47 protein-coding genes (1 of these 47 only partly in view) are annotated in these 57,671 nt (G+C 72.6%); 29 read left to right on the top strand and 18 right to left on the bottom strand.

The annotated features are described in order from the left end of the window. Positions 1-143 precede the first annotated feature (143 nt). From WMF31_RS07920 to WMF31_RS07910, 3 genes are all read left to right on the top strand, one after another. Positions 144-752: a hypothetical protein gene (locus WMF31_RS07920; protein WP_436601348.1), complete on the top strand. Its 609-nt coding sequence runs from the start codon at positions 144-146 to the stop codon at positions 750-752. Beyond that, complete coding sequence (locus WMF31_RS07915; protein ID WP_436601347.1) at positions 749-2,509, top strand: M23 family metallopeptidase; 1,761 nt, start codon at positions 749-751, stop codon at positions 2,507-2,509. The genes WMF31_RS07920 and WMF31_RS07915 overlap by 4 nt, the downstream gene beginning before the upstream one ends. Positions 2,510-2,579: 70 nt before the next feature. Next, positions 2,580-3,248, top strand: a complete 669-nt coding sequence (locus tag WMF31_RS07910; RefSeq protein WP_436601346.1) for an HAD family hydrolase — start codon at positions 2,580-2,582, stop codon at positions 3,246-3,248. Between the two features lie 69 nt (positions 3,249-3,317). On the opposite strand, the gene WMF31_RS07905 is transcribed toward WMF31_RS07910, so the two are convergent. From WMF31_RS07905 to WMF31_RS07885, 5 genes are all read right to left on the bottom strand, one after another. After that, a complete protein-coding gene (locus WMF31_RS07905; protein WP_436601345.1) occupies positions 3,318-3,788 on the bottom strand; it encodes a ferritin-like domain-containing protein in 471 nt (156 codons plus the stop codon). Between the two features lie 466 nt (positions 3,789-4,254). Next, on the bottom strand, positions 4,255-4,461 hold the full coding sequence (locus tag WMF31_RS07900) for a hypothetical protein (protein WP_436601344.1): 207 nt from the start codon (positions 4,459-4,461) through the stop codon (positions 4,255-4,257). Positions 4,462-4,565: 104 nt separating this feature from the next. Next, entirely contained in the window at positions 4,566-5,489 is a 924-nt protein-coding gene (gene prs / locus WMF31_RS07895) for a ribose-phosphate diphosphokinase (RefSeq protein WP_436601343.1), read from the bottom strand. Further along, positions 5,486-7,375 (bottom strand): class I SAM-dependent methyltransferase, encoded by a 1,890-nt coding sequence (locus tag WMF31_RS07890; RefSeq protein ID WP_436601342.1) that lies wholly within the window; start codon positions 7,373-7,375, stop codon positions 5,486-5,488. The genes prs and WMF31_RS07890 overlap by 4 nt, the downstream gene beginning before the upstream one ends. Next, positions 7,375-7,554 carry a hypothetical protein gene (locus WMF31_RS07885; protein ID WP_436601341.1) on the bottom strand — a complete coding sequence of 60 codons (180 nt, stop codon included), beginning with the start codon at positions 7,552-7,554 and terminating at the stop codon, positions 7,375-7,377. Before WMF31_RS07885 ends, WMF31_RS07890 begins: the two co-directional genes overlap by 1 nt. 332 nt (positions 7,555-7,886) lie before the next feature. On the opposite strand from WMF31_RS07885, the gene WMF31_RS07880 reads away from it, so the two are divergent. From WMF31_RS07880 to WMF31_RS07870, 3 genes are all read left to right on the top strand, one after another. Then, positions 7,887-9,161: a PP2C family protein-serine/threonine phosphatase gene (locus tag WMF31_RS07880; protein ID WP_436601340.1), complete on the top strand. Its 1,275-nt coding sequence runs from the start codon at positions 7,887-7,889 to the stop codon at positions 9,159-9,161. A 140-nt stretch (positions 9,162-9,301) separates the two neighbouring features. Further along, positions 9,302-11,653 carry a phosphoribosylformylglycinamidine synthase subunit PurL gene (purL, locus tag WMF31_RS07875; protein WP_436601339.1) on the top strand — a complete coding sequence of 784 codons (2,352 nt, stop codon included), beginning with the start codon at positions 9,302-9,304 and terminating at the stop codon, positions 11,651-11,653. 122 nt (positions 11,654-11,775) lie between these two features. Then, a complete protein-coding gene (locus WMF31_RS07870) occupies positions 11,776-12,294 on the top strand; it encodes a nuclear transport factor 2 family protein (protein WP_436601338.1) in 519 nt (172 codons plus the stop codon). A 1,112-nt stretch (positions 12,295-13,406) separates the two neighbouring features. On the opposite strand, the gene WMF31_RS07865 is transcribed toward WMF31_RS07870, so the two are convergent. Together WMF31_RS07865 and WMF31_RS07860 are read right to left on the bottom strand one after the other, a co-directional pair. Further along, entirely contained in the window at positions 13,407-14,528 is a 1,122-nt protein-coding gene (locus WMF31_RS07865) for an aminopeptidase (protein ID WP_436601337.1), read from the bottom strand. 244 nt (positions 14,529-14,772) lie between these two features. After that, complete coding sequence (locus WMF31_RS07860; RefSeq protein ID WP_436601336.1) at positions 14,773-16,113, bottom strand: class I SAM-dependent methyltransferase; 1,341 nt, start codon at positions 16,111-16,113, stop codon at positions 14,773-14,775. Between the two features lie 383 nt (positions 16,114-16,496). On the opposite strand from WMF31_RS07860, the gene WMF31_RS07855 reads away from it, so the two are divergent. From WMF31_RS07855 to WMF31_RS07800, 12 genes are all read left to right on the top strand, one after another. Beyond that, positions 16,497-17,375, top strand: coding sequence for an urease accessory protein UreD (locus WMF31_RS07855; protein WP_436601335.1), 879 nt, complete (start codon positions 16,497-16,499; stop codon positions 17,373-17,375). A 29-nt stretch (positions 17,376-17,404) separates the two neighbouring features. Continuing rightward, positions 17,405-18,091 carry an urease subunit gamma gene (ureA, locus tag WMF31_RS07850; RefSeq protein ID WP_436601334.1) on the top strand — a complete coding sequence of 229 codons (687 nt, stop codon included), beginning with the start codon at positions 17,405-17,407 and terminating at the stop codon, positions 18,089-18,091. Then, a complete protein-coding gene (ureC, locus tag WMF31_RS07845) occupies positions 18,088-19,803 on the top strand; it encodes an urease subunit alpha (protein WP_436601333.1) in 1,716 nt (571 codons plus the stop codon). Before ureA ends, ureC begins: the two co-directional genes overlap by 4 nt. Before the next feature lie 95 nt (positions 19,804-19,898). Further along, positions 19,899-20,561: an urease accessory protein UreF gene (locus WMF31_RS07840; RefSeq protein ID WP_436601332.1), complete on the top strand. Its 663-nt coding sequence runs from the start codon at positions 19,899-19,901 to the stop codon at positions 20,559-20,561. A gap of 9 nt (positions 20,562-20,570) precedes the next feature. Continuing rightward, the gene (gene ureG, locus WMF31_RS07835; RefSeq protein WP_436601331.1) at positions 20,571-21,401 is read left to right on the top strand and encodes an urease accessory protein UreG; all 831 of its coding nucleotides are present in this window, start codon (positions 20,571-20,573) and stop codon (positions 21,399-21,401) included. A 337-nt stretch (positions 21,402-21,738) separates the two neighbouring features. Beyond that, positions 21,739-22,599, top strand: a complete 861-nt coding sequence (locus tag WMF31_RS07830) for a response regulator (protein ID WP_436601330.1) — start codon at positions 21,739-21,741, stop codon at positions 22,597-22,599. A gap of 172 nt (positions 22,600-22,771) precedes the next feature. Next, on the top strand, positions 22,772-23,467 hold the full coding sequence (locus tag WMF31_RS07825; protein ID WP_129352237.1) for a succinate dehydrogenase cytochrome b subunit: 696 nt from the start codon (positions 22,772-22,774) through the stop codon (positions 23,465-23,467). A 19-nt stretch (positions 23,468-23,486) separates the two neighbouring features. Continuing rightward, complete coding sequence (locus WMF31_RS07820) at positions 23,487-25,400, top strand: fumarate reductase/succinate dehydrogenase flavoprotein subunit (protein ID WP_436601329.1); 1,914 nt, start codon at positions 23,487-23,489, stop codon at positions 25,398-25,400. Beyond that, positions 25,400-26,173, top strand: a complete 774-nt coding sequence (locus WMF31_RS07815; RefSeq protein WP_436601328.1) for a succinate dehydrogenase/fumarate reductase iron-sulfur subunit — start codon at positions 25,400-25,402, stop codon at positions 26,171-26,173. Before WMF31_RS07820 ends, WMF31_RS07815 begins: the two co-directional genes overlap by 1 nt. A 1,337-nt stretch (positions 26,174-27,510) precedes the next feature. After that, positions 27,511-28,293, top strand: a complete 783-nt coding sequence (locus tag WMF31_RS07810; protein ID WP_436601327.1) for a DUF5995 family protein — start codon at positions 27,511-27,513, stop codon at positions 28,291-28,293. 46 nt (positions 28,294-28,339) lie between these two features. Then, positions 28,340-29,380 carry a protein-methionine-sulfoxide reductase catalytic subunit MsrP gene (msrP, locus tag WMF31_RS07805; RefSeq protein WP_436601326.1) on the top strand — a complete coding sequence of 347 codons (1,041 nt, stop codon included), beginning with the start codon at positions 28,340-28,342 and terminating at the stop codon, positions 29,378-29,380. Continuing rightward, positions 29,380-30,066 carry a sulfite oxidase heme-binding subunit YedZ gene (locus WMF31_RS07800; RefSeq protein WP_436601325.1) on the top strand — a complete coding sequence of 229 codons (687 nt, stop codon included), beginning with the start codon at positions 29,380-29,382 and terminating at the stop codon, positions 30,064-30,066. Before msrP ends, WMF31_RS07800 begins: the two co-directional genes overlap by 1 nt. Here the strand turns inward: WMF31_RS07800 and WMF31_RS07795 are convergent. Both WMF31_RS07795 and gor read right to left on the bottom strand, forming a co-directional pair. Beyond that, the gene (locus WMF31_RS07795) at positions 30,027-30,617 is read right to left on the bottom strand and encodes a DUF420 domain-containing protein (protein WP_436601324.1); all 591 of its coding nucleotides are present in this window, start codon (positions 30,615-30,617) and stop codon (positions 30,027-30,029) included. The two genes, WMF31_RS07800 and WMF31_RS07795, sit on opposite strands and share 40 nt — an antisense overlap. An 89-nt stretch (positions 30,618-30,706) precedes the next feature. After that, on the bottom strand, positions 30,707-32,140 hold the full coding sequence (gene gor / locus WMF31_RS07790) for a glutathione-disulfide reductase (protein WP_436601323.1): 1,434 nt from the start codon (positions 32,138-32,140) through the stop codon (positions 30,707-30,709). 88 nt (positions 32,141-32,228) lie between these two features. On the opposite strand from gor, the gene WMF31_RS07785 reads away from it, so the two are divergent. From WMF31_RS07785 to WMF31_RS07750, 8 genes are all read left to right on the top strand, one after another. Beyond that, positions 32,229-33,248: a lysylphosphatidylglycerol synthase domain-containing protein gene (locus WMF31_RS07785; protein ID WP_436601322.1), complete on the top strand. Its 1,020-nt coding sequence runs from the start codon at positions 32,229-32,231 to the stop codon at positions 33,246-33,248. A 205-nt stretch (positions 33,249-33,453) separates the two neighbouring features. Then, entirely contained in the window at positions 33,454-34,278 is an 825-nt protein-coding gene (locus tag WMF31_RS07780; protein WP_436601321.1) for an acyltransferase, read from the top strand. Between the two features lie 18 nt (positions 34,279-34,296). Next, positions 34,297-34,527, top strand: coding sequence for an acyl carrier protein (locus WMF31_RS07775; protein WP_129352257.1), 231 nt, complete (start codon positions 34,297-34,299; stop codon positions 34,525-34,527). After that, on the top strand, positions 34,524-35,699 hold the full coding sequence (locus WMF31_RS07770) for a hypothetical protein (protein ID WP_436601320.1): 1,176 nt from the start codon (positions 34,524-34,526) through the stop codon (positions 35,697-35,699). Before WMF31_RS07775 ends, WMF31_RS07770 begins: the two co-directional genes overlap by 4 nt. Before the next feature lie 85 nt (positions 35,700-35,784). Then, positions 35,785-36,756 (top strand): GNAT family N-acetyltransferase, encoded by a 972-nt coding sequence (locus WMF31_RS07765; protein WP_436601319.1) that lies wholly within the window; start codon positions 35,785-35,787, stop codon positions 36,754-36,756. A gap of 744 nt (positions 36,757-37,500) precedes the next feature. Next, positions 37,501-40,155: an MGH1-like glycoside hydrolase domain-containing protein gene (locus tag WMF31_RS07760; RefSeq protein ID WP_436601318.1), complete on the top strand. Its 2,655-nt coding sequence runs from the start codon at positions 37,501-37,503 to the stop codon at positions 40,153-40,155. Between the two features lie 240 nt (positions 40,156-40,395). Then, positions 40,396-41,040, top strand: a complete 645-nt coding sequence (locus WMF31_RS07755; protein ID WP_436601317.1) for a hypothetical protein — start codon at positions 40,396-40,398, stop codon at positions 41,038-41,040. A gap of 120 nt (positions 41,041-41,160) precedes the next feature. Continuing rightward, entirely contained in the window at positions 41,161-42,906 is a 1,746-nt protein-coding gene (locus WMF31_RS07750; protein ID WP_436601316.1) for a S8 family peptidase, read from the top strand. Here WMF31_RS07750 and WMF31_RS07745 read toward each other — a convergent pair. From WMF31_RS07745 to WMF31_RS07715, 7 genes are all read right to left on the bottom strand, one after another. After that, a complete protein-coding gene (locus tag WMF31_RS07745; RefSeq protein WP_436601315.1) occupies positions 42,810-43,235 on the bottom strand; it encodes an STAS/SEC14 domain-containing protein in 426 nt (141 codons plus the stop codon). The two genes, WMF31_RS07750 and WMF31_RS07745, sit on opposite strands and share 97 nt — an antisense overlap. 51 nt (positions 43,236-43,286) lie before the next feature. After that, positions 43,287-44,543: a PAS domain-containing protein gene (locus WMF31_RS07740; protein WP_436601314.1), complete on the bottom strand. Its 1,257-nt coding sequence runs from the start codon at positions 44,541-44,543 to the stop codon at positions 43,287-43,289. 187 nt (positions 44,544-44,730) lie between these two features. Continuing rightward, positions 44,731-45,630, bottom strand: coding sequence for a hypothetical protein (locus tag WMF31_RS07735; RefSeq protein ID WP_436601313.1), 900 nt, complete (start codon positions 45,628-45,630; stop codon positions 44,731-44,733). 470 nt (positions 45,631-46,100) lie between these two features. Further along, positions 46,101-47,681, bottom strand: a complete 1,581-nt coding sequence (locus tag WMF31_RS07730) for an MXAN_6640 family putative metalloprotease (RefSeq protein WP_436601312.1) — start codon at positions 47,679-47,681, stop codon at positions 46,101-46,103. After that, entirely contained in the window at positions 47,663-48,448 is a 786-nt protein-coding gene (locus WMF31_RS07725; RefSeq protein ID WP_436601311.1) for an HmuY family protein, read from the bottom strand. The genes WMF31_RS07730 and WMF31_RS07725 overlap by 19 nt, the downstream gene beginning before the upstream one ends. Positions 48,449-48,499: 51 nt before the next feature. After that, positions 48,500-50,047 carry a hypothetical protein gene (locus WMF31_RS07720; protein WP_436601310.1) on the bottom strand — a complete coding sequence of 516 codons (1,548 nt, stop codon included), beginning with the start codon at positions 50,045-50,047 and terminating at the stop codon, positions 48,500-48,502. A 148-nt stretch (positions 50,048-50,195) separates the two neighbouring features. Next, entirely contained in the window at positions 50,196-50,990 is a 795-nt protein-coding gene (locus tag WMF31_RS07715; protein ID WP_436601309.1) for a Uma2 family endonuclease, read from the bottom strand. 111 nt (positions 50,991-51,101) lie between these two features. Between WMF31_RS07715 and WMF31_RS07710 the strand changes: the two genes are divergently transcribed. The 3 genes from WMF31_RS07710 (at position 51,102) to WMF31_RS07700 (ending at position 54,889) form a co-directional block, all read left to right on the top strand. After that, on the top strand, positions 51,102-53,363 hold the full coding sequence (locus tag WMF31_RS07710; RefSeq protein WP_436601308.1) for a glycosyltransferase family 39 protein: 2,262 nt from the start codon (positions 51,102-51,104) through the stop codon (positions 53,361-53,363). A gap of 60 nt (positions 53,364-53,423) precedes the next feature. After that, entirely contained in the window at positions 53,424-54,068 is a 645-nt protein-coding gene (locus WMF31_RS07705) for a TonB family protein (RefSeq protein WP_436601307.1), read from the top strand. 494 nt (positions 54,069-54,562) lie between these two features. Further along, complete coding sequence (locus tag WMF31_RS07700; RefSeq protein WP_436601306.1) at positions 54,563-54,889, top strand: hypothetical protein; 327 nt, start codon at positions 54,563-54,565, stop codon at positions 54,887-54,889. Between the two features lie 352 nt (positions 54,890-55,241). On the opposite strand, the gene WMF31_RS07695 is transcribed toward WMF31_RS07700, so the two are convergent. Together WMF31_RS07695 and WMF31_RS07690 are read right to left on the bottom strand one after the other, a co-directional pair. Then, entirely contained in the window at positions 55,242-56,288 is a 1,047-nt protein-coding gene (locus WMF31_RS07695; RefSeq protein ID WP_436601305.1) for a glycosyltransferase family 4 protein, read from the bottom strand. Positions 56,289-56,539: 251 nt separating this feature from the next. After that, positions 56,540-57,671, bottom strand: partial view of a glycosyltransferase family 39 protein gene (locus WMF31_RS07690; RefSeq protein WP_436601304.1) — the 3' portion only. The gene runs 641 nt beyond the window's last position; 1,132 of the gene's 1,773 nt are visible here — the last part of the coding sequence; the start codon falls outside the window, past its right edge; it ends in the stop codon at positions 56,540-56,542.

Raw genomic sequence — 57,671 nt, 5'->3', positions numbered from 1 at the left:
CGTCGTGGTCGATCTGGGCGCCATCCCACGGAGCGCCAGGTCGTCCCGGTTATAAGCTGAAGACCTCTCTCGCGCGCGCCACCATCTCCTGGTCAGCCCCGCGGCGCCTCGACTAGAGTAGCGAGCCCCCTCTCGGAGATCTCATGCGCAGCGTCCCCGGTGCGGCTCCCCTCCTCCTCCTCGCGGCGCTCGCCGCGTGCGACCAGGCCGCTCCCGCCTCGGAGACACCGCGTGAGCAGACAGCAGCCCTCTCGCCCGCGACGGCGCTGCCCCCGGTGATCTCGACCGTCGCCTGGCCCGCGGCCGCCTCGCTCGACCGGGGCGCGCTCGCGGCGCTGCCGAGGAAGGCAGCCCACATGGCCATGAAGTCCCAGGTGCCGGTGCTCGTGCCGCCCCGGCGCGAGCTGCTCGCCGCGCCGGTCATCGTGACCCGACAGCACTGGACCTCGTTCTGGGCGAGGACCGAGGAGCTCACCGTCTCGCTCATGATGACCCGGCTCTCTCGCAAACATCCCAGCATTCCGCCGCTGCGTGGGGCCCATTCCGTGCGCGGCAAGCCCGCGCTCGTCACGGTGAACGAGGGCATCTGGAGCGCTGCCTGGGCCGAGAACGGCGTCTCGTATGCGCTGGACGTCGAGTGTGCGTCGCCGGAGGCGCCGCCCTGCGCCTCGGACGCGCTCGTGCGCGAGCTCGCCGCGGAGCTCGTGTACGTCGGCGGCGCCGGCGCGAGCGCGGCGGGAGGCCCGCGGTGACCGCGCAGCGCCGCCTCCGCCGCCCTCGGCGCCTCCTCCTCTCTCGGCGCTTCCCCCTCCCTCCGCCCCTCCCCCGGTTCGCGGCGGCGACCTCGCTGGTCGCCACCGCCGCGCTCGCGCTCCAGCCGGGCGCGGCGGCGGCCGAGCCGTTCTCGTACCACCCGGCCGGCGATCTCGTGCCGGGCTCGGGACAGGGGCGCGCCGATGACGTCGTGTATGCGCCCGGCATGCGCTTTCCCCTCGAGGAGGGCCCCGCGTTCGCGAACTCCCAGGTGTACAGCAAGGGTGGGAGCAACGGTCCGCGAGGAGGGCAGTGCGACGCGGACAACTACGCGTATCCGTGGCGCGACAACTACTGCGAATCGCGATCGTGGGCGATGCCGCTCTGCCCGTCCGGCGCCGGACACCAGGGGCAGGACCTCCGGCCGCCGACCTGCGAGGCGGGGAAGCACTGGGTGGTCGCCGCGGCGGACGGCACCATCACGAACGTCGGCAGGTACTCGGTGTACCTGACCGGGGACGACGGGACTCGCTACGAGTACCTGCACATGTCCCATGTCCAGGTCGTGACGGGCCAGGACGTGTCGCGAGGGCAGCGCATCGGGCGGGTGTCCAACGTCTTCGGGAGCACGACGACGACGATTCACCTTCACTTCAACCTGCGGCAGTCCGTGAGCGGCGTCGGCATGGTCTACGTGCCGCCCTACGCGTCGCTCGTGGCGTCGTACCAGGCGCTGCTCAACAGGCCGCCCGAGGGCGCCCTGGAGTCGGCGGGCTGCGACGGGCTCCGCGGCTTCGCGCGGGATCCGGACGACGAGGGCGCGCCGGTGAGCGCGCGGCTCTACGTCGACGCCGAGGCGACGGACGAGGGCGCCCTGGGCCACACGCTCCTCGCGGACCGGCACCGCGACGACCTCTGCGCGCCGCTCGGCGCGTGCGCGCACGGCTTCGAGGCCCCGGTGCCGCTCAGCCTGCTCGGCGGCGAGCACGTGGTCCGCGCCTACGGGGTCGACACGCTGAGCGGCGCCGAGGCCGAGCTCGCGGGGAGCCCGAGGGAGCTCGCGTGCCCGCTCGCGCTGCCCGACGGCGTGCGGCGGCCCCTCGGCGACGCCGCGGCGCTCGAGGCCTGGGGGCTGTCGCGGTTCTGGGACGTGGCCCGCGCGGAGGACGCGGCGCTCGACGCGTTGCCCGAGGGCGACGCCTTCCCCGCGTCGCCCGAGCTCGTGCGCGGCGACGACGGCGCGCACGGGCTCTGGCTGATCGACGGGCCCGAGCGGCGCGCGGTGCCGGACGCCGCGGTGGCGGAGGCCTGGCGGCTCGATCCGGACGCGGCCGTGGTGTGGCCGGCCGGGAGGCTCGCCGCGATGCCGCCCGGGCCGGCGCTCCCGCCGCGACCGTTCCTTGCGCAGGGCTCCGGACCGGCGCTCTACGTGATCGACACGCCGCCGCACCGCGCGGGGAGCGGCGGCGAGGCGAGCGCCGCAGGCGGCGGAGGCACCGGCATCGGCGGCGCGGCCGGCGCAGCCGGCGTCGGCGTCGGGGGCGGCGGAGGCACCGGCATCGGCGGCGCGGCCGGCGTGGAGGATGGGCAAAACGACATCAACGGCGGCATCCACGGGCAGGTCCGCTGCGCGTACGGCGCGGCCGGCGCGGCCGGCGCCGGCGCGGGATGGCCGGGCGGCTGGCTCGTCGCGGTGGCGCTCGGCGCGGCGCTGCGGCGGCGCGCCCGCGCGGTCAGCCCCCGTGGTAAGGTCTGAGCTTGCGGTGTCGCGGACGCCGGCGACGGCGACGAGGCCGCCTCCGTGAGACACCGCGTCGCCATCGACCATGAACCGATTCAGAGCGTTAATCTTCGATCTCGATGGAGTGATCATCGACACGGAGCGCCTGCACGAGGAGGCGAAGCGGATCACGTTCGAGAGATACGGGCTCGCGGTCCCCGAGCGCCTGTACGCGGCGTTCAGGGGGCGGTCTGACCTGGACATGGTCGAGCACGTCGTCCGGGAGCTCGCCGGCGGCGCGCTGTCGGCCGCGGAGGTCGTGGGCCGCAAGCACGAGGTGTTCAGAACACTTCATGACAGGATAGCCCTCATCGAGGGATCGCTGGAGTTCATCCGCCTCTCGCGGCGCCGCTTCGAGCGGCTCGCGCTCGCGACCTCCGCGACGAAGGAGAACCAGCGGTTCGCGTTCACGCGGTTCGGCCTGGATCCGTTCTTCGATGTCGTCGTGACCGCCGAGGAGATCGCCCGGACCAAGCCCCACCCGGAGCCGTACCTCAGGGCCTCGGCGAAGCTCGGCCTGGAGCCGGGCGCGTGCCTGGTGATCGAGGATTCGACGAACGGGGTCCTGTCGGCCAAGAGGGCGGGCTGCGCGGTCGCGGCGATCACCACGTCGTTCAGCCGGAAAGAGCTGGAAGGAGCGAACGCCGATCACCTGGTGGACAGCTTCTCCGAGCTCACCGCGCTGCTCGGGCTCGACGAGGGCCGCGCGCCGTAGCCACGGCGGCGCCGGCGGCGCCTCGCGCCCGTCGTCTTCCCGGTCCCCGACTCCCGGAGAGGCCGCGCGCTACAGCGGCAAGAGCAACAGCCCCTGCCGGGCGTCGAGCTGCTCCAGGAACCAGTCCCGGTGGCGCCGCTCCACCGCCAGCGCCGACCTCAGGACGTCGCGCGCGCGCTCGGTGAGGCCGTCGCGCGACAAGATCATCCGTTCATAAGCAGCGCAGCTGTCCTCCTCGTAATGCCTCATCGCCTCCAGGATCGCGCGATCCCCGATGACGCCGTTCGTCAGCGCCTTGCTCTTCAGCTTGGGTCGGATGGGGGTCTCGATGGGTGGGGCGCCGAGCTCCTGGGCCAGGTCGGCGAGCTCGTCGAGGTGGTGTTCGTGATCGCTCAGGAAGCTCGCCAAACGGCTCCTGTCGCCTGGGCGGCTCATCCGCGCGAGCGCCGCCGTGAAGGCGTCCACCGCGGACCAATTGAGCTCGATCAGTTCAGTCAAGGACCCGATGAACGCGGCCTCGCCGCCGATCACGGACGCCATGGAATCTCGCTCCTCTCGACAGAGAAGCTGGGCCGCCCGCGAAGGGATGGTGGGCGGGTGCTTCTCCAGGTCTGCGACGCTCGCAAGCCGGATGCCGGAGCCCGCCTGTGCAGCGGCTATCCATCACGGCGCCCGAGACGCCCGGGAGGCTCGCGGCTTTCCGCGATTGTCGCGTCTGCCGCGCGCCCCCCGCGACCAGGGACGGAGTCCGCTCACACAGGCGATGCGACGGCTCAACCCACATCGAGGCCGCCATCGTCCCACGCGCGGCCCACCCGATCTGGAGCCATGAACCCGCCGGCCGCACAGGCGATCTGGAGAACCCCCGCCCACGTCGAGCAAGGTCGCAGAGCGCCTGCATGCCCTGGACGGATCGAGCCGTGTCTCCGGCGAGCCGGAGGCCCGCCGTCGCGGCGTGGAGATGGAAAACGCGCCGGAAGGTGGGAGAGCTCGGGGCGCGGGGCCGCTACTTCTTGCCGAACAGGCCGCCGATGGAGCTCGCGAGGCTGCCCACGTCCAGGTTGGCGATGGCGGGGGCCGCCGCGCCAAGCGCGGTGTCGACGTGGGCGGCGAGCGGCGCGGGGAGCTTCTGCTTCAGGAAATTGACCACCATCTCCACGGCCACGCGGGCCTTGTCCTCGGAGATGCCAACCTTCTCTGCGACCTGTCGCACCAGCTCGTCCATGGCTCCGACGCACGTCCTTTCTGCGCAACCGCGCTCCGGGGCAGAGGATCCACGCCTCGATCCGGGCCGGCAAGGGAATTCCGCGCGCGCTCTCAGGTCGCCCGCTCGAGCGCGCGCACGAGGAGCGGCGCCACCGAGCGCAGGGCGCCGGGCGTGTCGGCGAGCTGCTGGCTGCCAGGGTGCGAGTCGGTGCCGAGCAGCGTCGCGAACACGCCGGTCTCCCTGATCTTCTCGAGCGAGTCGCCCGGCAGCACGAGGTGGCTCGCCACGGCGTGGACCTTCGACGCCCCCGCGGCGAGGTAGGCGCGCCCCGCCTGGACGAGCGAGGAGCCCGTGCGCACCATGTCATCGTAGATGACGACCTCGCGGCCGGAGACGTCCGCGTTGACGCCCGTCACGCCGACGCCGCCCTCCCGCCGCTCCTTGTAGACGAACGCCGGCTCGACGCCGAGCGCGCGGGCCAGGCTCTGCACCCACTTGGCCCGGCCGGCGTCCGTCGCCGCGAGCACGTACGGGCGATCGCCCATGAGCTCGCGGACCGCCTGCGTGATGAGCGGAGCGCCGTAGAGGTGGCGCGTCACGTGCGAGTCGCTGAAATAGAACTCGATGCCGTCGGTGTGCAGATCGAAGAGGAAGATGCGCGTCCCCGCGTCGCACGTGGGGATCGCCGAGATGAGCCGCGCCCGCGTCTTCGCCGTCACCACCTCGCCCGGCTTCACGGCCCTCTCCATGGTCGCGTAGCCGAAATACGGCATCACGATGGAGAGCGACCGGGCGCCGGCGCGGGAGATGGCGCAGCCGAGATCGTAGATCTCGAGCCAGTCGAGATCCTGAGGGGCGCCGCCGAGCAGGACCACGTCGCGGCCCCAGCAGTCGACCGCGACGCGGAGGTAACGCTCGCCGTCCGGGAAGCACTTGCGCTCGACCAGGCCGCGCTCGAAGTCGCCCGCGGCCAGGAAGGCAGGCTCCAGGTACGCATACGAGCGGATCGTGATGAGGAGAGGGCGCTGGCTCATCGCCCACCTCGGCGGCGCGACCGGGCCTCCGCTGCGGGGCGCTCCCGGGCCCCCCGGGGCGGCGCGGACGGCGCGGAGGCCCCGGGAGCCCCCACGGTGATGAGGACGCTCTTCAGATGGGGCTCTGCGCCTGGCTCGCTCGGGAAGTCGACGGGATCGGGGAGGTCTTTCATCTGCACGACGTCGCATCCTGCTTCACGCGCGGCCTCGTGCAAATGGCGCCGGAACTTCGCGCGCGCGATGCCGCGGTGGTTGGTGCACGCCAGCATCCGGCCGCCCGGGGCGAGCACGCGGAAGGCGAACGCGGCGAGCGCGCCGAAGTCGCTCGCCGCGCTGAAGCGGCTCTTCTTCGTCGTGGCGAAGCTCGGCGGATCGATCACGATGAGGTCGAAGCGCTGGCCGGCCTGCGCGGCCGCCTTGAGCCACGGGAACACGTCGGCCTCGACCACGACGTGCGCCGCCGCGTCCGCGCCGATCGCGTCGAGGTTGTCGCGCGCCCAGGCGAGCGCGCCCCGGGACACGTCGACCGTGACGCTCTCGCGCGCGCCGCCCGCCACGGCCGCGACGGTGAACGCGCCCGTGTAGGCGAACAGGTTCAGCACCCGCGCGCCCCCGGCGAGCTCGCGCAGCCGCCGCCGGTTCTCGCGCTGATCGAGGAAGATGCCGGTCGAGAGCCCGTCGCCGAGCCGCACCTTGTACGGCAGGCCGTGCTCGAGGACGGTGAGCTCGTCCGGCGCGTCCTGCCCGCGCACGGCGTGCCGCGGCGCGAACTCCTCGCGCCGCGCGTCGACGATGACGCTCGCGTGCTTCGGGCGCACCTTGAGGTAAACGCCCTTCGCCCCGAGGCGGTGGGCGGCGTCGAGCACGATCTCCCGCGGCGGCGCGCCCGGCTCGCCCTCGCCCGCGCCGAAGAGCGACACCAGGAGGTGCTCGCCGTACAGGTCGACCGAGACGGAGGGGAGCCCGTCGCCCGCGCCGTGGACGAGCCGGAGCGCCGTGGTGTCGCCCGCGCGCGCGACGCCGTAGCGCCGCTCGGCGGCCTCGCGCATGGCCCGCTCGACGGCCGCGACGCCCCCCGCGTACGGGTCCGCCGGCGCGGCCGAGAGCCACGCCGCGAACGCCTCCGGCAGCCGCGCGCGGAAGGCCACGGGCGCGCCCGTGGCCGGGTGATCGAGGCGGAGCTCGGCCGCGTGCAGGAGCAGGCGCGCGGCCCCGGGGCCGCCGTAGAGCGGGTCGCCGGCGATGGGCAGGCCGATCGCGGCGAGCTGCACGCGGAGCTGGTGGGTGCGGCCGGTCTCGGGCCGGAGCTCGAGCAGGGCGCGGTCGCCGCGGCGCTCCAGGAGCCGGTAATGGGTGATCGCCAGCGTGCCGCCCGCGGCCTTCCCCGCGCCGCCCGCGGCCTTCCCGACGCCGCCCGCGGCCTTCCCTGGCCGCGCCGCGCGCGCGGGCCGCGCCGCGCGCGGGCCGCCCGCCTCGGCGATCGCGCGCATGGCGCCGCCCGGCGCCGGCACGAGCCGGTGTCGCAGGGTGCCGCGCGGCGCGCGCTCGCCGAAGCCGGCGACGGCGGCGACATACGTCTTCTGCACGGTGCGCCCCTCGAACTGCCGCGCGACGGCGGCGTTCGCCTCGCGCCGCCGCGTGAACAGGAGCACGCCGGAGGTGTCGCGATCGAGCCGCTGGTGGATCCCGAGGTACGCCTCGTCATCGCCCCGGGCGCGGAGGAAGGCGCGGAGGCGCGTCACCACGTCGTCGAGCCGATCCGGCTCGGGCGCGTGCGTCGACACGAAAGCCGGCTTGTCGACCACGATGAGATCCTCGTCCTCGGCGAGGATCCACTCCGGGTGGAAGTCAGGAAAGAGCTCGGAGAGGGGGAGTCGTGGGATCATCAATTCTGCTTGACGTCGGTGCCGGGCGGCGGGGCGGCCGCGGGCGTCGCGGTCGGCGACGGCGCGGAGGCCGCGGGCGAGGCGCCTCGCGCCACGCCGCCCGGCGCGGCGCAGGCCGCCCCGATCAGGCGGGCGGACGCGTCGGGGGCGGCGAGGGCGGCGAGGCAGGGCCAGTTCATCGAAGGGATCGCTTGCGCGGGCGTGTGCGGCGCGTGTTCTAGGACAGGTAGGGCCCAGGGGGTAGCGCCGATCTCCGCCGTCCGTGCTGCGCGCGGCGTCGACGCGCCCCTCGCGTCGTCGCCCGGGCGCGGGCGGCGCGCGGGCCATCACGGAGGACGATTCGCGCCCTGGCCGAAAGCGCACCGCGCCGCCCGGCGCGGGGAACGCGGGGGGGCGCGGGCTGCGCGCGGCGTCGACGCGCGTCGCGCGGTCCGCAAGGCACGCCGCGGACATGACCGGACGAGACCATGTCTTGACCCCTATTTCCACGTAGCCCAAACTCTCCGATCGCATGCGCGTGAGCACTCCCTCCCTGATCGATGCGTCGTCGCTCATCCTGATCCTGGACGTATCGCGCAAGCTCGCGGCGCCATGCGACCTCACAGAGCTGCTCGAGCTCATCATCAAGACGGGGCGGGAGGTGATAGGCGCCGACCGCGGGAGCGTCTTCCTGTACGACGAGGAGGCCAAAGAGCTCTACTCGCGGGTGGCGACGGGGGAGTCGTCAATCCGCGTCAGCATCGACAAGGGCATCGCCGGCGAGTGCGCGCGCAAGCGCCAGACCGTCGTCGTCGACGACTGTTATGCCGATCCTCGGTTCAATCAGGAGATCGACCGCCGGACGGGATATCACACGAAATCCGTGATCACGGTGCCCCTCATCGGGCTCGACGACAGGCTCGTCGGCGTGCTCCAGATGCTGAATTCGGCGGCCGGCCACTTCGGCCCGGACGAGCGCGACGTGGCGGAGCTGCTCGCGTCCCAGGCGGCCGTCGCCGTGCAGCGCACGCTCCTGCTCGAGGAGCGCATGATCAAGCTGAAGCTCGAGCACGACCTCACCATCGCGCGCGAGATCCAGCAGAACGTCCTCCTGCGGCGGCTCCCGCGCTGCCCGGGATACTCGCTGTCGGCGTTCAGCAAGCCGGCGGACGACACCGGCGGCGACATCTACGACGTCATCCAGCTCGACGAGCGCTCGGACGCCTCGCCGCTCCTCCTGCTCCTGGCCGACGCGGCGGGCCACGGCATCGGCTCCGCGCTCAGCGTGACGCAGTTCCGGGCGATGCTCCGGATCGGCCTCCGGCTCTCGGCGGACATGGAGGCGCTGGTGCACCACATCAACCAGCAGCTCATCGACGACCTGCCGGGAGACCGCTTCATCACGGCGTTCCTCGGGACGCTGGACCCGACGACGCACCAGATCCGCTACCACGCCGCCGGCCAGGGGCCGCTCCTCCACTACCGGGCGAACGAGGGGCAGGTCATCTGGCGCGAGCCGACGACGACGCCGCTCGGCATGTTCAAGGATCTCGACCTCCCCGCCGCGCCGCCCATCGTGATGGCGCCCGGCGATCTCCTCGTGCTGCTCACCGACGGCTTCTACGAGTACCAGGACGCCGCCGGACAGGTGTTCGGCAAGGAGCGCGTCGGCGACCTCATCCACCGGCTGCACGCGCGGCCCACGTCCGACATCCTGGGCGCGCTCCTCGCCGAGGTCCGCCGGTTCGCCGGCGCGGCGCGGCAGATTGACGATCTCACCGCGCTCGTCCTCAAGCGCGACGCCTGACGCCGCCCGGTCCACGCCGGCCGGGGCCGGCCGCCGGACCGGCAGGGCCGACCGCCCCTCCGCTCGTTTCGGCCCGGGCCGCTCGCCGTCGCGCTTCCCCTTCTTCCCCTCCCCTCGTCCTTGCGCTAGCTAGGCGCGCGATGAGCGCTGCCGCCCCTGCCCCCGCCCCCTCCCCCTTCCCCGGCGATCCGCCGGTCGACCTCGCGCTCGCGCAGGCGCACAAGCTCTCGGCGAGCGAGTGGGAGCGCGCGCGCGAGCGGCTCGGCCGCCAGCCGACGTTCACCGAGCTCGGGGTGCTCAGCGTGATGTGGAGCGAGCACTGCTCGTACAAGAGCTCGCGCGTGCACCTCTCCCGGCTGCCCACGACCGGCCCGCGGGTCATCCAGGGGCCCGGCGAGAACGCGGGCGTCGTCGACATCGGCGACGGGTTCGCGGCCGTCTTCAAGATGGAGTCGCACAATCACCCGTCGTACATCGAGCCCTACCAGGGCGCCGCCACGGGCGTCGGCGGCATCCTGCGCGACGTCTTCACCATGGGCGCGCGCCCCATCGCGAACCTCGACTCGCTCCGGTTCGGCCGGCCGGATCACCCCCGCACCGCGGCGCTGCTCCGCGGCGTCGTCGCGGGCGTCGGCGGCTACGGCAACTGCATCGGCGTGCCGACCGTGGGCGGCGAGCTCTCCTTCGACCGCGCCTACGACGGCAACATCCTGGTCAACGCCTTCACGTGCGGCGTGGTCCGCGCGGACCGCATCTTCTACGGGCGCGCGAGCGGCGTCGGCAACAACGTGCTCTACGTCGGCGCGAAGACGGGGCGCGACGGGATCCACGGCGCCACCATGGCGTCGGACGAGTTCTCCGAGGGCGGCCCGAGCCAGCGGCCCACGGTCCAGGTCGGCGACCCGTTCATGGAGAAGCTCCTGCTCGAGGCGTGCCTCGAGATCTTCGCGGAGGACCTCCTGGTCGGCATCCAGGACATGGGCGCCGCGGGGCTCACCTCGTCGTCGGTCGAGATGGCGGGCCGGAGCGGCAGCGGGCTCGACCTCGACCTCGACCTCGTCCCGCGGCGCGCGGCGCGGCTCACGCCGTACGAGATGCTCCTCAGCGAGTCGCAGGAGCGCATGCTCCTCGTCGCCAAGCCCGGGTGCGAGGCGCGCGTCATCGAGATCTGCAAGAAGTGGGAGCTCGACGCGGCGATCATCGGCAAGGTGACCGACACCGGGCGGTGGGTCGTGCGCGCCACGCCCGGCTACGACCCGCTGGGCGGCGCCGCGGCCGAGGTCGCCCGGAACCCCGTCGTCGTCTGCGATCTGCCGATCGACTTCCTGACCGACGCGGCGCCGAAGTACGACCGGCCGCAGGCCGACGACCCGGCGCGGGAGGCGCGCCGCGCGTTCGATCCGCGCTCGATCCCGGCGCCGCCCTCGTGGAGCGTGCTGTTCCTCTCGATGGCGGGCTCGCCGAACCTCGGCTCGCGCGCGTGGGTGTGGCGGCAGTACGACCAGATCGTGCGGGGCGGCACCGAGGTCCGGGCGGGGAGCGACGCCGCGGTGGTGCGCGTCCCCTGCGAGCGGGACGGGCAGCGGACGGAGAAGCTGCTCGCGCTCGCGAGCGACTGCAACGGCCGGCTCTGCGAGCTCGATCCGTTCCAGGGCGCGGCCATGGCGGTGGCGGAGGCGTGCCGCAACGTGGTGTGCGCGGGCGCGGAGCCTGTCGGCCTGACCGACTGCCTCAATTTCGGCAACCCGGAGCGGCCGGAGATCATGCGGCAGTTCGCGCTCGCGATCGACGGCATGGCGGCGGCGTGCCGCGCGCTGTCGGTGCCCGTCGTGAGCGGCAACGTGTCGCTCTACAACGAGACCGACGGCCGCGCGATCCTGCCGACCCCGACGGTCGCGGTGGTGGGCCTCATCGCGGACGCGGGGGACGTGCTCCGGGCCTTCTTCCCGGCCGAGGGCCTCGCGGTGCTCCTGCTCGGCGACCCGCGCGGCGGGCCGCTCGGCGGCTCGGAGTACGTCGCGCGCCACACGGGCGAGGTGCAGGGGCCGAGCCCCGGGATCGATCTCGACCGCGAGGTGCGGCTCCAGGGGCTCGTGCTCTCGCTCGCCCGCTCGCGGCCGCGCCTGCTCCAGAGCGCGCACGACGTCTCGGACGGCGGCCTCGCGATCGCGCTCGGCGAGTGCTGCGCCGCGGCCGGCGATCCGGCGGCGATGGTGGGCGCGACGGTGCGGCTGCCCGACGGGACGGGCGACGCGCTCGCGGAGGCGCTGTTCGGCGAGGCGCCGAGCCGCGTCGTGGTGAGCGCGCGCCCCGAGGACGTGCCCGAGATCGCGCGCCGGGCGAGGGAAGCGGGCGTGCCGTGCGTCGAGCTCGGCAGGACGGGCGGCGCCCGGCTCACGATCGAGGCCGCCTCCGGCCAGGTCATCGACGTCGAGCTCGGCGCGCTGCGCGACGCGCGCGAGCGGTGCCTCGAGCCGATCGTCGGGAGCTAGCCACAGGTCCGCTCGGGGCGTGCCGCCGCGCGCCCCATCGTCCGGGGGTGGGGCGCGCCGGGGGCTCCCCTCCTCGTCCGGGCCGCTGGAGCGCGGGCCGGAGGGGCGATAACGTCCTCTTCATGAAGCGCTGGTTCCCGCTCGGGCTCATCGCCCTCGGCGTCGTCCTCGCCGCGGTGGCGTTCCTCCGCTCGCCCTCCGAGGAGGACCGGATCCGCGAGCGGCTCGTCCAGCTCGAGGGCGCGGTGCGCATCGACGAGGGCGAGCGCAATCCGCTGGTGCGCCACGGCCGCGTCCGCAAGGAGTTCGCCGAGATCTTCACCGGCGAGGCGACCGCGCGGGTCGAGGAGCTCGGCGCGCGGGTCCGCGGCCGCGACGAGCTCACGGCGGCCGCGACCAAGGCGGTGGGCCTCTATCAATCCGCGGACGTGAGCTTCGATGACGTGGAGATCCAGATCGATCCCGCCGGCATGGTCGCCGAGGTGATCGCCACCGCGACGGTCACGGGCGCCCGGCACGGGCAGCCGGCCCGACGCGACGAGCGGCCGGTGACGCTCCGGCTCGAGAAGGTCGACGGCGACTGGAAGATCATCGCCGCCACCGTCGAGCCCAGACGCCAGCCCGGCGACGACGGCCCCTGACGCGGGGGGCGCGGGGCGCCTGCGCCGGACAAAAAAGAAAGGCCGGACGGGGAGCCCCGCCGGCCTCAGGCCCGCTGTCGCGGGCCCACCAGGGCCGCAGACGATCGCCGGTGGACAGGGGCCGCCGGCGACGTCTGGAGTGGCCCGGTCACGAGACGATGAACGCCCGGTACCTCAACAAGCGATGCGAAGCTCGATAAGAAAGGAAAAGGGTCAAGCCGAAGCGAAGAGAAGTGACCAAGTGAAAAGAAGCCAGGTACAAGCGAGCGAGAAGTCAATCGAAGCGCAAAGCGAAGACTCAAGCAGAAGCAGCGACGGGAAGCGAAGGGGCAAGCACAGGCGAAAGCATCAAGCCAAGCAGCACAAGCTGATCACCAAGCCAGAGTCGAACCTGAAGACGGAATCAAGCATCAAGAGAAGCTCAGGCCAAGATCGATGAGCTGATCACGATAAGCCAACACAAGCGACGACGCGGGCTGCGCGCTCCTCAACCACCCTCCTTACTCGCCTCGCAAGGCGGCTGACGTCACGTACACCGAAGCTCTGGCCGGGGTCCGGCAACAAGTCATCGAAGGCTCTCGACAGCGAGGCCCTGGCAGGTCGAGCGGCGGCGGGGTCACGACCGCTCGGCACGACCGGCCGACGATCACCACCTCGCTCGGCGCCCCCGGAGGGCCGGGCCGCGCGATGCGAACGACACGAAAGAGACGTCGCGCCCTTCAGCTCTCCATGCAGCAGACGCAACAGCGCGGCGTTCCGGAGCGACATCTTGTGGGCACATCGAGCAACCGGCGGGCCAACGGCGAGGGCGCGGTGGGGCCGGCCACCTCCGGCGGAAAACGCGCTGAAACCCGCCCTTTACGACGCGGTGCACCGCCCGGAAAGCGGCTCCGGTCATACATTTCTGCAGGTGCCGCTCTGATCCACGGATGGATTCAGATCCAGAACGGAATCATCACCTGGACACAAGTATGTCCCCCACGGCTGCGGCGCTCGGCCTTGTTCATGCCATGAGATCGAAGAAATTCTGTCACACGAGATGGCGTCGCGCAGCATTTACCGAGCGGCGGGACGCAGCACGCGGCGCGCGCTCCTGATGGCAGCCGGGCTACCTACCTGCAGCCGGACTGGATCAGCGGCTCGACCACCTTGCCGATGTGCTCCTGGGGCGCGTCGAACCGGTGGCGCTCGAGCTTCCGCAGGGCGCCGAGGAACCTCGGCCAGCTGCCGCCGCAGGTCGCGAGCAGCGCCCGGAGCTCCGGAGCGCCCGAGTTGTAGACCCGGAACTGCACCAGCGAGGCGTTGTTGAGCGGACGGCGCGCCCCGATCTCGGCCGCGAGCCGGGCGAGCACCGCCTGCTTCTCGGCCCGCTTCTCGGCGTCGGACACCGGGGACGCATAGAGCCGGCTGAGGCGGAGGTAGGCGTCGTGCAGGGCGCGTGCGCGGGCCTCGCTCCTCGCCTGCTCCCTCATGTAGGACATCTTCTCCGGGGACGTGGGGCCCAGCCGCTCGTCCAGGTAGGCCTTTGCGAGCTCGTCGCCCACGAAGTTCGCGAGGCTCTCGTTGAGCCGCGTCTGCCCCTTCAGGTACAGCGTCGCGTGCAGCGACTCGTGCAGCACCACGTTGGCGAGCTCGCCGAGCGCCTCGTCCCCGTGCGCGATCATCGTGGACAGGACCGGATCCTCGAGCCAGCCGAGCGTCGAGTAGGCGCCCGCCGGGCGCACGTCGACGTCCCAGCCGGCCGCCCTGAGCGGCTCCGCGAAATCCCTGGCGTCCTCGAGATCGAACCACCCGAGGTACGGGACCGTCCCGACGATCGGGAAACTCCATGTCTTCGAGCGGAACCGGAGCGGCTCGCATGCGCTCACCACCCACACCGCCGCCGGACGGTCGAGCTCGACATAGGTCCTGTAGTTGTCGGTCGGGGTGAGCCCGTGGCGCTCCCCGAAGCGCTTGATGTGCGGGACCTCGCGGAGCAGCGCGCGCGTGCGCCACGGCAGGCGGGCGTCGCCGATCGCATCCTTCAGCGACCGGGCGTTCCACGCCATCGAGATCTGTCCGAGGCTCGCCTGCGCGACGTAGCGGATCTGGGTACACCCGGAGAGCAAGGAGCACAGCGCGAGCCCGAGGATCACGAAGGCGGCTTTGCCCGCGCGCGCGGCGCGGCGAGGTGGCGGGGTGCGACAGGAGGGCGCGGCGCCGCGATGGGCGGTGGCCGGTGGCCTTTCGCTCATGCTCTAGCTGATAGCTGGCGGCGCCGGCTTCACAAGATCTTCCGCGCGCGGCGCGCGTGCCGGCGGGACGGCGCGCGGCGGCATCCCCATGGCTCAGGGCTGTCCCCGTGGCTCAGGGCTGTCCCCGTGGCTCAGGGCTGTCCCCGTGGCTCAGGGCTGGCCCCGTGGTTCAGCGCTGGCCCCGTGGTCAGGGCTGTCCGCGTGGCTCGGGGCTGGCCCCGCGGCTCAGGGTTGGCCCCGCGGCTCAGGACGGCGCGATCGCTCCCCACGAGGCGACCTGCACGGCCGGGACGAGCGGCGCGCGCTCCCGCGCAGGGGGCTCCTCCGCGATGTACAGCGGCTCGCGCGCGAGCGGATAGTCGCGCTGGGCGCCGTTCGACAGCACCATCTGGGTGAAGCTCAGCGCCCCGGTGCGAAACGCGGCGACCGCGGAGGCGAGGTAGAACTCCCACGCCCTCATGAAGGCCTCGTCGAAGCCGGTCACCCGCGCGATCCGCTCCCGGTTCTGCAGGAAGTTCTGGCGCCAGCAGTGCGCCGTGAGCTCGGAGTGGCGCCGCAGGTTCTCCGCGTCGAGCACGTCGAGGCCGCGCGCCACGGCGCGCGCCGCCATCCCCTGGAGCGACGGCGGCCAGTAGCCGGGGAAGATGTGCTTCTGCAGGAACGGGTCAGTCCGGGACGACTCCCTCGCCCGGGTGACGCTCTCGAGGAGGCAGATCCCGCCCTCGACGAGCAGCGCCTTCACCCTGTCATAGAACACCTCGATACGGTGCTCGCCGGCGTGGCACATCGAGCCGAGCGAGACGATGCGATCCCACCGCGCCTCGTCCTCGAGCTCCTCGTAACCCATCACGCGCACCTCGACCGGAAGCCGCCGCGCCGCCGCCTGCTCGCGGATGTACCTCGCCTGGTTGTCGCAGAGGGTGACGCCGAGGCACTGCACGCCGTAGGTCTCCGCGGCGTGGAGCATGAAATGCCCCCACCCGCACCCGAGATCGAGGAGCCGCTGTCCACGCCGGAGCGCCAGCTTCTTCGCGATGACGGAGATCTTGCGCGCCTGCGCGTCGTCGAGCGCATCGCTCGGAGACCCGAAGTAGCCGCACGAGGTCTGGAGTCGCCGGTCGAGGTAGAGAGGATAGAAATCGTTGCCGAGCCCGTAGTGGCGCTCGACGGCGAGCTTCTCCCGCCGCGCCGCGCCGGAGCGCCGCCCGAGCCGGAGCGCGCCGAGCACGCCCGCCGCGCCGGCCTCGAGCAGGGACGGCGCGAGGCGCGGCAGCCGCGCTCCGATGGACCGCGTGAGCTCGAAGAGCCCGGTGAGCGCGTCCTCGAGATCCCCCTCGAACACCACCTCGCGCCGGATATAGGCCTCGCCGAGGCCCAGCGTGCCAAAGAGCGCCGTCTCGCAGAGCGCCCGCCGCGTCCTGAACGTCAAAAGGAACGCAGGCGCGCCCACGCCCAGGCGCAGCCGCTCGCCGCCCCAGAAGCGCAGCTCGAACGGAGTCCCGTCGTACCGCTCGCACAGGCGCGAGATCGCCTGCTTGAACGGACGGGACAACAACGAAACCTCGCCCTTCTTGACGATGAACATCGAACCCCCTCCGCGGCCCCCCCGGCCACAGGTCGAGCTGAGCCGAGCTGCGCTTTCCCGTCAAGCCACATGTCGTTCCTTCAACCCTCCGACAGGCAACTTCAGGATGTCCCCGACGGCCCACGAACAACCGGGACATGTGGTGTCGTACGTGACAGGATGAACATAATCCCCCGATCGTCCTCACACGGCGACCGAGCGTGAACGGTGACGGGCAGTCCGTGATGCCTCGGTGTCCAGGAGGTTTCATGTTCCGCACGTGGGCGGGAGGACGGGCAGTCGACGGGCGTCCGTCCCCTCGCCTCCGCCCGCGCCACCCCGCCGGCGGACCATGCCGCATGCGCTCGCGGCCCGGGCGTGGTCCGTGGTACGCACGACGCCCTGTGACCCTTCCCGGCGCTCCCTCGGCGGCCTCGCCGGCGGCGATCTCGCGCGCCGCGCCGCCTCCCCCGCGGCGGCCGGGCGAGGCCGGCGACGGTGAGCTCGTGTTCACGCGCGTCGCGGGCCGCACCGTGATCGAGCGGGCGCTCGCCAGGAGCCCGCTCAGGCTGCTCACCCCGCGCAACCACGGGCAGGCGGCCTGGGTGTTCGTCGCGAGCCTCGGCGGCGGCCTCGTCGGCGGCGACGCGATCTCCCTCGACGTGCGCGTCGCCGGCGGGGCCGCCGCGCTGCTCGGCACCCAGGCGTCGACCAAGGTCTACAGGTCGCCCCTCGGCAGCCGCCAGCGCCTCGACGCCGACGTCGGCGAGGGCGGGCTCCTCGTCGCGATCCCCGATCCCGTCGTCTGCTTCGCGGGCTCGCGGTACGAGCAGCACATCGACGTCGCGCTCGCCGAGGACGCGTCGCTCGTGCTCGTCGACGCGATGACGTCGGGCCGGAGCGCGCGCGGCGAGCGCTGGGCGTTCGACCGGTACGCGTCGCGCGTCCGGGTGCGCCGCGGCGGGCGCGCCGCGCTGCTCGACGCGACGCTCCTCGATCCCGCGCACGGCGCCCTGCTCGAGCGCATGGGGCGCTTCGACGCGCTCGCGACGCTCGTCGTCGCCGGCCCGAGGGCGCGCGGCGCGGCCGAGGCCCTGCTCGCGCCGCGGCCGCCGCCGGGGCGGCGCGCCGATCTGGTCGCGTCCGCGAGCCCGCTCCGGGGCGGCGGCGCCGTCGTGCGCGTCGCGGGCACGGGCGTCGAGCGCGTCGCCGCCTTCGTGCGGGGCGCGCTCGGCTCCCTCGCGGGCGAGCTCGGAGATGACCCGTTTGCGCGGAAGTGGTAGCGTCGCCGCGCTGAAAAGAGAGGGCGGACATGCACCTTGCGCCTCGTGATCTCGACAAGCTCGTGCTGCACGGCGCGGGGTTCCTCGCGCAGAAGCGCCTCGCGCGCGGGCTCCGGCTGAACTACCCGGAGGCGGTCGCGCTCATCGCGACGCAGCTGCTCGAGCTCATCCGCGACGGCCGCAGCGTCGCCGAGCTCATGGACGTCGGCCGCCGCATGCTCGGGCGCGCGCAGGTGATGGCCGGCGTCCCCGAGATGATCGCCGAGGTCCAGGTGGAGGGGACGTTCCCCGACGGCACGAAGCTCGTCACCGTGCACCACCCGATCGCGCTCGAGCAGGGCGATCTCGCGCTCGCGCTCCACGGCAGCTTCCTCCCCGTGCCCGACGCGTCGCTCTTCGCCGCGCGGCCGGAGGACGGGCCGGCGCCGGGCGAGCTGCTCGTCAGGCCGGGCGAGATCGAGCTCTCCCCCGGCCGCCGCCGGCTCACGATGGCCGTGAAGAACCTGGGCGACCGGCCGATCCAGGTGGGCAGCCACTACCCGTTCGCGGAGGCCAACCGCGCGCTCGAGTTCGATCGGGCGGCGGCGAAGGGGATGCGGCTCGACATCCCCGCGGGCACCGCGGTCCGCTTCGAGCCGGGCGACGAGAAGACGGTCACGCTGGTGCAGGTCGCCTCGAGCGCGGCGGACCCGGCGGAGAAGGAGCAGCGGGCATGAGCCACACGATGCAGCGGCGCCACTACGCCGACATCTACGGGCCGACGGTGGGCGACCGCGTGCGGCTCGGCGACACCGGCCTCGTCGCGGAGGTCGAGCGCGACCACACGTCCTACGGCGACGAGTGCAAGTTCGGCGGCGGCAAGGTGCTGCGCGACCGCATGGGGCAGATGGCCGGCGCCTCGAACGACGAGGCGCTCGACTGCGTCATCACGAACGCGCTCATCGTCGACTGGACGGGCGTCTACAAGGCCGACATCGGCGTCAAGCGCGGCCGCATCGCCGGGATCGGCAAGGCGGGCAACCCGGCGGTGATGGTCGGCGTCACGCCGGGGATGATCGTCGGCGTGACCACGGAGGTCATCGCGGCCGAGGGCCTCATCGTGACGGCCGGGGGCATCGACGCGCACATCCATTTCATCTGCCCGCAGCAGGCCCACGAGGCGCTCGCGTCCGGCGTCACCACGTTCATCGGCGGCGGCACGGGCCCGGCGACGGGCACGAACGCGACCACGTGCACGCCGGGCGCGCACCACATCGCGCTGATGCTCCAGGCGACGGACGCCCTGCCGCTCAACATCGGCCTCACGGGCAAGGGGAACACCTCCTCGCCGGAGGGGCTGGTCGAGCAGGTGCGCGCCGGCGCCGTCGGGCTCAAGCTCCACGAGGACTGGGGGACGACCCCGCCCGCGATCGACTGCTGCCTCAGCCTCGCCGAGCACGAGGACATCCAGGTCACGATCCACACCGACACGCTGAACGAGTCGGGCTACGTCGACGACTCCATCGCGGCGTTCAAGGGGAGGACCATCCACACCTACCACTCCGAGGGCGCGGGCGGCGGGCACGCGCCCGACATCCTGCGCGTGTGCGGCGAGCCGAACGTCCTGCCGAGCTCGACGAACCCGACGCGGCCGTACACGGTCAACACGCTCGACGAGCACCTCGACATGCTCATGGTCTGCCACCACCTCGACCGGAACATCCCCGAGGACGTGGCGTTCGCCGAGAGCCGCATCCGCGGCGAGACCATCGCGGCCGAGGACATCCTGCACGACCTCGGCGCCATCAGCATCATCGCGAGCGACAGCCAGGCGATGGGCCGCGTCGGCGAGGTGATCACGCGGACCTGGCAGACGGCGCACAAGATGCGCGAGCAGCGGGGCCGGCTCCCCGAGGAGCAGGGCGACAGCGACAACTTCCGGATCCGCCGCTACGTGGCGAAGTACACGATCAACCCGGCGATCGCGCACGGGATGTCCCACGAGATCGGCTCGGTCGAGCCGGGCAAGCTCGCCGACCTCGTGCTGTGGCGGCCCCAGATGTTCGGCGTGCGGCCGGAGATCGTGATCAAGGGCGGCTTCATCGCCTGGGCGCAGATGGGCGATCCGAACGCCTCGATCCCGACGCCGCAGCCCTACCTCATGCGGCCGATGTTCGGCGCGCTCGGCGGGGCGGTCGGCGAGACGAGCGTCGCGTTCGTCTCGAGCCGCGCGATGGACGAGGGCGTCGTCCGCCGGCTCGGCCTGAAGAAGCGCCTGTCCGCGGTGCGCCGGTGCCGCAAGCTCGGCAAGGCCGACATGCGCCTCAACAACACGCTCCTGCCGATCACGGTCGACCCCGAGACGTACGAGGTGCGCGCCGGCGGCGAGCTCCTCCGCTGCGATCCGGCGAGGGTCCTCCCCCTCGCCCAGCGGTACTCCCTCTTCTGAGGCGGCGGCGCGCGTTCGATGGGCCGCTCCCGCGCTTCCCGGGCACATCGCTCGCTCTCCTCTTCTTCTTCCCTCCCGCGTTCCTCCCCGCGCGCATGAACCGGTGGCTCCTCCTCCAGCTCTCCGACTCCGCGTTCCCGGTCGGGGGGTTCGCGCACTCGGCCGGCCTGGAGGCGGCGGTGCAGCTCGGCGAGGTCGGCCCCGGGCGGGCGCTGTCGTCGTTCGTCGTGGGCGCGCTCTGGCAGGTGGGCCTCGGCGCGCTGCCGTGCGTGCGGGCGGCGCACGAGCGCCCCGGCGACATCGCGGCCATCGACGACGTCTGCGACGCGTTCCTCGTGAACCACGTCGCGAACCGGGCGAGCCGGACCCAGGGCCGCGCGTTCCTCGCGACGAGCGCGCGCGTCTTCCCGTCCGCCGAAGTCCGCCGCCTCGACGCCGCCGTCCGGGCGCGGGAGGCGATCGGCCACCACGCGCCGATGTTCGGCGCCGCGCTCGGGGCGCTCGGCGTCCCGCGCGAGGAGGCGCAGGCCGTCTACCTGCACGCCGCGCTCCGCGGCGTCGTGTCGGCGGCGGTGCGCCTCGGGCTCGTGGGGCCGCTGGAGGCGCAGCGGCTCCAGCTCGACAGCGCGCCGCTCCTCGACGCGGTCCTCGCCGAGTGCGAGGGGCGAGGGCTCGATGAGCTCGCGCAGCCGGCGCCGCTCCTCGACCTGTTCGGCGCGGCGCAGGATCGGCTCTACTCGCGTCTGTTTCAATCGTGAGGTGACGGTATGCACGACCAGGGCGATCACGATCACCACGACGACGTTCACGACCACGACCACGACCACGTTCACGACCACGTTCACGACCACGTTCACGACCACGACCACGGTCGCGACCACGACCACGTTCGCGACCACGGGCACGTGCACGAGAGATGGGAGGGGCCAGGGCTCTTCAGCGAGCGTGAGGGGCCGCGTGATCGCGACTTCAAGGCGCGGGCGTTCACGGTCGGGATCGGGGGGCCGGTCGGCAGCGGCAAGACGGCGCTCGTGCTCGCGCTCTGCCGCGCGCTCCGCGACCGGATGCGGCTCGGCGTCGTCACCAACGACATCTTCACCCAGGAAGACGCCGAGTTCCTGCACCGCCACCAGGCGCTGCCGCCGGAGCGCATCCGCGCGGTCGAGACCGGCGGCTGCCCGCACGCCGCCATCCGCGAGGACATCAGCCACAACCTGGTCGCGCTGGACGACCTCATGGACCGCGTGGCGCCCGAGCTCCTCCTCGTGGAGAGCGGCGGCGACAACCTCGCCGCCCAGTACAGCCGGGAGCTCGTCGATTACACGATCTACGTGATCGACGTCGCCGGCGGGGACAAGGTGCCCCGCAAGGGAGGCCCGGGGATCACCCAGTCGGATCTGCTCGTCATCAACAAGACCGATCTCGCCCCGCACGTCGGCGCCGATCTCGGCGTCATGGAGCGAGACGCCCGCCGGATGCGAGGGGACGGCCCCTTCCTGTTCGCGCAGTGCAACCGCGGCCAGGGCATCCCCGAGATCATCGACCACATCCTCACCGCCATGCGGCGCGCGACGTCCCCAGGCGCCGTGGGACAATAGGCCGTCAGGGGCGCTCCTCCGCGCGCGTCGCGCGCCCACGCGCCGCGCTCTCCCTGCGTGGCGCGCCCCGCGGTCGGCATACCGGACCACATCGGCGCCAGCCGAGCGGCGCCATGTCGTGTCCGGATACGCCGGCAACTCCACATCGCCTTCCCTTTCGCTGATATACGGGTTCTGGTGGAGCTCATGCGGATCGTGGACGGGCCGTAGCGGACGACGAGACGCCCGCCGGAGGGAGCGCGGCGTCGGCCCCGACCGACGGGGCGCCTCTCGCTCGCGGCGGAGCCGGGAGGCGAGGCGGCGCGGCCACCCCTGCAGAGCAAAGGAGGAGGGATCAGTGAGCCAGGCCCGACCCCATGTGCTGGTGGTGGACGCGGAGCAGCGGATCCGCGACAGGCTTGCCGACGAGCTCCGCGAGGGGGGCTTCGACGTCACCTGCGCCGACACCGGGCTCGCGGCGATCGAGCTCGTCAAGGCGCGCCGGTTCGATCTCGCGGTCGCCGACGTCAGGGCGCCCGGCATGGGCGGCCCCGAGACCGTCGCCGCGCTCAAGGCGCTCAGCCCGGATCTCGAGATCCTCGTCGGCGCCACGCGCTCGAGCGCGCAGGCCGCCGTGGAGTGCATGAAGAGCGGGGCGTACGATATCCTCGAGAAGCCCTACGACATCGAGGACATGAAGCGGCGCCTCGGGGCGGCGATGCTGCGGACGCACCTCGACGCCATCGCCGCCGTCCACCAGGCGAGCACCGCCCTCGTCGCGTCGCTCGCGCGCGACGACTTCCCGGAGCGCGCCGTGGATCTGGCGGCCAAGGTCGTCTATACAAGCGCCGCTGCGCTCTCGCTCGCGCTCGATCAGGGGGCCGCGCTGTACCAGGCGGCCTCCGGCGTCGCGGTGTCTCCGGCGCTCGTCGCCCGGCTCGCCGCCCAGGCCGAGGGCGCGCCCGCCCCCGTCCGGCTGTCCGCGGACGAGGCGCCCGAGCTGCTCTGCACCGCCGAGGGCGACCGCTTCGGCGCCGCCATCGCGGCGCCGCTGCGCCTGGGCGAGCGCGCGTTCGGCGGCCTCGTGGTGCTCCGCGACGAGCGCCTGCCCGCGTTCACCAGCCAGGAAGAGCAGGCCATCGGCATCTTCGCCATCGAGCTCGCGCTCGCGCTCCACGGCCACGCGGCGCCGCGCGCGCGAGGCCCGCGCGCCGCCTGACCTCCGGCCCGGCGGCCAGCGCGCTGCCCACGCCCGGCGGCGCGCCTCCGCGACCGGCGCAGGACCGCGGCGAGGGCCGCGATCCGCGGCCGAGACGCCCGAAAAATCTTCCGCGATCCGCCCGAGATTCCCTCTGGCGAACGCGCACACGCCCCACTAAAGGAGGGGAGCGATGAGCTCCACTGCTGCCCCATCGACTCTCCCCTCCAGGGCCCAGCGCGTCGCGCTCTTCTACCGGGATCTCGTCGGCAAGAAGTTCGCGATGGCGCTGAGCGGCGTCATCTTCTTCGGCTACGTCATCGGCCACATGGCCGGCAACCTCCAGATCTTCATGGGCCGGCAGAAGATCAACGATTATGCGGCCTTCCTCCACGGGACGCCCTCGCTGCTCTGGGGGACGCGGATCGTCCTCCTCCTCGCTTTCATCGTCCACGTCTACACCGGCATCACGCTCGCGCAGCACAGCCGCGCCGCGCGGCCGGTCCGCTACCAGGTGAAGGGGCAGCGGCACCCGAACGTCGCCGCGCGCACGATGCTGCTGAGCGGCCTCGTGGTCGGCGCCTTCATCGTCTATCACCTGCTCCACCTGACGACGGGCACCGTGCACCCGGACTTCGTGCCGCTCGCCCCGTACGAGAACCTCGTCAACGGGTTCCAGCAGACGCCCGTGGCCATTGCTTACATCGTGGCGGTGAGCCTGCTCGGGCTGCACCTCTACCACGGCGCGTGGAGCATGTTCCAGTCGATGGGCGTGAGCCACCCGCGCTACACGCCGGTGCTCAGGAAGCTCGCCGTCGTGTCGTCGATCCTGCTCGTCGTCGGCTTCTCCTCCGTCCCGCTGGCCGTCATGACCGGCCTGGTCCGCTGAGCCCGGAGCGCCCCCCACCATGCAGCTCAACGCCAAGATCCCCGAAGGTCCCATCGAGAAGAAGTGGGACCAGCACCGCTTCAACCTGAAGCTCGTCAACCCGGCGAACAAGCGGAAGTACACGATCATCGTGGTCGGCACCGGCCTCGCCGGGGGCGCCGCGAGCGCCACCTTGGCCGAGCTCGGCTACAACGTGAAGACGTTCTGCTTCCAGGACTCGCCGCGCCGCGCCCACAGCATCGCCGCCCAGGGCGGCATCAACGCCGCGAAGAACTACCAGAACGACGGCGACAGCATCTACCGCCTCTTCTACGACACCGTGAAGGGCGGCGACTACCGCGCGCGCGAGGCCAACGTGTACCGGCTCGCGCAGATCAGCGTGAACATCATCGACCAGTGCGCCGCCCAGGGCGTGCCGTTCGCGCGCGAGTACGGCGGCGTGCTCGCGAACCGCTCCTTCGGCGGCGCCCAGGTGTCGCGGACGTTCTACGCGCGCGGGCAGACGGGGCAGCAGCTCCTCCTCGGCGCCTACCAGGCGCTCGAGCGGCAGATCGGCCTCGGCAAGGTGAAGATGTACCCGCGCACCGAGATGCTCGATCTCATCGTCATCGACGGCAAGGCGCGCGGCATCGTCACCCGCAACCTGATCACGGGCGCGCTCGACACGCACCTCGCCGACGCGGTCGTGCTCGCCTCGGGCGGCTACGGCAACGTCTTCTTCCTCTCGACGAACGCGAAGGGGTCGAACGCGACGGCCATCTGGCGGGCGCACAAGCGCGGCGCGCTCTTCGGCAACCCCTGCTTCACCCAGATCCACCCGACGTGCATCCCGGTCTCGGGCGACTACCAGTCGAAGCTGACGCTCATGAGCGAGTCGCTCCGGAACGACGGCCGCATCTGGGTGCCGAAGAACCCGGGCGACACCCGCGCGCCGGCGAGCATCCCGGAGGACGAGCGGGACTACTACCTCGAGCGCCGCTACCCGAGCTTCGGCAACCTCGTGCCGCGCGACGTCGCGTCGCGCGCGGCGAAGGCGGTGTGCGACGAGGGCCGCGGCGTCGGGCCGACCCGGCTCGGCGTGTACCTCGACTTCTCGGACGCCATCCGGCGCCTCGGCAAGCCGGCCATCGCCGAGCGCTACGGCAACCTCTTCGACATGTACGAGCGCATCACCGGCGACGACCCGTACACCGTCCCGATGCGCATCTACCCGGCGATCCACTACACGATGGGCGGGCTCTGGGTCGACTACAACCTGATGAGCACGATCCCCGGCATGTTCGTGCTCGGCGAGGCGAACTTCTCCGACCACGGCGCGAACCGCCTCGGGGCGAGCGCGCTGATGCAGGGGCTGGCCGACGGCTACTTCATCATCCCCTACACCATCGGCGACTACCTGGCCTCGACGAAGCTCGAGCGGATCGACGACGCCCACGCCGCGGTGCGCGACGCCGAGCGCGCGGCGAGCGACCGGCTGAACCGGCTGCTCCAGACGAACGGCTCGCGCACGGTCGACTCGTTCCACCGCGAGCTCGGCAAGATCATGTGGGAGCACTGCGGGATGGCGCGCAACGCGTCCGGGCTCAAGGGCGCGATCGCGCGGATCCCGGAGCTCCGGGAGCAGTTCCACCGCGACGTGCGCGTCTCGGGCACGGGGTCCGGCCTGAACCAGGAGCTCGAGAAGGCGGGGCGCGTCGCCGACTTCTTCGAGCTCGCCGAGCTCATGTGCCGCGACGCGCTCCACCGCGAGGAGTCGTGCGGCGGGCACTTCCGCGAAGAGCACCAGACGCCCGAGGGCGAGGCGAGGCGCGACGACGACAACTTCGCCTACGCCGCCGCCTGGGCCTGGAAGGGGGAGGGGCAGGCGCCCGAGCTCTTCAAGGAGCCGCTCCAGTTCAACGAGGTTCACCTCACCCAGCGGAGTTACAAATAATGCGCCTCACGCTTCATGTCTGGCGGCAGAAGGGCAAGTACGAAGCGGGCCGGTTCGTCACCTACGAGGTGCCCGACGTCAGCGAGCACATGTCCTTCCTCGAGATGCTCGACGTGCTCAATCAGCGGCTCATCCAGAAGGGCGAGGAGCCGATCGCGTTCGATCACGACTGCCGCGAGGGCATCTGCGGCATGTGCGGCTTCATGATCAACGGCCAGGCGCACGGCCCGCTCCGGGGGACGACCGTGTGCCAGCTGCACATGCGGCACTACAAGGACGGCGACGTGCTGTGGCTCGAGCCGTGGCGCGCCGCCGCGTTCCCCGTCGTGAGCGATCTCGCGGTCGACCGCAGCGCGTTCGATCGGATCATCGCGGCGGGCGGCTACGTCTCGGTGCCCACGGGCAGCGCGCCGGACGCGAACGCCATCCCCGTGCCGAAGCCGATCGCCGAGCGCGCCATGGACGCGGCGGCGTGCATCGGCTGCGGCGCCTGCGTCGCGTCGTGCCCGAACGCGTCCGCCTCGCTCTTCACGGGGGCGAAGCTCACCCACCTGAACCTCCTGCCGCAGGGGCAGCCGGAGCGCGATCAGCGCACCCTCAACATGGTGGGGCAGATGCGCGCGGAGAGCTTCGGCCACTGCACGAACGTCGGCGAGTGCGAGGCGGTCTGCCCGAAGGAGATCTCGCTCGACGTGATCGCGCAAATGAACCGGGACTACCTGCGCGCGACGCTGCGCCACCGCGACGTGCAGGCCAAGAGCGGCACCGGCTGATCCGCGGCGGCGCCGCTCGCCGCGCCGCCGCGCCGCCGCTCGCCGCGGCGCCGCGCCGCCGCGCACCCCCGGCGGTCCTCCTTCCCTCCCCGCCCCTCCGCATCCTCCGCGTCCCTCCGCTTCGTCGCAGCACCTCCGCTTCGTCGCAGCACCTCCGCTTCGTCGCAGCACCTCCGCTTCGTCGCAGCACCTCCGCTTCGTCGCAGCACCTCCGCTTCGTCGTAGCACCTCCGCTTCTCCCCCTTCCCTGCCCGGCCGCGCAAACCTCGCCCGCTCCCGTCGCGAGCGCGACGATCCGTCACGACCGGCCCCGGCGCCCCGCAGCGGTCGCCCCGTGGGCCGCGGCCGCGCGCCGCGCGCCACCGACGCGCCCTGCCCGCGACGGCCAAGGCGCGCCCCGCCATCCTCGCCGCCGTACGGTGCGCCCCTCCGTGCCCGCAGGCGGCGACGCCGCCACCCCGGGGCGCCGCGCCCCCCTCCCTGCGCCACGCCATGACGGGCACGCCCTGGCTCCCCCCGCCGACCCCCCGCCCATCCCACCTCCACGGCGGCCCCTGAACCCTGCCCCCTCCGCCTCCAATTTCACCCATAGAGCAAAAATCTACACCGCGCCCGTGGATGGGCTTCCAGGTAATTCCCTAGTGCGGGCTCAGGGACTTCCTAAACGCTCTTCGGTCCCAGGAGACCTCCGTACGGGGACACGCGGGATAAACACTCGGCATGTTTCAAGAACCTCTCGTCGCGACTCGCGCCCACGCGAGTGAGCACTTTCCTAATTCGACGAACCTCGGACACTCCAGTACCAGCGCAACCGACGAAGAGGGCGTGACGATCTCCCGCGCGGGGAAGAAACGTGTCAGGGTCAACGACCGCTCGTTCGAGCTCGCTAGTTCGAACAACATCGAAAATTGTCCCGAACGGGATTGCACGTCATAAGACAATTGTGGTGACCCCACACCATGTCGTAGACTAGGTGCAACTTAGAACGCCGCAGCGAGGGGGGGGCATCCCGCTGCGAGCGAGTCAAGGTTCGAGTTCGATCAGCTCTCTCTACAACGGAGCCGGTTCAGGGGGGGCCGGCGGTAGGGGGGCCGAGCTGCATTCGCGGCGGCCGCTCTCTCAGCGGATCGGCAGGATCCGTCTTCATCATGGGAACGACGCGCATCGACCGCAGACCCGACGTGCATGTCCGCGCGACGCGCCGACCGGCGCCTCTCTGGCGCCGCTCGGGCCACGCGGCGGCGCAGGCACACCTCCAGCGACGACGCGGCGCTGATGCGGGAGTTCGATCATCAGACCAGGTCTCTTTCACGAGTGAAGAAGCAGGAGGGAACTTCATGAGCAGCTGCATCGACGGCCTTAACCTGCATCCGAAGAGCGTCCACGATGCTGCCGTTGTTCTCGACACCGTGACGGACCGGCTCGTCGCCGCGGGCGATCCGCGGGCGGCATTCACCGACGTCTACGGGATCGTCACGCGCGCTGTCGCCGCGCAAGTGGAGCGGCCCGATGGCATGTTCCTCGAGCCGTCGTGGATCTCTCGCCTGGCCGGCCGATTCTGCGAGCGTTACCTCGCGACGTTCCGCTGGTGCGAGCAGGGCGCGGCCCAGGACTGCGGCGCGTGGCGCATCGCGTACGCGAGCGCGTCATCGCGCCTGGCGCTGCCCGTGCAGAACGCGCTGCTCGGGTTCAACGCCCACATCAACTACGATCTGGTCTTCGGCATCCACGCGACCATCATCGAGTTCGGGCACGACCGCGACCCGAGGATGCTCGCGCGCCTCAAGCACGATCACGATCAGGTCAATACGCTCCTCCGCGGCGCGGTCGTCGAGGCGCTCGCGCGCCTCTACGGCCGTCACGGGTGCCGGATGAGCGGGATCCTCCACAACTTCGCCCCGGAGCTCGCGACCCGCATCGCCATGGAGCTGCTCTCGCGCTGGCGCGAGAGCGTCTGGACCGACGTCCTGGCCCTGCTCGCCGCGCGCCGGGCGAGCGACCGGGCTGCGCTGTCCGCCGGCATCGACCAGCGCTCCACGCGCGTCGCGCAGCTGCTCGCGCTGCCGTCGCTCCACCACGCGCAGCGGCCCATGCTCCGCGCCCTGTCAAGCGCCGCGTGAGCGGGGTGGACCGAAACCCGAGCCCGCCCCCGTCGTACAATGAGGCATGAGCAAGCTCCCCAAGGAGCCGTCCGCAGGCGAGATCACCCCGCCGGCCCTCTACCTGCGGCGGCGCGAGCTCCTGAAGAACGCAGCGCTCTTCGCCGGCACCGCCTCGGCCATCGGCGGCGGCCTGGTCTGGCTCACGGGCCGAGATGCGGGCTCATCCGGCGCCGCCGGGGCGGAGGCACCCGGGGGGGACGCCGTGCCGCTCACCGACGCGCGCCCCCCGGGGGACGCGTCGACGCGCGCCGAGGCGGGTGAGACGAAGGGGAGATCGTCGTTCGTCACCGACGAAGCCCGGACCCCCTACGAGGACATCATCTCCTACAACAACTTCTACGAGCTCGGCCTGAGCAAGTCCGCGCCGGCCGCCAACGCCGGCCGCCTCAGGCTTCGCCCCTGGGCGATCTCGGCCGACGGCGAGCTCAAGAGGCCCCAGATCATCGATCTCGACACCCTCCTCAGGTGGTTTCCCCTGGAGGAGCGCGTCTATCGGATGCGCTGCGTCGAGGCGTGGTCGATGGTGATCCCGTGGCTCGGCTTCCCGCTGGCCGCGCTCCTCAAGCGGCTCGAGCCGACGTCCCGCGCCCGCTATGTCCAGTTCACCACGCTGCTCGATCCGGAGCAGCTCCCCGGCCAGAAGAGCCGCGTCCTCGACTGGCCTTATGTCGAGGGCCTGCGCATCGACGAGGCGATGCACCCGCTCACGATGCTGGCCGTCGGGATTTACGGCAAGACGCTGCTCGGCCAGAACGGAGCCCCCATTCGCCTGGTGGTCCCGTGGAAATACGGGTTCAAGGGGTGCAAATCGATCGTGAGGATCGAGCTCACCGAGCGCCGGCCGCGGACCACCTGGAGCGAGGCCGCGCCGGACGAGTACGGGTTCTATGCGAACGTGAACCCCGCGGTGGATCACCCGCGCTGGAGCCAGGCGACCGAGCGGAGGATCGGCGAGCTCAGACGTCGGCCCACGCTGCCGTTCAACGGCTATGCGGAGGAGGTCGCGGGCCTGTACAGCGGCATGGATCTCCGGGAGAACTTCTGATGACGAGCTCGCCGGCCAAGGCTGTGTCCCCGCTGCGCGCCGGGGCGCCGGCGGGTCGGAAGCTGCCCTGGCTCGAACCGGCGGTCGTCACCGGCGGCCTCATCCCGCTCGCGGTGCTCGGCCTGCGCGCCGCGACCGGGGCGCTCGGCGCAAACCCCGTCGCCGAGGCGCTGAACCAGCTCGGCCTCCTCGCCCTCGTGCTGCTCATCGCCTCGCTCGCGGCCACGCCGCTCCAGCGCATCTCGGGGTGGACCTTCCCCGTCCGCATCCGCAAGGCGCTCGGGCTGCTCTCCTTCTTCTATGCGTGCGCGCACTTCCTGACCTACGCGACCCTCGATCAGGGGCTCGCCTTACCGGCGATCGTCGCGGACATCACCGAGCGCCCCTTCCTCCTCGTCGGCTTCGTCGCGCTCGTCCTGCTCGTCCCGCTGGCGGCGACGTCGACCGCGCGCATGCTGAAGCGACTCGGCTTCGCGCGCTGGAAGCGCCTGCACCGCCTCGCGTACGTCGCCGCTGTCCTCGGGGTCGCGCACTACTTCCTCCGCGTGAAGAAGGACACGACCGAGCCCTTGATCTACGCGGCGCTCCTCGCGGCGCTCTTCGCCGTGCGCATCGCGAGCGCCGTCCTCCCGCCCGGGGGGCGCGATCACGGCACCGCCGGCGGGCTCCCGCGCAGCATGAAATAGATGAGCACCCCCGTCACCGACACGTAGAGCCAGAGGGGCAGCGTCACCTTCGCGACCCGGGCGTGCCTCGCGAAGCCCCCCTTGAAGGCGAAGTAGAACGACGTCAGCGCGAGCGGCACGATCCCGATCGAGAGCACGATGTGCGAGATGAGGATCACGAAGTAGACGACGCGGAGCGGCCCGGTGCCCTGGTACTTCGTGTCGCCGTGGACGAAGTGGTAGGCGAGGTAGCCGACGAGGAACAGCGCCGAGGCGGCGAACGCCGAGACCATCAGGTACTTGTGCACGACCATCGCGCGGCGCTTGATGGCGATGAAGCCGGCGACGAGCAGCGTGGCCGCCGTGGCGTTCAGCGCGGCGTTCAGCGGCGGCATGAAGCGGAGGTCGGCGCCGCCCGCGCCCCGCCGGAAGATCAGGATGTAGGCCAGGAACGCGAGCGCGCCCGCGGAGAGCGCGGCGTTGAAGAGGTAGAACGCTCGGTCGCTGGTGCGGGTGAGCAGGCCGACGGGCTTCAGGGGGCTCGAGGCGTGGGTCGACATCGCGCGGTCCATACCAGAGGAGCGCCCCGAGCGCGATCGACGGCGGGCGAGCGGGCGCGAGCGCTCGCCGACCACGCGCCGCGCGCCGCGCTCCCGTACGGCTAGCCCGCGCTCGGCGCCCTCCCGATCGGCGCCGGGCTCCGATCCGCGTCCCGGAGCGGCTCGCGCATGGTCACGAGCTCCTCGGCGGCCGTGGGGTGGATGCCGATCGTGGCGTCGAGCTGCGCCTTGGTCGCGCCGCACTTCAGCGCGACGGCGAAGCCCTGGATGATCTCGCCGGCGTCCGGGCCGACCATGTGGACGCCGAGCACCCGGTCGGTCACGCGATCGACGATGAGCTTCATCATCGTCCTCTCCTCGCGCCCGGAGAGGGTGTGCTTGAGCGGGCGGAAGACCGACAGGAAGACGGTGACGTCGTGGTGCTCGCGCGCCTGCGCCTCGGAGAGGCCGACCGTGCCGACGTTCGGCTGGCTGAAGACGGCCGTCGGGATGCCGGCGTAGTCCATGCGCACGCGCTCGCCCCGGAAGAGCATCCTCGAGAGCGCCATCGCCTCGGCGATGGCCACGGGCGTGAGCTGCACCCGGGAGATCACGTCGCCGATCGCGTAGATCGACGGGACCGAGCTCTGGAACACGTCGTCCACGACGACCGCGCCGTCCGCGTCGAGCTTCACCCCGACCTCCTCGAGGCCGAGCCCCTTCGTGTTCGGGACGCGCCCGGTCGCGTACAGCACGCAGTCGGCGGCGAGCTCGGCGCCGTCGGCGAGCGTCGCGCAGAGCTCCGCGCCGCGCCGCTCGATCCGCTCGACGCTCGCGCCCAGGCGGAGATCCAGCCCCTTCTTCTGGATCTCCGCGGCGAGGAACGCCCGGATGTCGTCGTCGAAGCCGCGCAGGAGGTGCACGCCGCGGTGGATCAGCGACACGCGGGCGCCGAGCCCGTGCAGGATCCCGGCCAGCTCGACCGCGATGTAGCCGCCCCCGACGAGGAGCGCGCGGCGCGGCAGGGCGTCGAAGTGGAACGCCTCGTTGGAGGTGATCGCGTGCTCGCGGCCCGGGATGTCGGGGATCCAGGGGTGGCTGCCGGTCGCGACGAGGATGCGCTCGGCGGTGATCCGGGCGCCGTCGATCTCGACCGCGTGCGGATCCACGACCCGGGCGCGGCCCCAGCGGAGGTCGGCGCCCGCGTTCTTCAGGAGCCGCTCGTACACGCCGTTCAGGCGCTCGATTTCCCGGTTCTTGTTGCGGAGGAAGGTCGGCCAGTCGAACGAGGGCCCGGCCTCCGCGCCCCCGTCCGCCCCGCCGCCGCGGCCGGGCACCTTCCAGCCGTAGCCGGCGGCGTCCTCGAAATCCTCGGCGTAGTGCGACGCGTAGACGAGGAGCTTCTTCGGGATGCACCCCACATTGACGCAGGTGCCGCCGAGGTAGCGCGACTCGGCGATCGCGACCCGGGCGCCGTACGAAGCGGACATGCGGGCTGCGCGCACGCCGCCGGAGCCGGCGCCGATGACGAACAGATCGTAATCGTACTTGGACATGGTCGACGACTATGGCCCACCTTGGGCGTGATCGCCGCGCAGCGTACACCGCCTCCGGGGCGGCGGGGATTCTGCTACGGTCCCGCCGTTGCGCTCCTCGACCCACCCCGGCCCCCTGGGCGCCGCGCGCTCGCACGACGGCGATCTGCCCGCGCGGCGGGGACCGCTCTCCTCGCGCGCTGTGCGGCGCGCGAGGCGCGCCCTGCCCTTCGCCCTCGCGGTCGCGCTCGTCGCCGCGGTGCTCGGCCGCCTCGACCACGGCGCCTTCCTGGCGGCCCTGTCGCGCGTCGACGCCCCGCTCTTCGGCGCGTCCGCGGCCCTCTTCGTCCTCGCGCTCCTCGCCGCCGACACGTTCGCGACCGTCCTCGTCTACCGCCGCTCCATCGCCCGCGTCGCCTTCCGCGATTTCTTCGTGCTCCGCGGCGCCTCCTACCTCCCGTCGCTCCTCAATCACCACGTCGGCCAGGCGTTCATCACGGTCTTCCTCTCCCGCGCCCACGGCGTCCCGCTCGCGCGCGCCGCGGGCGCGACGCTCGTGGTCTACGCCTCCTGGCTCGGCTGCCTGCTCCTCCTGGGCGCGCTCGCCTTCCCCGCGAACGGCGGGTCGCTCGCCGGGTCCGCGCTGCTGCTCGCCGCCGGCGCGCTCTACCTCGCCCTGCTCGCGCTGCGGCCCGCCCGGCTCGCGCGCACCCGGCTCCTCGCCCCGCTCTTCGAGGCGGGGGTGCGCGGCCACCTCGTCGCCCTCGCCGCGCGCGTGCCGCACCTCGTCGTCCTGTTCGCGGGCACCTGGCTGCCGTTCTGGTTCTTCGACGTCCGCATCCCCCTCGGCGCGGCCCTCACCTACATCCCGATCCTGATGGTCGCGGTGACGCTCCCCCTCACGCCGCAGGGCTTCGGCACGCGGGACGTGCTCGCGGTCGCGCTCTTCGAGGGCTTCGCGGCCGGCGTCACCCGCGAGGAGCGCCTGGCCGCGATCGCTGCGTCCACGACGGCATGGGCCGTGGCCCTCACCCTGGTCGAGGCCGCGCTCGGCCTGGCCCTGCTCCGCGTCGCCCTGCCCCGCATGGAGGCGAAGGGCGCCGCGGAAGCTGCCCAGGAGCCGGCATGACGCGGATCAACGCGGCTCGTCACGCGGCGCTGGCGCGCCCTCGATCCATGAACACGCGGCGCTGGCGCGCCCTCGATCCATGAAAAGGGCCGACCGGACGAATTTCGAGCGAGCCGCTGCGCATCCCGGTGCACTCGCGGCCGGTCTTGATGTATGTTCCTGTTGCACATAGCAGCTCTGACCTGCTCGCGCTGGGCGATCCGTCATGAAGAATCTCTATCGCTTCCTCGCCTCTTCCGATCACGGCGTCGCCCGGGCGGCGCGCCACGTGCGCCGCGAGCTCCGCGGCCTCACGCTGCCCGCGCCCCGGCCGGTCGTCGTCCCCGTGCGCCTCGCGTACGAGGCGGCGCGTGATCTCTACTACTACGGATCTCGCGTGCTCGTCTGCGAGCCGATCTTCAAGTCGTACTGCACCCGGTACGGCAAGGGTGTCCGGACGGGGACGTTCATCCACTTCATTCAGGGGCGGGGGAACATCGTCCTTGGCGACAACGTGGTGCTCGACGGCAAGATCAATTTCACCTTTGCCGCGCGGTTCTCGGACAGCCCGACCCTGACGATCGGCGACGACACCGGGCTCGGACACGAGTGCAGGATCGTCGTCGCCAAGTCGATCACCATCGGCAAGCACTGCCGGATCGCGTCGGGCGTGCACATCCTCGACTCGAGCGGTCACCCGAGCGAGCCGGAGGCCCGGAAGCAGGGGCTGCCGCCCCCGGACAGCGAGGTGCGGCCCGTCGTCATCGAGGACAACGTCTGGATAGGCGCCCGGGCCATGATCTTCCCCGGCGTCACGATCGGCGAGGGCAGCGTGGTCTCGGCGGGCTCGGTGGTCCTCGCCGACGTCCCCCCCTACACGGTGGTGGCCGGCAATCCGGCCCGCAGGGTGGCGTCCCTCCGGGCCGAGCCGGCGCAGCGCGCCGGGTCGGCGGGGGCTCGCCTCGACGCGAGCAGCGCGAACGGCGCGGGCGCCCGAGCCGCGGACCACGCGGCCCGAAAGAGCTCGCTTCCTCCGGACAGCGTATCTTAACCACCCTGGAGCTCCTCAATGGCGACCGAGATGGATCAGGTGATCGAGGTCATCGTCACGATTGGCAACCTGCCCGCAACGATCGGGCCCGACGACGACATCTATGACGCGGGGTTCTCGTCGATTCGAGCGCTTCAGCTCCTCACCGAGCTGGAGGATCGGTTCAATGTGGCCCTCCCCGACGACAGGTTCAGCCTCGCCCGCACCCCGCGCGCGCTGAGCGGGTTGATCCAGGAGCTCGCCTCGTGAGGAAGATCGTCACCGTCGAGCTCGCCACGCCCGCGACGGAGATGGCGCAGGAGGAGATCCCGAAGCAGATCGCCTTCCTGTCGAAGGACATCGCGAACATCCGGTTCGTCCGCGGCGGCGCGGCGCTCGAGTTCGAGGCGCCGGAGGAGGGCGCGGGGGATCTCGCCCGGGCGGCCGAGGGGATCGCGCGCACCATGCAGCGCAGCCTGCGGCAGCTCACGCGGAAGCTCGTGTACCGCAGCCCCGCGTGCGACCGGGTGGAGTTCCGCGGCGGCGGGCTCCCCGCCGGGATCACGCAGATGGGGCAGGGTCAGGTCGCCCTCGAGGGGCTCCCGCTGCGGCTCTACCGCTACTTCGATCGCACGCTGGAGGCGCTCGGCGCGCCGTTCTCGCCGAGCCCGATCCTCGTGCCGACGTTGATCCCGGCCACGACGCTCGCGAAGTGCGACTACTTCCGCTCCTTCCCCCACATCGTGACCTTCGCGTGCCACCTGCCGGAGGACATGCCGCGCATCGAGGATTTCCGGGCGCGGCACCAGGACCGGGACACGCTCGACGAGCGCGCGCTGGGCGACATGACGCAGCCGGAGGTCTGCCTCTCGCCGGCGGTCTGCTACCACGTCTACGCGGCGAACCGGGACCGGGTGCTGCCGCCGGGCGGCGCGCGCTACGCGCTCGCGGGCCGCTGCTTCCGCTACGAGTCGAGCAAGATGGTCGACCTCCGGCGGCTGTGGGAGTTCACGATGCGCGAGATCGTGTTCCTCGGGTCGCGGGAGGGCGTGCTCGCGCTGCGCGAGCAGGGGAACGAGATCGTGGCGCGCTACCTCGACGAGCACGAGCTGGCCGGCGAGATCCGGACGGCGAGCGATCCGTTCTTCATCGCGCCGGATGCCGCCGCCAAGACGTACTTCCAGATCAGCAGCGAGACGAAATACGAGATCTCGCTGATGCTGCCGGAGGACGAGCGGGTGGCGGCGGGGTCGTTGAACTACCACACCGACTTCTTCGGCCGCGCGTTCCAGTGCACCGTCGACGGCGCGGGGCCGATGCACAGCGTGTGCATCGCGTTCGGGCTGGAGCGGTGGGTGTACGCGTTCCTCGCCCAGCACGGCCACGATCCGGCCCGCTGGCCGGACATCGTGCGTCGCGCCCCGGAGATGGCGGGCCTCTGAGCCCCCGAAGGGCCGCGCCACCCCCAGGGGCAGCACCAGGCTGGGCTGTTCCCTTTCCGGCGCGTTCCTGCGAGGCTCGCACGTCATGCAGATCGAGCGCGTCGATCCCTTGGCCGTGGCGGAGGAGGCCAGCCTCGTCCTGCGCGAGGCCTGGCCGCCTCCCGTCCTCCATTACACGGCCGACTACCTGAGATGGCAGCTCGGCTTCCCCGGCGCGGCGCCGCTGGCCGTGCTCGCGCGCGAGGGCGGTGAGCCGGCCGGCTTCATCGGCGTCGCGCCGCGCCGCTTCCGCTTCCGGGGCGTGACGTCGGACGGGTATCTGCTCTCGTTCCTGAGCGTGCGCCCGAAGTTCCGGGGACAGGGGCTGGCGGGCAGGCTGTACGCGGAGGTCTTCTCCGGCGTCCGGGCGTCCGGCTTGCCGACGGTCGTGTTCGTGGAGGCGCGCTCCGCGCCCGCGCAACACCTGCTCGCCAAGGCGGTGGAGCGGGCCGGGCTCTCGATGAAGCGGCTCGCCGCGTGCCAGAACCACGGGTTCGTGCCCAGGGCCGGCGCCGCGCCGCCGCGGGCCGGCGCCGCGCCGGCCGCGGACCTCGACGACGTGCTCGCGGCGATGGCGGCGTGCCGCGACGAGCGCGTGCTCTGGGCGGCGCCGGACGCGGCGCAGCTCGAGCACAGCCTGCGCGATCCGCGGCCTCGCCGGCTGCTGCGGGTCGAGGAGGCAGGCCGGACGGTGGGGGCCGCGGCGGTGTTCCTGTCGGAGATCGCGACGGCCCGCGGGATCGAGCTGGTGCCGACGGTCGACGCGATCTTCCTGCCCGAGCCGACCGCCGATCGGGTCGCGGCGGTGCTGCGCGCGACCTCGGAGGCGTTCGCCGGACAGGCGACCGTGCCGGCGGTGAGCGCGCCGAACCTCGCCGCCCTCCCCCCGGAGCACCTCAGGCCGGCCGGCGCGCGGCCGACGGGCGCGACGTTCGACGCGTTCGTCGTGCGCTCCCCGGGAGGGCAACCCGGGGGACCGTGGGGCGACGCCGAGGTGACCAACCTCGAGATCGTCTGAGACCGGGGCGAGGCACAGGCAGCCATCCCGGCCACTGCCACCAATCTCTCGCCGCCGCGGGGCGCCCCCGACCGTGACCTCCGCGGCGCCGCGGCGTCCAGGATCGCCCGTACGGACCGCAGGAGGGCAGCGCGGCACATGCCCGACCGAGACGTGGGTCAGGGGCTCCCTCATCCGCGCCGCGTCTCCCCGACGCCGGCGCTCCGTCAGGGCCCGACAGGAGCGGAGCTCGGTCGAAACATTCGAGATCCACACGGCACCTCGACGTGCTCATCCGTTCGAGCACCGAGCCTTCGAGATCCCCACGGCACCTCGACGTGCTCATCCGCTCGAGCGCCGCTGTGCTCCGACACCGCAACATCATCATGCGCCGTTCAGCTCGCTCCCGGGAAGCGCGATGACACGCCCCCGGAGGGGAATTCCGCGGCGCGCGGGCGCGCTCTGGTGCGCTCGGCGTGGGCGCCTCCGGCGCGGGGGACCATCCTCCCGAGCGCGCGGCGTCCGGCGCGACGCGCGCGGAGCGTGCCCGCGCTCGCCGCGGCGTAGGACCGATCGGCGGCGGGAGGTGGTCGCGTTCGGGGGGCTCACCTCCGGGGCTTGCGCTCCGGCGGGCCCCTTTTGTGGCCCGCCTGCACGAAAGCCCCTCCGGTGAGCCCCCCGAACGCGACCACCTCCCGCCCGCGCGGGGCCGGTCGTCACCCGGCCCTTGCATTTGTCGATCGCATTGGATGTTCTCTGGCCTCCATGGGCGAGCACCGACGAACCATCGAGCACGAGCGACTCGAGCAGGACGCGAACCGGCAAGCGCAGTGGAAGCGCTGGGGCCCGTACCTCTCCGAGCGCCAGTGGGGCACCGTGCGGGAGGACTACTCCGCTCACGGCGACTGCTGGAGCTATTTTCCCCACGACCAGGCCCGGAGCCGCGCCTACCGCTGGGGCGAGGACGGCCTGCTCGGCATCTGCGACCGAAAGGCCCGGCTGTGCTTCGCGCTCGCGCTGTGGAACGGCCGCGACCCCATCCTCAAGGAGCGGCTCTTCGGCCTGACCGGCCCGGAGGGCAACCACGGCGAGGACGTCAAGGAGTGCTACTTCTACGTCGACTCGACGCCGACGCACTCCTACCTGAAGGGCCTGTACAAGTACCCGCAGGCCGAGTTCCCCTACCGGTGGCTGGTCGAGGAGAACCGGCGCCGCGGTCGGAAGCAGCCCGAATTCGAGCTCGCCGACACCGGCGTCTTCGACGAGGACCGCTACTTCGACGTCCAGGTCGAGTACGCAAAGGCATCTCCGGACGACCTCCTGATCCGCGTCACGATCCACAACCGGTCCTCGGAGCCTGCGTCGATCGACGTGCTGCCGACCCTCTGGTTCCGGAACACCTGGTCGTGGAATCGAACCGGGGAGGGGTACTCCGGGCGGCGGCCGGAGCTCTGGCAGGCGGCGGCGGGCGTCGTCTGCGCGGAGCACGAGGCGCTCGGCAGGATGAGGCTCCACGCCGAGGGCGAGCCGGAGCTGCTCTTCACCGACAACGAGACCAACGCCGAGCGGCTCTTCGGCGCGGCGTCCCGATCGCCCTACCGGAAGGACGCCTTCCACGAGCACATCATCCGCGGCGCGCAGGGCGCGGTGAACCCGGCGAAGCGCGGCACCAAGGCGGCGGCGCATTACCGCCTGAGCGTGCCCGCGAGGGGCCATGTCGTGCTGAGGCTCCGGCTCGTGGCCGAAGGCGAGGCCCCCGAGGCGCCGTTCGGCGCGGGGTTCGACGCGATCTTCGACGCGCGCATCGCGGAGGCGGACGACTTCCACGACAGCATCGCGCCCGCGGGCCTGCCCCCCGAGGAGCGCGCGGTCGTCCGCCAGGCGTACGCGGGGCTGCTCTGGTCGAAGCAGTTCTATCACTACGTGGTCGGCGAGTGGCTGGAGGGGGATCCGCCGATCCTGCCGCCGGAGTCGAGGAAGCACGGGCGCAACGCCGACTGGAAGCACGTCTACAACCGCGACGTGATCTCGATGCCGGACAAGTGGGAGTACCCCTGGTACGCGGCGTGGGACCTCGCGTTTCACATGATCCCGTTCGCCCGGCTGGATCCCACGTTCGCGAAGGAGCAGCTGCTCCTGTTCCTCCGCGAGTGGACCATGCACCCGAACGGGCAGCTGCCTGCCTACGAGTTCGCGCTGGGCGACGTCAACCCGCCGGTCCACGCCTGGGCGGCGTGGCGCGTGTACAAGATCGCGGCGCGCCGCGGCGAGCGCGACCGGGCGTTCCTCCAGCGCGTGTTCCAGAAGCTCTTGCTCAACTTCACCTGGTGGGTCAACCGCAAGGACGAGGAGGGCAACAACCTCTTCTCCGGCGGCTTCCTCGGGCTCGACAACATCGGCGTCTTCGACCGCTCGCGGGCGCTGCCGACGGGCGGCACGCTGGAGCAGGCCGACGGGACGGCGTGGATGGCGTTCTTCTGCGGCACGATGCTGTCCATGGCGCTCGAGCTCGCGCACGAGGACCCGGTGTACGAGGACATGGCGACCACGTTCTTCGGTCGCTTCATCGCCATCGTGGACGCGATGAACTCCTTCGGGGGCAGCGGCCTCTGGGACGAGCACGACGGCTTCTACTACGATCAGCTCCACGTGGACGGCCGCGTGGTGCCGCTCCGGACCCGATCGATGGTCGGCGTGATCCCGCTGTTCGCGGTCGAGGTCCTCGAGGACGAGACGATAAACCGCCTGCCCGGCTTCCGGAAGCGGATGAGCTGGTTCCTCGAGAACCGCCGGGATCTCGCGCGCCACATCGCGTACCTCGAGGGGCACCACGGGCGCCGGCTGCTCGCCGTGCCGTCGCGGGAGCGGCTCCAGCGGGCGCTGCGTTACGTGCTCGACGAGTCGGAGCTCCTGTCCCCGTACGGCGTGCGCTCGCTCAGCCGCCATCACCTGCATCACCCGTACTCGCTCCAGGTGAACGGGGAGGTCTACACGGTCGCGTACACCCCGGGAGACTCGGACACCGGGCTCTTCGGCGGCAACTCCAACTGGCGAGGTCCGGTCTGGTTCCCGCTGAACTTCCTGCTCGTCGAGGCGCTGGAGCGGTATCACCATTTCTACGGGGACACGCTCCGCGTGGAGTGCCCCACGGGCTCGGGCCGCTTCATGACCCTCGACGAGGTGGCCGGCGAGCTGTCGCGCCGACTGGCCTCGCTGTTCCTGCCGAGACAGGACGGCTCCCGGCCGTGCCACGGCGCCGACCCGCGCTTCGCCTCGGACCCTCACTGGAAGGATCTCGTGCTCTTCAGCGAGTATTTCAACGGCGACGACGGGCGCGGGGTCGGGGCCAGCCATCAGACGGGCTGGACGGCGCTCGCCGCCCGCTTCATCGAAGGCTGCGCGAACCGGCGCCCGGCGTGAACGCCGCGGGGCGCGCGCCGCGACGACACCGCGGAAAGGTGAGCGGATGTCCGGAGATCTCGGTCCGAGGCGGGGAATCGGCGCAATCCGCCGCAGCGAACGAGGAGACCTGTCCGGCGAAAAGGCGATTTTCGCGGTGGGGATTCCCCTGCCGGGTGTTACCGTAGTCGGTCGGGCTGTTCGCGTCGCGATCGCGGGCAGGGGTTCGACGCCACGCAACGATCCTTCGAGGGAGGTAGAATGACTGCTCGACCGGTACTCTCCATCGACACATCCTTCGACATCGACAGCGCGTGGTTCGCGTCCGGCCGGACGACGCTCTACAGCCGGATGGGCGACCAGTTCTCGATCGTGCCGTTCGGGCGCGCGAGCGCGGAGCGGCGGAGGATCCTCCGTCAGATCGGGCGAGCCGAGGGCGCCGGCAACCCCTTCCGGGCGGTCGTGGTGTCGTCCCACGGCAGGCCGAGCAGCGTCATCGACGATGACTCCCCCGACGGCATCCTGGTGTCGCACGAGTGCCCGGATCAGGAGATCGAGCTCTGGGCGCGCGGTCGCATCCTGTATTTTTGCTGTCCCGAGACCGCCAGCGGTCCGCTGTTCGAGCGGCTCCTCGGCGCGGGGGCGAGGACGGTGGTCGGCTTCACGGGGAGGCCTTGCCCCGCGACCGGCGACGGCAAGTTCTTCTGGCGGCAGCTCGATCAGGAGCTCGTGACCTGCGCGCTGCACGACCAGCTCGCGCCGGGGTTCGAGAGGGCCCGGCAGCAGTTCCTCGAGCGGGTCGGCACGCGGCTCGCGACGCTCCCCCCGGGGGCGGTCCGGGACGACCTCGCGAGGATGATGGACCTGCTCCACTCGATGGTGATCCGGGGCGCCGAGAAGGGGTAGCGCCGGCAGCGCCGCATCGCCCGGGCTCGTCCCTGGTCGCGCGGGAGGCGGAGTGACCGGTCGCCCGCGGTCGATGTGCGGCATGGTACAGTGCCGCACAGATCGAGGTCAGGGAGAGCGATGCGACGCGGGCTGTCGAACGTGCTCATTGCGGCGGCGCTCCTCGGGGGGGTGGCCGGGACGGGGGACGCGCTCGCCGGCGCGCCCGCCGCGCCCGGGGCGTCGTGGTTCATGGACGGAGAGCGGCGCGTCGCGGTCGAGCGGCTCGGGCCGGCCCGGCTGGACGCGGCGGGGCGCGCGCTCGCGCCGGTGCGGCTCCGCTACGCCGACGGCCGGGCCGTGCAGGCGAGCGTGGGGGCGACCGCGATCGTGCAGATCGAGCCCGGCGCCGAGGCGTCGCTCGCGGCGGCGGGCGTGCAGGTGGTGCGGCCGCTCATGCCCGCGATCGGGCTGTGGCTCGTGCGGGACAGCGGCGGCGGCGACGGCCTCGACGTCGCCGCGCGCCTCGACGGGCCGGCGCGCGCGGGCGGCGTCCGCGCGGCGGTGCCGGACCTCCATCTCCGCCTGCGGGCCCACGGCGCGCCGTTCACGCCCGACGACCCGCGCCTGCCCGGCCAATGGTACTTCGACGACCTCGGGATGCAGGAGGCCTGGGGGCGCACGCAGGGAGACGAGGCGACATCCATCGTCGTGATCGACAACGGCTGCGATCTCGACCACCCCGACCTCGCCGCGAAGATGGATCCGGGGCGGGACGTCATCGACGGCGATGACGACCCCACCTACCACCCCGGCGAGCCGAGCGTGAACCACGGGACGGCCTGCGCGGGCCTGGTCGCGGCGGACACCGACAACGGCGAGGGCATCGCGGGCGGCTGCCCCGCCTGCAGGGTGCGGTGCGTGCGGCTGCTGAACGGCGAGGAGCAGCCGATCTCCGCCGCCGTCGACGCGTTCCAGTTCGCCCTGGAGGTGAACGCCTCCGTCGTGTCGAACAGCTGGGGCTACGCCGACGAGCTGCCCGTGCCCAGGGTGGTCGAGCAGGCGATCGATCACCTGTTCGACGCCGGGCGCGACGGGAAGGGAGCGCTCGTCCTCTTCGCCGCGGGCAACGAGGATCGGGAGCTCGGCGATGACGAGCTCCAGGCGGTGCGGGGCGTCCTCAACGTGGGCGCCGTCAACCACCTGGAGGACGCGACGCCGTTCACGAACCGCGGCGACTCGATCGATCTCGTCGCGCCGACAGGGACCTTGACCACCGACATCGCCGGGAGGGAGGGCGATACCCCGACCGACTACACGTCGCTGTTCGGGGGCACCTCGTCGGCGTGCCCGGTCGCGGCCGGCATCGCGGGGCTGCTCGTGAGCGCGGCGCCGGAGCGGACCGCGGGCGAGCTCTACGAGATCCTGATCCGCACGGCGCGGCCGGCGCCGTACGCCCTCCCGGACGAGCGCGGGCACGATCCGGTCTTCGGGCACGGGATCATCGATCCGGTCGCGGCGCTCCGGGAGGTGCTCGGGGACGACCCGCCGCCGGCCCAGGCGGGAGAGGGCAAGGCCGACGGGGACGAGGCGGAGCAGGCCGGCTGCGCGTGCGCGGCCGCCGGCGCGCCGCCGGCCGGGCGCCACCGAGGGCTCCTCCACGTGGCCGCCGCGTCCCTCGGCGCGGCCGCGCTGCTGCGCCGGCGCCGGGCGGGGCCGGCGCGGCCCGGCCAGGGGTCGCGTCAGGCGCCCGGGCCGCGCCTCGGTCAGGCGCCCGGGCCGCGCCTCGGTCAGGCGCCCGGGCCGCGCCTCTCCCGGAGCGCGTCGCGCTGCGCGAGCAGCCACGCGCGCGCCTCGCGCTCCGCCTCGAAGAACTCCAGCGGATAGGACTTCCCGGTCACGAGCTGCACGCCCTTCGTGGTGAGCGTCACGAGGACGCGCACCGAGAAGCTCGCTCCGACGAGCGCGGCGGAGTCGACGCGCGCGCTGCGCATCTCCTCCGCGGCCACCTTGCGGACCGACGCCGGGATGGCCCCCACGCGGCGCAGATCGACGAGGAACAGGATCTCGCGGCCGCTCTCCGCCATGCGCCGGAACACGGCGGCCATCTCGCGCATCATGTCCTCCGAGGCATCGCCCCGGAGCTCCATGCGCAGGATGCCGTCGGGCTCTTCACGAAGGTCGAAATGCGCGTTCCTGGGGCCGAGCTCGCTCATGCCGAGACATGCTACTACCGCGTGACTGGAGACGAAATTGCGGTGCTGAGGTCAGCCCGGCGCGCCCCGCTGCGCGACGATCGCCCTGCCCTGGCGCGCGAGGGCATAACGAATGCCGGCCTGGAGATCGCGCTGCGTCAGGAGGTTGCCCAGGTCGATCCCCTGCGCCACCAGCGTGCGGGCGACGTCGGGGGAGGCCCCGACGAGGACGCACGTGGCGCCCAGGAGCGCGGCGGCCCGCGTCGCCTGGAGCAGGCGGGCGGCCACATCGGCGTCGAGGACCGGCACGCCCGTGATGTCGAGGAGCACCGTCGCGGCCTGGTGGCGCTCGATGCCCTGGAGCAGCATCTCCAGGAGCTGGGCGCCGCGGGCGGAGTCGATGGTCCCCACGAGGGGCACCACGAGAATGCCCTCGTGGACCGGGATGACCGGCGTGGACAGCTCCTGGATGACGTCGAGGAGCTTCCGCTGCGTCGCGAGCCACGCGAGCTCCTTCTGCACCGCCACCTCGGCGCGCTTCCTCTCCGTGATGTCCTCGATCATGGTCAGGAGATAGTGAGTGACGCCGTGCGCGTCGGTGAGGGGCACCTTCACCATGTGAAGCCACCGCTCCCCCACGGCCGGCTGGGCGACGTACGCCTCGGGCACGTCCACGATCTCGCCCCTCTCGATCACGTCCCGATCCATGCGATCGAGCCGCTTGGCCTCCTCCAGTCGATGCGGGAAGAGATCGAAGACGTTCTTGCCGACGGCCTCGCTCCGGGGCATGCCGAGGATCTCCTCGTAGCGGCGGTTCATCCGGGTGATGCGGAATTCCGTCACCTCCTTGATGAGGACCGAGACCGGCACGTGGTCGAGGATGGTGTCGAGGAAGCTCTCGATGGGCGCGGCCCCTGGCTTGCTGCACGGCGCGGCGGGGCCGCAGACGCAGACGAGCGCGCCGCGCGCGCCGTCGACGCGGAGCGGCGTGACCGAGATCTCGCAGGACGACGCGCCGGGCGCGCCGCCCCGGAGCTCGATGCCGGCGTGCTCGCGCGCGCCCTCGAGGACCGCGCGGATGCCTGCGAGCACCTCCTGCGCCTCGCCGGCGAGCCCCTCGGGCGACGCGGGCAGGACGGCCGGCGAGCGCGCGAGGGACACCGGCCAGGCGGGGAGCGCGCCCTCCGCGAGGAGCTGCTCCAGGCGGAGGTTGGCGCACCGGAGCGCTCCTTTCGCATCGAAGACAGCGGCGGCCACCGGGAGCGCGCAGAGGAGCGACACGGGGTCGACGCCGAGGTGCGCGCTGTGCCCATCGAGATCTGGGGTCATTCGGGATCCTTCTGGTCCACATGAGCGGCCCGGCGCTCTCCGGGCCGGACGATCCGTCGAGCATCCTAGCCTCGCGACCCGCTCTCCGGAAGCTGGCCGGCGGGATCCCCGCCGGGGTCCGAGGACCGGCGCGACCTCATGCGCCTCTGCCTGATGCGGCCGCGGGGGAGGCGCGGGCGCACGGGGCTCAGGTCCCCTTGAAGGCGCCGACGTACCAGCTGTCCCTGTCCCAGCAGAATTCCTGGAAGCCGTCGGTCAGCGTGGTGCTGTAGACGCGGAGGTGGATCTGGCCTCCTTCCAGCCACGAGGTGGCGCCGGGCGCGCAGTTCGCCTGGAACTGGTCGGTGAGCGCCCCGGAGTACCAGCCGTCCTTGTCCCAGCAGTACTCCTGGACGCGCTTGTCGTCCCCGAGCACGTAGACGCGGAGGCTGATGTTCCCGCCCGCATACCAGGAGGTCACGCCGGGCGCGGACTGGGCCGTGTACTTGCCGTTCAGCGCCCCGACGTACCACCGGTCCTTGTCCCAGCAGTGCTCCTGGATCTTGTTGTCGGCGGACTGAGAATAGACGCGGATGTGGGCCTGGCTCCCGTCCCACCACGAGGTGGCCGCCGGCGTGGACACCGCGGCGACGTTCGCGTTCGTCAGCGCGCCCAGGTACCAGCCCTCTGGGCCGCTATCCCAGCAGAACTCCTGGATCTTGCCGTTCGAGCTCAAGGCATAGACGCGGATGTGAATCTTCGAGCCGTCCCACCAGGAGGTCGAGGTCGCCGCGTAGACGCCCGAGAACTTGTCGGAGAGGGCGCCGAGGTACCAGCCGTCCCCGTCCCAGCAAAACTCCTCCGTCTTCTTGCCCGCGTCGAGCGAGGTGGCGCGGATGTGGACCTGCCCTTCGACGTACCAGGAGGTCGCCCCCGGCGCGGAGATGGCCGAATACTTTCCGGTGAGCGCCCCCGCGTACCAGTGGTCCTCGTCCCAGCAGGACTCCTTTACGTTGCCGTCTCCCGACAGCGTGTAGACGCGGATGTGCGGCTTGCCGTCGAACCAGGACGTGGCGCTCGCGGACTGCGACAGACGATTCGAGCTCATTTTCTTGTCCTCCTCCGGTTCCCGCATCGGCGCGGGCGGCGGGGGCCGATGCAATCGACCTGCCACGGGCGGCGCACGGGCAGAGCGCCGTCCCCCGGATCGGGGCGTTTGCATGGTCGCGATATCATTCGATCGGGCGCTCCGTTTCGCCGCGATTCCTGTATCGGTGGACTCGAGGATAGGCTGTTTTGCCGGCCATTGGCCGGCCGCTGGCCGGCCTGCGTCAACCGTCGGCGGCTGGCCGGCCTCGCATCGCCGCGGCGATACGAGGATGTCCTGTCGAAAGCGATCTCCGGCCAGACTGGGCGTTCCAAGGCGCCATCGAGAGGCATCTACGCTTCCCTGCATCAAGCCGCGGAGCGTCCAACCGTCCAATGTTGGTCGATCGAGGCACGTGACTGGCGCGACGCTCGAGTCGACGAGAGCGCCGCTGTCCGCACGGGGGTGGGGCGATCACGTGCGTGCGGCGGTCACGCGGCCCCACGCCTGCGCCTGCGGCCCAGGGCCAGCGCGAGCAGCGCGGCCCCGAGCGCATGGCGCCCGCCCCCGGGCGGCGGCCCGGCGCGGCAGCCACACCCGTCGTCGCCGCCCTGCCCGGCCCCGGGCGGCGCGTCGCCGCCGCCGCCCGCGTCGCCAGCCCCTTCTTCCACGGAAGCCCGACACGCAGCCACCTCGTCCGCGGCGCCGACGCACAGCGTCGGCTTGCGCGACGCGCCCTCCTGCAGGCCGTTCACCACGATCACGGCCAGATCCTCGGCGCCGGCCGTGTCGACGAGCTCCGCGCCCGCGGCGGCGTCGCGGGCGCGCACGATCTCGCCGTACGCGCCGCCGCGCCGCGCCGCGAGCAGCAGGGTGAGGCCGTCGGCCTGCGCCGGGTCGTCCGCGGGCGCCGCGAGCGCGGCGGTCATGGTCGCGCGACCGCCGGGCCGCACCCGGAAGTACTGCGCCGACGCGTGAAAGACGCGGAGCCGGCCGGCGTGGGGCGCGGCCACGTCCTCGAGGCGGAGCCCCCGGTAGCCGTCCCCGTGGGCGTAGGAGCGCTCGGGATCCGCGGAGGAGCCGGTGAGCAGGTTCCAGGCGGCGAACTCCACGAACGCCTCGGCGAACGTCGTCTGCGCCCGCGACGAGAGCAGCGGGTCGAGCTGCTCGAACCACACCGGATCCGCCTCGCCGCCCGCGCCGTCCTCGACGCGCTCCCAGAGCGAGCGGACCGTGCCGTCCCCGTAACGCTCCTCGAGGAACTGGAAGAACAGCGCGCTCCCGTAGCTGAACACGTCGACGGGGCCTGTCATGGGCACGTCGAGCGATCGATCGGTGTTCGCCAGGTAGCCGTCGATGAAGCCCTCGAAATCCTCCAGCGAGGGGTCGAACGACTCGGTCGCCCAGACCGCGGTGCCCTCCGACAGCACCGTGCCCTGCTCGGTGTCGTAGGCCGCCTGCACGGCGTGGAAGAGCTCGTGGCTCCCGAGGATCCGGTTCGCGGTGCGCGTCGACGGGTAGTCGTAATCGCGGTAGTCGTTCTCCTGGGTCATGAAGCCGATACAGAGGTCCTTGCCGCCCACGGCGCAGGCGTCGGTGCGGAACACCCCGTCGCCGACCCCGGTGAAGTCGACGAGGTAGACGTCGAACCGGCCATCGCCGCCGTTGTCGGAGAGGCCCTCGTCGCTCCGCGGAGGCCGGAAGCCGAGCACGTCGCGGTAATGGACGATCACCTCGTCGTAGATGGCGGCCACCTCCTCGACGAAATCGGGGATGCCCGTCGCGTCGGCGTCGGCGTCGGGCACCGCATTGCGCCCCCCGCGCGCGAAATGGATCAGAAAGCTCCCGGAGGCCGACGCGAAGGTCTCGACCGCGTCCTCCGGATCGAAGCGGTACTCGAGGCGCGTATCGCGCGTGTCGGGCCGCTCGAGCGGCGCGGCGCCGGGCCCGTGGAGCGGCCCCGGGTCAAGCTCGCCGGCGCCGCACGCCGCGAGCGCCGGCGCCAGCAGGGCCGCGGCGCGGACGGCGCAGCGACACCCGGCCTTGCGCGGCGTCACGGGAGGAAGGCCCACCGGATCTGGAAGTTGGCGGCGCCGGAGTCCGCCACCGACACCGCCCCCGTCTCGTTGCACTCCGCCTGGGCTTCGTCGCTGTAGAAGTGGGTGACGGTCAGCTTGAGCCTCCGGCCGTCGTCGAGCGCGAGGACGTAGACCGTGCCGCTCATCTCCACGCAGCGGGAGTAAGTCCAGTAGCCGGAGAGCGCCGTCGCGGGGGCCCCCAGCCCGGAGCCGTCCGGGATGAGGTCGCAGCTGTCGGTGAAATACTCGTCGGTGCGGAGCCGCAGATCGTCGGGGGCCGCGGCGATCGTGTCGTAGCCCGGCGTGCCCGGGAGCCGCGCCGCCTTGACGCAGGACGGCCCGGAGTGGCCGCTGTTGATGCGCACCACGTAGCGCCGGAAGGCGATGTCCCAGTCCATCGAGCCGAGCGACGCCTCGTCGGAGATCTCGACCTTCTCGAGGCCGCTGTCCGTGAACCGCGCATAGACGTAGGCGTCGGGATCGGAGGCGAAGGCGCCGCCCGCGGTGGCGTCGATGAAGGAGCGGAACCCCGCGCCGTCCGGCTCGTTGCGCACCTCGCCGGGCGCCACGGTCGACTGGAGGCTCATCTGCTGGAAGACCTGGTCCTCGCACGGCACCGGCGTCGGCTCCGAGCACGCGAGCCCCGACGCGGCGCCGCCCCCCGCGCCCGCGCCGCCCTCGGGCGGATCGGCGGGCGAGCCGCAGGCGCAGAGCGCGAGGAGGGCGAGACCGGCGGCGAGGAGCGCGGAGGACGACGGCATGGTCGGCAGCGTAACAAAAAAGCCGGGTCCGGGGGCGCCGGCGCCCCCGCGCTACGGCGCGCCGCTGCGCCGGTAAAGCCACCAGTCCCCGACGTGGTCGACCGGGACGATGCTCGGGTCCCTCGCGAAGAGGTGATCCGCCCCTGCCCGCCGGCGCACGAGGAACCAGTCGAAGAAGGCGCCGTGGCGCCGCACGTCGAACTTCTGCGGGGTCCACTCCCAGCGGAGCGGCGTGGGCGGCGGGACGACGGCGCCCGGCTCCGCGCGGGGCCGGTAGGCCACGGGCGAGGCGTCCCAGACGGCGAAATGGAAGCTGAGCCAGCCGCCCCGCGTGGCCTGCACCCAGGCCGGGAGGTGGAGGAATGGCGTCGTCGTCCGGGTCGAGCCGCCGTGATCGAAGACGAGGTAGAGCAGCCTGGGCGCGGGCGGGATGCGGGCGATGAGGGCGTCGAAATCCCGGGTGCTCCGGTCGAAGCGGCGGTAGTTGTCCTCCGCGACGGAGGCGACGCCGATCGCCGCGGCCGAGAGCGCGAGCACGGCCGGCACCCTGAGCCAGGGCGATCGCGGCAGGTCGGGGAAGGCGCCGAGGGCGAGGAACAGGGCCGCGACGATCTCGCGCGGGTAGACGTACCACCAGAGGCCGATCTCGAGCGGCAGGCTCAGGAAGAGGCCCAGGAACACGGCCGCGCAGGCGACCGGGACGACGGCCGCGCAGCGCGCGAACGTCCGCTGCCGGACGGCCGATCCGGGCGACGGCGCGGGGCCCGCGAGGACGCCGACGCGCGCGAGCCGCGCCGCGGCGCCGGCGGCGCACAGGAGCAGCGCGGCGAGGACGAGGCGCGCCGCCCGCCCGGCCGCCGCGGCCTCGGCGGGATCGGTGAAGCTCGTGAACAGGAGCGACGGGATCTCGCCGAGCCGCGCCCAGCGGAGCGCGAACGTGACGGCCTCGCCGCGCAGGGCGTCGGTCCGGGCGAGGAGCCACGCCGCGAAGAGGACCAGCGAGGGCGCGAGCGGGAGCGCGATGGGCCGGAGCCGCCGCGTCGCCGGGAACACGACGACCGCGGTCCCCACCACGGCGGCGAGCGCGAACGGGAAGCGGAAGATGTGGGTGAAGAACAGCGCGACGAGCGCGAGCGCGAGCGCGATCTGCCGGCCGCGCGAGGGGCGGTCGAGGAGCAGGAGGGTCAGGCCGACGACCATCGCGAAGAGGCCGAGCGCGCCCATGTGGTTGAGGAAGCCCCAGTGGGTGAGGTTGCACCAGACGAGGCCGAGGCCGAGGACGCCGAGGAGGGGGCTCCTCTTGAGGCCGTGGAAGAGGACGGCGAGGCCGGCGGGCAGGAGCGCGAGCATCGCCGCCGCCGCGACCTTCACCGCGGCCACGGGGGAGAGGACGAGCATGAGCAGCGCGCCCAGCGCGTACATGGACATGTACGGGACCGCGAGCGGCTGGAGCGTGAACTGCTCGCGGAAGTGCCACGCGGGGTCGAGGTAGTGCCTGAACACCGCGGTCTGGGCCGCGTGGAACGGGAGGTCGGTCATCGGCGGGTAGCGGACGACCGCGAGCGGGACGGCGATCACGTAGACCGACGTGGCGACCACGACGAGCGCGAGCGCGGCGCCGAGCGGCGCGCGGCGCGCGGCGCTCAGCGCGGCGCGCGCGGCGCGGCGGAGCGGGCCGAGGCGCCACGCCGTCCGGCGTCGCGGGGCCGTCGGCCGCGCCTCCGGGGTTACCGGGGGAGAGCGCAGCTCAGCGGTCCCCTTCCACGAGCGCTCCCGGCTCGTCTTCCGGCGCGGCCTCCCGTCCGGTCGCCCCCGCGGCGCTCGCGAGCTGCGCCTCGAGCGCCGCGACGCGCTCCAGCGCCGCCTCCTTCGCCGCGCGCTCCGCCTCCTTCGCCGCGCGCTCCGCCTCCGCGGCGGTCGGGAAGAGCGCCTCGCCCTCGGGCCCCGTGGCCAGCCGCAGGCGCGCCTCTTCCCCTGCGCCGATCACCCGCAGCCAGCAGCCGAGCACGCGCGCGTGGATCCGATCGACGTTCGTCGTCTCCACCCGGACGAAGCCGCGCGTCTTCAGCCTCCGGTACCGCTGCCAGCGCACCCGATCGCGGCCCTTGTCCCAGTCGGGATCGAAGATCACGAGCTCCTTCACCCCGAGCTCCCGGTAGCGCGCGGGCGCGTCCACGTAGTCCTTGTACGGATCCTCGGACGAGACGACCTCGAGCGCGAAGCTCGGCGCGATCCCGGTCTCCCAGACCTTCCAGCTCCGCACCCGCCGGCCGGGCGGAACGCCGGGCAGCACGTACACGTCCGGCGCCACGACCTTGGACGGATCGAACTGCCGGTAATAGATGAACTGGTCTGCCCCCACGAACCTCGGTCGCCCGAGCTCGATGTACCAGCGCTCGATCAGCGGACGGAGGAGCTCCACGATCCACGTCTGAAGGGAGTCCTCCCCCATCTTCTTCTCCACCGGATAGAACGTCGGGTCGTGCCCCCTGCCGCCGCGGTGCGTCCGCCGCTGGACCTGCCTGTGCGCCTCGGTCGACATGCCCCTAGCCTACCCGAGCCCCGCGCGCGCATCGACCCGCCCTGCGCGACGCGGTGGTGGGGCGAGCGCCCCCTCTCGCGGGAGCGCCATCGACGATAGGCTGCCCGCACCTTGCTCCCCCCGCGCCCCGCCCCCCGCCCCACCGATCTGCGCGGCCTCCCGTCCGCGTCGCGCCTCGAGCGCCGCGTCGCGCTCGCCGTGACCGCGGTCGCGACGGCGTGGTTCACGCTCGTCGCGGCGTGGGAGATGTTCGGGCCCATCCTCGCCGGCCACTACGCGTCGTCGGCGGGCGTCGGGATCATCGCGGACAACATGCTCCGCTGGAAGATCCTCGGGCCCGTGTGGGAGTACACCGCGAGCCGGCCCGCGCCGGCGATGTACTACTGCCATCACCCGTGGGGGATCTTCTGGACGACGGCCGCGTTCATGGAGGTCCTCGGCCGGCACGACATGGTCTGCCGCCTCCCGGCCGTCCTGCTGAGCGCCGCGACGCCGCCCCTGCTCCACGCGATCGGCCGGAGCGTCTACCGCCCCGCGGCGGGCGCCGCCGCGGCGGCGGCGTTCGTCGTCCTGCCGATCACCCTGTCGTTCGCGAGCTTCAACGCGCTCGAGGTGCCGGTGATCGCGTGGACGCTGCTCGGGCTCCTCGGGTATGTCCGGATGACGCAGACGTCCCGGCGCCGCTACCTCGCGGTGAGCGCGCTCGGGCTCACGCTCGGGATGAACGCGGACTGGCCGGCGTTCGTGCTCACGGGCGGGCTGCTCGCGTTCGGCGCGCTCAGGGCCTACGCGCTCCCGCGGCGCGTCTTCGGCCCGATCCACGAGCGGCGCTACGCCGCGTGGTGGGTGCTCACCGCCTCCCTGGCCGCGCTGACCGCCGCGCTCTACGTCGCCCTCTTCCACGCGAGCGGCAAGCTCGGCGATCTGCTCTCGAGCTACGGGTTCCGCTCCTCGGGCAACGCCGCGCCGCTCGGCGAGGTGCTCGCGAGCCGGCGCACCTGGATCGAGCTCTCGTTCACGCCGGTCGCGATCGCCGCCGGCAAGCTCGCGGCGGTCGTCTCCGTCGCGCGGCTCGCCCTGCTCCGGCGCGAGCACGACGCGCTGCCGCTGCTCTTCCTCGCGATGGCGACGGTGCAGTACGTCGTCTTCCGCCAGGGCGCGGACATCCACATCTTCTGGCCGCACTACTTCGGGGCGTACTTCGCCCTCGCCGCCGCCGTGCTCGTGGACAGCGGCGCGGCGCTGCTCGAGCGCGCCGCCGCGCGGCGCGACCCCGCGGGCGCGCCCCGCCCCGCGGGGCCGGCGCTCGCGGCGCTCGGGGTGTGGCTCGTGCCGCTCGCCGTGATCCTGCGCGACGGGATCCCGGCCCTGCGGTACGCGCGCGAGACGGGCGGGCGCTTCAACGAGCGGGGGCACCTCATCCACTCCGACGGGGCGAAGACGGCCTTCCTGCGCTGGCTCGCGCCGAGGCTCCGGGAGGACGCGCCGGTCGAGCTGCACGAGGGGATGAAGGCCACCTGGGCCCAGGTGTGGGCGCTCGGCGGGCGCGTCGTGACGCCGAACCGGCCCGCGCCGAGGGTCGAGCCGCGCGGGGCCTACGTGGTGGACACGCGCTTCCTGTCCGACCGGGAGCAGGCGAGCCTCGCGCGGCGCTTCGACATCACGGCGGTGGGGCCGTTCTGGGCGATGGGCGCGGGCCTCGGGGCGAGCGCCGGCGCGGGGCGCGGCATCGAGGCGTCCTCGTTCCGCGAGCGGGAGCCGGGGCTCCTCACCTGGTACCTCGTCTCGGGCACCGAGCCCGAGCGCGAGATCGTGCCGGATCCGTTCCTCACGTGGGAGCTCCGGACGCACTTCGAGCAACCGGCCGAGCCGCCGGCGGGGCCGCCGGAGACGCTGGATCAGAAGCGGATCGCGCACAACATCGCGCTCTCCGCGGGCGACGGCGCGAGCGCGGCCGCGCTCCGCGCGGAGATCGACGCCGCGCTCACGCCGCTCGGGGCGCGGTTCGACGACGGCACGGAGATCCTCGGGACCACGTACCACGAGGGCGCGCGCTCGCTGCTCACCCTCTTCGTGCGGGCGGGCGGCCCGGCGGCGAGCGACGTGACGCTCGCGGTGCGCTCGCGGGTGGTGGAGCGCGCCCCGCTGTCCACGACGATGGCGGACCCGCTCTACCGCGAGGTCGGCCTCCCGACGGCGATCTCGCCGCAGCGATGGAGGGCGGGCTTCCTCTACGCCGATCCGGTGCCGATCCGGAAGCGGCCCGGGACCGAGGTGTTCTGGGCGTCCCTGAGGTCCCGTGCGCCGGGTCGCGCGCCGAAGCTCCTCGACCGCGGCGGCGCGTCGGAGGTCGAGGTGCTGCGGCTGCGCTGAGCCGGGGGCGCGCTTGCATCCTCGTGGACAAGGGCCTGCCTTCCGGTTTTAGCTTCGGGCATGAGCTCTCGCCGAACGGGTCCAGTCCTGCTCTTCGCGCTCATGGCGGGCTGCGCCGCGCCGCCGCCCGCCCAGCGGCCTTCGCCCGCATCGCCGGCGCAGGCCGCGCCGCCCGCGCAGGCCGCGCCGCCCGCGCAGGCCGCGCCGCCGGCGCGCGGGAGCACGACGGCCCCGGCGGCGGCAGGCGCCTCGCCCGCTGCCGGGGAGGCGCCCCCGCCGGGCGCGCCGGTCCCCGCGGATCCCCGGCCGGCGGCGCGGGGAGCCGCGGCCCCGAAGTCCTCCGCCCGCGGCTGGAGCGCGCGGCCCGGCGCGGCCACCGCGACCGGGACGCTGGCGGGCAACATCACCGAGGCGGACATCCGCGATGTGGTGGAGAAGCACGGGGAGCTGTTCGACGCGTGTTACCAGGTGGGGATGAAGAGCTCCCCGAAGTTCGTGGCGAAGGTGACCGTGAAGGCGACCATCGGGCCGAGCGGTCGGGTCAACAGGGCAGATGTCGTGAGGTCGACCGCGAAGAACTCGCAAGTCGACGCCTGCGTGGCCGATGCGTTCGAGAGGATGCTGTTCCCTCCCCCGAAGGGCGGGATGACGACCGTCGTCACCTTCCCCATCGAGTTCAGCGGCGTCGAGCTCGTGCAGCCCTGAGTCGAGCTCGCGCAGCCCTGAGGAGGGGGCCCCGCTGAGCACGGACGCCCGGGTATCCGCGGCGCCTCGGCGGGTGGCAGCGGCAGATCGGCCGCGCGGCCCGTCGGCGCGTGGCGCTTTGCGACACCCCTGGCGGTCTTCCCGCGCGCGCGGGACAGCGCGCCACCGAGTACGAACGAACCCGCCTCGCGATCGGTCTTCCTTCCCGCGCGCGCGGGACAGCGCTCACCGACGGCGCCGCACGCCGCGCCGTCGGCCCGGCCGCCGGGAGCGCGGCGCAGCCTGGGGCACGAAAGGTGCTTAACCCGACGCGAACGACGCAGAGGCCTGCAACGACCGAGGGCGAGCCGACTGACCTACCCTGCGGGGCGCGACCAGCAGACAGCCGAGGCAGACCACGCTCCCGTACCGCATCGGCGTCCGGCGCAGCGCGCCCCGCGGGCACAGGAGGCCTTCGAGATCAAGAACGCCGGCGACGGCACGGGGAAGCCAGCATGGATCGAATGGAAGTTCAGCGGGATGTCCGGGGCGCCATCGCGATGGCGTATGAGCTCTCGCGCCACGAGCACGTGCAGCACAAGGAGCACGTGGCCCGGGCGCTCGGCGAGCTCAAGGACGAGCTCGCGCGCATCGAGGCGAAGCTCGGAGGCGAGCGCGTGGGCGAGGTCTCCGCGGACGGGTTGCCGTCCGTGCTCAGGCACGTCCAAGGGCTCGTGGACGACGCGGGGACGGTGGTCGGCGATCAGATCAAGGCGTTGATCCGGAGCGTCGAGCGCATCGCCGGGGACATCACCGCGAGCCGGCCCGAGCCGCCGTCTTAGCTCTACTGCGGGAAGTCGGCCTGGAAAGCGAACCGCCATGCCGCCAAGGGCGCCAAGAATCAAGGGGAATAGGAGGGGGAAACGCTGGGACGGCCCTCCCCCTCGCCTCTTGCTGGCGTGTTGGCGGCCTTGGCGACTTGGCGGTTCTTCTGCTGATCCGGGGCAACTTCCCGCAGCGGTGCTAGCACGTGGTGGCCCGGGGTCGTCCCTGGTTCCGTGAGGGGGAATTCGTCCCGCGTCCGCACGCCCTCGGCTCGTTCACTCGCGGATCCAGCCAGTGACGCGCGGTACGTGGCGAGCCCGCCAGACATCCAGCGACGCGCCGAGCTCCACGCCGCTCGCCCCGGTCCGCTCATGCGGCCCGGCGGCGGCTGCCGTCTGGCAGCGCCGTCACGGTCCGGTAGAGCGCCTCGTACTTCGCGACCATCGCGGCCGCGCTGAAGCGCTCCCGCGCGCGGCGCGCGCAGGCGGCGCGGTCGAAATGCGCGAGCCCCCTCGCGGCCGCGATCAGGCGCTCGACGTCCCCCGGCTCCGCCAGGAACCCCGTGACGCCCTCGTCGACGATCTCGGGGAAGGAGCCGCGAGCGAAGCCGAGCACCGGGGTGCCGCAGAGCATCGCCTCGATGGCGATGAGCCCGAACGGCTCCTCCCACTCCAGCGGGCAGAGGAGCCCCCGCGCCCCGCGCAGGAGGGAGATCTTGCGATCGTGATCGACCTCGCCGAGCTCTAGGCCCCCACCCCGCCGGAGCCGTGGGACCACCTCCTCGGCGTAGTAGGCATGGTCCTGGGGGTGCGCGCGGCCCGCGAGCTTGATCGGCAGTCCCGCGGCCTCCGCGACGTCGACCGCGGTGTGCGTCCCCTTCTCCGGGGCGAACCGACCGATGTGCGCGAGGTAGCCCTCGTCGCCGAGGCTCGGCGGGTAGCGCGACGGCGAGACGCCGTGGTGGATGACGCACGAGCGGGGGAGATCGATCTCGAGCGAGCGCTGCCGCTCGCTGATGGCGACATACATGATCTCCGGGAACCGCGCGTAGATGCGCGATCGCTCGTCGCAGCGCGCGTGGTGGATCGTGTGAACGACAGGCACACGGACCGAGCGGGTGAAGAGGATGCCCACCGGGCTGCTCAGTTGGAGCACGTCGAGCCCGTCCTCTCGCGCGATCTCGGAGATCGCCCAGGCGGCGTGGTTGGCCTCATCCTCCAGCGCCGGGGGCCAGCACGCGGTCGGGTAAAGCGCCCTGCGGCGACCGCTGACCACCGAATCCCCCGTCGCGTAGAGCGTCACCTCGTGCCCTCGCGCCGATAGCCCCTCGGCGAGCTCGTAGCAGAACAGCTCGGTCCCTCCGTACCCCGACGGCGGCACCCGGATGAAGGGCGTGGAGATGATCGCAATGCGCATGCTTGTCGCTCCTCGGCCGCCGCGCCGCAATCGAGCCCTCACGTTCGGGCAGGAATCGCGGCCAGTCCATGCCAGCCGCCCCCACTTCAATGAACATGCCAGAAAAAAACGTCCCGTCCGTGCTCTCGCCTCTCTTCGGGCGCGCGAAGCGCGCACGAGGGCCTCGGCCCGCCGCGAGCGCGGCCGGGCAGCCGCTGCGATCGACGGGCAGCCGCTGCGGCCGAGGGACGTCCGCCGGGGTGCGCGGCCGGTCAGCGCTCGAGGTAAATCTCGAAGTCCTCGATGAGCACCGCGAGCCGGTAGCGGTCGGCGAGGAGCCCCGCGAGCGCGGGGAACCCGTCCAGCGTGTCGCGCGAGTCGAGCGCGTCGCCGGTCACCGACGGGAAGACGTCGCGGCGCTCGACCACGATCGCGGCCGGCGGGCTCGCGGCGAGGTCGCGCATCAGCGCGTCGCGCGCCTCCTCCCGGGCCCACGCCGCGCGCTGCGGGACGTTGTAGAGGTAGCGCGTCGACGGCGTCCGATCGGCGAGATCGTAGATCACCGGCTCGAAGCCCCACACGAAGATGGGCCGGCCCGGCGCGACCCGCTCGCGCACCCACGCGGCGACCGCGCGGTTCGCCGCGGCGTTGACGTCGGCGACCGAGGCGAGGCGATCGAGCCGGTCGAGATCCCTCGCGCCCCCGGCGAGCAGCGCGATCCGCTCGGCGCAGCGCTCGAGGTAGCCGTCGGCCACGTCCTTGGTCGCGGAGCGGGCGAAGGCGGCGACGACGAGCGCCGCGCCCAGCGCGGCGGCGGCGAGCGCGCCGCGCCGGACGCACCGCTGCCACGCCTTCCAGAGCCCGAGCGCCGCGAGCATCGCGGTGAGCGGCCAGGTCGCGCCGTAGTGGTACGGGAAGAACTTCGCCTGCATCACCACGCCGACGAGGTGCATCGCGATCACGCCCGAGAGCAGCGCGACCGCCGCCCGCTCGTGGCGCTCCGGGTGCAGCGCGACCAGGCAGGCGAGGCCCAGCGCGATCGGGCCGGAGTAGCGCACGAGCCACTCGCTGACCCCGTGCCACGCCATCTCGAGCACGCCCGCGTCCTGCCAGCCGAGCGCGGTGTAGTGCGGCGTGAAGACGAAGAGGACCTCCCACAGATCGCCGAGCGCCCCCTCCGCGGCGAACCACGCGACGCAGGCGAGCCCGGGCAGCACACCGCCCAGGGCGATGAGCAGGGCGGGCCGGAGCGCGTCCCGGAGGAGCGCGGGCGTGGACGCCGCCGCCCGCCCGGCCTCGTCGCCGGGCGAAGGGGGCGGGGCGGCGCGCCGCGCCGCGCGCCGCGCGAGATCCGCGATCGCGGGCGCGCCCAGCGCCGCGGCGAGCACGACGCCGCCGCCCGCG

The sequence above is a fragment of the Sorangium sp. So ce1036 genome (genome assembly GCF_051369805.1).
In the GTDB taxonomy this organism is placed as follows: Bacteria; Myxococcota_A; Polyangia; order Polyangiales; family Polyangiaceae; genus Sorangium; species Sorangium cellulosum_F.
The sequence above is the reverse complement of the archived record's forward strand: the minus strand, read 5'-3'. Positions and strand labels throughout refer to the sequence as shown.

What these genes read in the sequence shown, in the direction of transcription:
- WMF31_RS07920 (WP_436601348.1), top strand. Translation starts at nt 144, where the DNA reads ATGCGCAGCGTCCCCGGTGCGGCTCCCCTCCTCCTCCTCGCGGCGCTC.
- WMF31_RS07910 (WP_436601346.1), top strand. Translation starts at nt 2,580, where the DNA reads ATGAACCGATTCAGAGCGTTAATCTTCGATCTCGATGGAGTGATCATC.
- WMF31_RS07905 (WP_436601345.1), bottom strand. Translation starts at nt 3,788, where the DNA reads ATGGCGTCCGTGATCGGCGGCGAGGCCGCGTTCATCGGGTCCTTGACT.
- prs (WP_436601343.1), bottom strand. Translation starts at nt 5,489, where the DNA reads ATGAGCCAGCGCCCTCTCCTCATCACGATCCGCTCGTATGCGTACCTG.
- WMF31_RS07890 (WP_436601342.1), bottom strand. Translation starts at nt 7,375, where the DNA reads ATGATCCCACGACTCCCCCTCTCCGAGCTCTTTCCTGACTTCCACCCG.
- WMF31_RS07885 (WP_436601341.1), bottom strand. Translation starts at nt 7,554, where the DNA reads ATGAACTGGCCCTGCCTCGCCGCCCTCGCCGCCCCCGACGCGTCCGCC.
- WMF31_RS07880 (WP_436601340.1), top strand. Translation starts at nt 7,887, where the DNA reads ATGCGCGTGAGCACTCCCTCCCTGATCGATGCGTCGTCGCTCATCCTG.
- purL (WP_436601339.1), top strand. Translation starts at nt 9,302, where the DNA reads ATGAGCGCTGCCGCCCCTGCCCCCGCCCCCTCCCCCTTCCCCGGCGAT.
- WMF31_RS07870 (WP_436601338.1), top strand. Translation starts at nt 11,776, where the DNA reads ATGAAGCGCTGGTTCCCGCTCGGGCTCATCGCCCTCGGCGTCGTCCTC.
- WMF31_RS07865 (WP_436601337.1), bottom strand. Translation starts at nt 14,528, where the DNA reads ATGAGCGAAAGGCCACCGGCCACCGCCCATCGCGGCGCCGCGCCCTCC.
- WMF31_RS07860 (WP_436601336.1), bottom strand. Translation starts at nt 16,113, where the DNA reads ATGTTCATCGTCAAGAAGGGCGAGGTTTCGTTGTTGTCCCGTCCGTTC.
- ureA (WP_436601334.1), top strand. Translation starts at nt 17,405, where the DNA reads ATGCACCTTGCGCCTCGTGATCTCGACAAGCTCGTGCTGCACGGCGCG.
- ureC (WP_436601333.1), top strand. Translation starts at nt 18,088, where the DNA reads ATGAGCCACACGATGCAGCGGCGCCACTACGCCGACATCTACGGGCCG.
- WMF31_RS07840 (WP_436601332.1), top strand. Translation starts at nt 19,899, where the DNA reads ATGAACCGGTGGCTCCTCCTCCAGCTCTCCGACTCCGCGTTCCCGGTC.
- ureG (WP_436601331.1), top strand. Translation starts at nt 20,571, where the DNA reads ATGCACGACCAGGGCGATCACGATCACCACGACGACGTTCACGACCAC.
- WMF31_RS07825 (WP_129352237.1), top strand. Translation starts at nt 22,772, where the DNA reads ATGAGCTCCACTGCTGCCCCATCGACTCTCCCCTCCAGGGCCCAGCGC.
- WMF31_RS07820 (WP_436601329.1), top strand. Translation starts at nt 23,487, where the DNA reads ATGCAGCTCAACGCCAAGATCCCCGAAGGTCCCATCGAGAAGAAGTGG.
- WMF31_RS07815 (WP_436601328.1), top strand. Translation starts at nt 25,400, where the DNA reads ATGCGCCTCACGCTTCATGTCTGGCGGCAGAAGGGCAAGTACGAAGCG.
- WMF31_RS07810 (WP_436601327.1), top strand. Translation starts at nt 27,511, where the DNA reads ATGAGCAGCTGCATCGACGGCCTTAACCTGCATCCGAAGAGCGTCCAC.
- msrP (WP_436601326.1), top strand. Translation starts at nt 28,340, where the DNA reads ATGAGCAAGCTCCCCAAGGAGCCGTCCGCAGGCGAGATCACCCCGCCG.
- WMF31_RS07800 (WP_436601325.1), top strand. Translation starts at nt 29,380, where the DNA reads ATGACGAGCTCGCCGGCCAAGGCTGTGTCCCCGCTGCGCGCCGGGGCG.
- WMF31_RS07795 (WP_436601324.1), bottom strand. Translation starts at nt 30,617, where the DNA reads ATGGACCGCGCGATGTCGACCCACGCCTCGAGCCCCCTGAAGCCCGTC.
- gor (WP_436601323.1), bottom strand. Translation starts at nt 32,140, where the DNA reads ATGTCCAAGTACGATTACGATCTGTTCGTCATCGGCGCCGGCTCCGGC.
- WMF31_RS07780 (WP_436601321.1), top strand. Translation starts at nt 33,454, where the DNA reads ATGAAGAATCTCTATCGCTTCCTCGCCTCTTCCGATCACGGCGTCGCC.
- WMF31_RS07775 (WP_129352257.1), top strand. Translation starts at nt 34,297, where the DNA reads ATGGCGACCGAGATGGATCAGGTGATCGAGGTCATCGTCACGATTGGC.
- WMF31_RS07765 (WP_436601319.1), top strand. Translation starts at nt 35,785, where the DNA reads ATGCAGATCGAGCGCGTCGATCCCTTGGCCGTGGCGGAGGAGGCCAGC.
- WMF31_RS07760 (WP_436601318.1), top strand. Translation starts at nt 37,501, where the DNA reads ATGGGCGAGCACCGACGAACCATCGAGCACGAGCGACTCGAGCAGGAC.
- WMF31_RS07755 (WP_436601317.1), top strand. Translation starts at nt 40,396, where the DNA reads ATGACTGCTCGACCGGTACTCTCCATCGACACATCCTTCGACATCGAC.
- WMF31_RS07750 (WP_436601316.1), top strand. Translation starts at nt 41,161, where the DNA reads ATGCGACGCGGGCTGTCGAACGTGCTCATTGCGGCGGCGCTCCTCGGG.
- WMF31_RS07745 (WP_436601315.1), bottom strand. Translation starts at nt 43,235, where the DNA reads ATGAGCGAGCTCGGCCCCAGGAACGCGCATTTCGACCTTCGTGAAGAG.
- WMF31_RS07740 (WP_436601314.1), bottom strand. Translation starts at nt 44,543, where the DNA reads ATGACCCCAGATCTCGATGGGCACAGCGCGCACCTCGGCGTCGACCCC.
- WMF31_RS07735 (WP_436601313.1), bottom strand. Translation starts at nt 45,630, where the DNA reads ATGAGCTCGAATCGTCTGTCGCAGTCCGCGAGCGCCACGTCCTGGTTC.
- WMF31_RS07725 (WP_436601311.1), bottom strand. Translation starts at nt 48,448, where the DNA reads ATGCCGTCGTCCTCCGCGCTCCTCGCCGCCGGTCTCGCCCTCCTCGCG.
- WMF31_RS07715 (WP_436601309.1), bottom strand. Translation starts at nt 50,990, where the DNA reads ATGTCGACCGAGGCGCACAGGCAGGTCCAGCGGCGGACGCACCGCGGC.
- WMF31_RS07705 (WP_436601307.1), top strand. Translation starts at nt 53,424, where the DNA reads ATGAGCTCTCGCCGAACGGGTCCAGTCCTGCTCTTCGCGCTCATGGCG.
- WMF31_RS07700 (WP_436601306.1), top strand. Translation starts at nt 54,563, where the DNA reads ATGGATCGAATGGAAGTTCAGCGGGATGTCCGGGGCGCCATCGCGATG.
- WMF31_RS07695 (WP_436601305.1), bottom strand. Translation starts at nt 56,288, where the DNA reads ATGCGCATTGCGATCATCTCCACGCCCTTCATCCGGGTGCCGCCGTCG.